The 57,671-nt window shown below is 40.6% G+C and carries 47 protein-coding genes (2 of these 47 cut by a window edge); 27 read left to right on the top strand and 20 right to left on the bottom strand.

Annotated features, from left to right (window positions below; genetic code table 11):
• From secA to MS6x_RS03750, 5 genes are all read left to right on the top strand, one after another.
• A protein-coding gene (gene secA / locus MS6x_RS03730) for a preprotein translocase subunit SecA (protein ID WP_482605421.1) crosses the window boundary here: on the top strand, nucleotides 1–1,975 show its 3' portion. It extends 1,388 nt beyond the left edge of the window; the window shows 1,975 of its 3,363 coding nt (coding positions 1,389–3,363); the start codon falls outside the window, past its left edge; its stop codon occupies nucleotides 1,973–1,975.
• A gap of 262 nt (nucleotides 1,976–2,237) precedes the next feature.
• Nucleotides 2,238–3,632: a Gfo/Idh/MocA family oxidoreductase gene (locus tag MS6x_RS03735; protein ID WP_482605422.1), complete on the top strand. Its 1,395-nt coding sequence runs from the start codon at nucleotides 2,238–2,240 to the stop codon at nucleotides 3,630–3,632.
• A gap of 109 nt (nucleotides 3,633–3,741) precedes the next feature.
• Nucleotides 3,742–4,956 carry a sensor histidine kinase gene (locus tag MS6x_RS03740; protein ID WP_482605423.1) on the top strand — a complete coding sequence of 405 codons (1,215 nt, stop codon included), beginning with the start codon at nucleotides 3,742–3,744 and terminating at the stop codon, nucleotides 4,954–4,956.
• A 111-nt stretch (nucleotides 4,957–5,067) separates the two neighbouring features.
• The gene (locus tag MS6x_RS03745) at nucleotides 5,068–7,587 is read left to right on the top strand and encodes a M14 family metallopeptidase (protein WP_482605424.1); all 2,520 of its coding nucleotides are present in this window, start codon (nucleotides 5,068–5,070) and stop codon (nucleotides 7,585–7,587) included.
• A gap of 41 nt (nucleotides 7,588–7,628) precedes the next feature.
• Nucleotides 7,629–9,215 carry an amidohydrolase family protein gene (locus MS6x_RS03750; RefSeq protein WP_482605425.1) on the top strand — a complete coding sequence of 529 codons (1,587 nt, stop codon included), beginning with the start codon at nucleotides 7,629–7,631 and terminating at the stop codon, nucleotides 9,213–9,215.
• A gap of 186 nt (nucleotides 9,216–9,401) precedes the next feature.
• On the opposite strand, the gene MS6x_RS03755 is transcribed toward MS6x_RS03750, so the two are convergent.
• Nucleotides 9,402–9,659 (bottom strand): hypothetical protein, encoded by a 258-nt coding sequence (locus MS6x_RS03755; protein WP_482605426.1) that lies wholly within the window; start codon nucleotides 9,657–9,659, stop codon nucleotides 9,402–9,404.
• 315 nt (nucleotides 9,660–9,974) lie between these two features.
• Here MS6x_RS03755 and MS6x_RS03760 point away from each other — a divergent pair, with 315 nt between their 5' ends.
• Nucleotides 9,975–10,541, top strand: coding sequence for a TlpA family protein disulfide reductase (locus MS6x_RS03760; protein ID WP_482605427.1), 567 nt, complete (start codon nucleotides 9,975–9,977; stop codon nucleotides 10,539–10,541).
• A gap of 43 nt (nucleotides 10,542–10,584) precedes the next feature.
• Here the strand turns inward: MS6x_RS03760 and MS6x_RS03765 are convergent, their stop codons facing one another.
• The 10 genes from MS6x_RS03765 to MS6x_RS03810 form a co-directional block, all read right to left on the bottom strand.
• Complete coding sequence (locus MS6x_RS03765; protein WP_482605428.1) at nucleotides 10,585–11,937, bottom strand: DEAD/DEAH box helicase; 1,353 nt, start codon at nucleotides 11,935–11,937, stop codon at nucleotides 10,585–10,587.
• 215 nt (nucleotides 11,938–12,152) lie between these two features.
• On the bottom strand, nucleotides 12,153–13,451 hold the full coding sequence (locus MS6x_RS03770; RefSeq protein ID WP_482605429.1) for a M24 family metallopeptidase: 1,299 nt from the start codon (nucleotides 13,449–13,451) through the stop codon (nucleotides 12,153–12,155).
• A 205-nt stretch (nucleotides 13,452–13,656) separates the two neighbouring features.
• Nucleotides 13,657–14,340 (bottom strand): class I SAM-dependent methyltransferase, encoded by a 684-nt coding sequence (locus MS6x_RS03775; protein WP_482605430.1) that lies wholly within the window; start codon nucleotides 14,338–14,340, stop codon nucleotides 13,657–13,659.
• Between the two features lie 313 nt (nucleotides 14,341–14,653).
• Nucleotides 14,654–15,793 carry an alpha/beta fold hydrolase gene (locus MS6x_RS03780; RefSeq protein ID WP_482605431.1) on the bottom strand — a complete coding sequence of 380 codons (1,140 nt, stop codon included), beginning with the start codon at nucleotides 15,791–15,793 and terminating at the stop codon, nucleotides 14,654–14,656.
• A 219-nt stretch (nucleotides 15,794–16,012) separates the two neighbouring features.
• The gene (locus tag MS6x_RS03785) at nucleotides 16,013–16,453 is read right to left on the bottom strand and encodes a DsrE family protein (protein ID WP_482605432.1); all 441 of its coding nucleotides are present in this window, start codon (nucleotides 16,451–16,453) and stop codon (nucleotides 16,013–16,015) included.
• A gap of 150 nt (nucleotides 16,454–16,603) precedes the next feature.
• On the bottom strand, nucleotides 16,604–17,008 hold the full coding sequence (locus MS6x_RS03790) for a hypothetical protein (RefSeq protein WP_482605433.1): 405 nt from the start codon (nucleotides 17,006–17,008) through the stop codon (nucleotides 16,604–16,606).
• Nucleotides 17,009–17,197: 189 nt separating this feature from the next.
• Nucleotides 17,198–18,124, bottom strand: coding sequence for a DUF2279 domain-containing protein (locus MS6x_RS03795; protein ID WP_482605434.1), 927 nt, complete (start codon nucleotides 18,122–18,124; stop codon nucleotides 17,198–17,200).
• A gap of 16 nt (nucleotides 18,125–18,140) precedes the next feature.
• Nucleotides 18,141–18,848: a hypothetical protein gene (locus MS6x_RS03800; RefSeq protein WP_482605435.1), complete on the bottom strand. Its 708-nt coding sequence runs from the start codon at nucleotides 18,846–18,848 to the stop codon at nucleotides 18,141–18,143.
• Nucleotides 18,849–18,967: 119 nt separating this feature from the next.
• Entirely contained in the window at nucleotides 18,968–21,466 is a 2,499-nt protein-coding gene (locus tag MS6x_RS03805) for an ABC transporter permease (protein WP_482605436.1), read from the bottom strand.
• Nucleotides 21,467–21,513: 47 nt separating this feature from the next.
• Complete coding sequence (locus MS6x_RS03810; RefSeq protein WP_482605437.1) at nucleotides 21,514–22,203, bottom strand: ABC transporter ATP-binding protein; 690 nt, start codon at nucleotides 22,201–22,203, stop codon at nucleotides 21,514–21,516.
• Between the two features lie 62 nt (nucleotides 22,204–22,265).
• Between MS6x_RS03810 and MS6x_RS03815 the strand changes: the two genes are divergently transcribed.
• Nucleotides 22,266–22,961: an arylesterase gene (locus tag MS6x_RS03815; protein ID WP_482605438.1), complete on the top strand. Its 696-nt coding sequence runs from the start codon at nucleotides 22,266–22,268 to the stop codon at nucleotides 22,959–22,961.
• A gap of 20 nt (nucleotides 22,962–22,981) precedes the next feature.
• Here the strand turns inward: MS6x_RS03815 and MS6x_RS03820 are convergent, their stop codons facing one another.
• Nucleotides 22,982–23,353, bottom strand: a complete 372-nt coding sequence (locus tag MS6x_RS03820) for a hypothetical protein (RefSeq protein ID WP_482605439.1) — start codon at nucleotides 23,351–23,353, stop codon at nucleotides 22,982–22,984.
• Nucleotides 23,354–23,549: 196 nt separating this feature from the next.
• On the opposite strand from MS6x_RS03820, the gene MS6x_RS03825 reads away from it, so the two are divergent.
• On the top strand, nucleotides 23,550–26,027 hold the full coding sequence (locus tag MS6x_RS03825; RefSeq protein WP_482605440.1) for a TonB-dependent receptor: 2,478 nt from the start codon (nucleotides 23,550–23,552) through the stop codon (nucleotides 26,025–26,027).
• A 35-nt stretch (nucleotides 26,028–26,062) separates the two neighbouring features.
• On the opposite strand, the gene MS6x_RS03830 is transcribed toward MS6x_RS03825, so the two are convergent.
• The 5 genes from MS6x_RS03830 to MS6x_RS03850 form a co-directional block, all read right to left on the bottom strand.
• The gene (locus MS6x_RS03830) at nucleotides 26,063–26,185 is read right to left on the bottom strand and encodes a hypothetical protein (RefSeq protein ID WP_482605441.1); all 123 of its coding nucleotides are present in this window, start codon (nucleotides 26,183–26,185) and stop codon (nucleotides 26,063–26,065) included.
• A 25-nt stretch (nucleotides 26,186–26,210) separates the two neighbouring features.
• On the bottom strand, nucleotides 26,211–26,447 hold the full coding sequence (locus MS6x_RS03835; protein WP_482605442.1) for a hypothetical protein: 237 nt from the start codon (nucleotides 26,445–26,447) through the stop codon (nucleotides 26,211–26,213).
• A gap of 438 nt (nucleotides 26,448–26,885) precedes the next feature.
• Nucleotides 26,886–27,011, bottom strand: coding sequence for a hypothetical protein (locus tag MS6x_RS03840; RefSeq protein ID WP_482605443.1), 126 nt, complete (start codon nucleotides 27,009–27,011; stop codon nucleotides 26,886–26,888).
• Nucleotides 27,012–27,039: 28 nt separating this feature from the next.
• Nucleotides 27,040–27,276 (bottom strand): hypothetical protein, encoded by a 237-nt coding sequence (locus tag MS6x_RS03845; RefSeq protein WP_482605442.1) that lies wholly within the window; start codon nucleotides 27,274–27,276, stop codon nucleotides 27,040–27,042.
• Nucleotides 27,277–27,455: 179 nt separating this feature from the next.
• A complete protein-coding gene (locus MS6x_RS03850; RefSeq protein WP_482605444.1) occupies nucleotides 27,456–28,163 on the bottom strand; it encodes a peptidoglycan DD-metalloendopeptidase family protein in 708 nt (235 codons plus the stop codon).
• An 80-nt stretch (nucleotides 28,164–28,243) separates the two neighbouring features.
• On the opposite strand from MS6x_RS03850, the gene msrA reads away from it, so the two are divergent.
• Entirely contained in the window at nucleotides 28,244–28,942 is a 699-nt protein-coding gene (gene msrA / locus MS6x_RS03855; RefSeq protein WP_482605445.1) for a peptide-methionine (S)-S-oxide reductase MsrA, read from the top strand.
• Nucleotides 28,943–29,001: 59 nt separating this feature from the next.
• Here the strand turns inward: msrA and MS6x_RS03860 are convergent, their stop codons facing one another.
• Genes MS6x_RS03860 through MS6x_RS03870 form a run of 3 tightly spaced genes read right to left on the bottom strand, consistent with a single transcriptional unit; the run spans nucleotide 29,002 to nucleotide 31,583 of the window.
• Complete coding sequence (locus MS6x_RS03860; RefSeq protein WP_482605446.1) at nucleotides 29,002–30,510, bottom strand: hypothetical protein; 1,509 nt, start codon at nucleotides 30,508–30,510, stop codon at nucleotides 29,002–29,004.
• Nucleotides 30,482–31,057 (bottom strand): hypothetical protein, encoded by a 576-nt coding sequence (locus tag MS6x_RS03865; RefSeq protein ID WP_482605447.1) that lies wholly within the window; start codon nucleotides 31,055–31,057, stop codon nucleotides 30,482–30,484. Before MS6x_RS03865 ends, MS6x_RS03860 begins: the two co-directional genes overlap by 29 nt.
• Nucleotides 31,041–31,583, bottom strand: a complete 543-nt coding sequence (locus tag MS6x_RS03870) for an RNA polymerase sigma factor (RefSeq protein WP_482605448.1) — start codon at nucleotides 31,581–31,583, stop codon at nucleotides 31,041–31,043. Before MS6x_RS03870 ends, MS6x_RS03865 begins: the two co-directional genes overlap by 17 nt.
• Nucleotides 31,584–31,691: 108 nt before the next feature.
• Between MS6x_RS03870 and MS6x_RS03875 the strand changes: the two genes are divergently transcribed.
• From MS6x_RS03875 to MS6x_RS03960, 18 genes are all read left to right on the top strand, one after another.
• On the top strand, nucleotides 31,692–32,600 hold the full coding sequence (locus MS6x_RS03875) for an aldose epimerase family protein (protein ID WP_482605449.1): 909 nt from the start codon (nucleotides 31,692–31,694) through the stop codon (nucleotides 32,598–32,600).
• A gap of 37 nt (nucleotides 32,601–32,637) precedes the next feature.
• Complete coding sequence (locus tag MS6x_RS03880; RefSeq protein WP_482605450.1) at nucleotides 32,638–33,198, top strand: DUF2911 domain-containing protein; 561 nt, start codon at nucleotides 32,638–32,640, stop codon at nucleotides 33,196–33,198.
• Nucleotides 33,199–33,252: 54 nt separating this feature from the next.
• Nucleotides 33,253–34,242 (top strand): methylmalonyl Co-A mutase-associated GTPase MeaB, encoded by a 990-nt coding sequence (meaB, locus tag MS6x_RS03885; RefSeq protein ID WP_482605451.1) that lies wholly within the window; start codon nucleotides 33,253–33,255, stop codon nucleotides 34,240–34,242.
• A gap of 373 nt (nucleotides 34,243–34,615) precedes the next feature.
• The gene (locus tag MS6x_RS03890; RefSeq protein ID WP_482605452.1) at nucleotides 34,616–35,824 is read left to right on the top strand and encodes a site-specific integrase; all 1,209 of its coding nucleotides are present in this window, start codon (nucleotides 34,616–34,618) and stop codon (nucleotides 35,822–35,824) included.
• 430 nt (nucleotides 35,825–36,254) lie between these two features.
• On the top strand, nucleotides 36,255–37,277 hold the full coding sequence (locus MS6x_RS03895) for a LacI family DNA-binding transcriptional regulator (protein WP_482605453.1): 1,023 nt from the start codon (nucleotides 36,255–36,257) through the stop codon (nucleotides 37,275–37,277).
• Nucleotides 37,278–37,453: 176 nt separating this feature from the next.
• Nucleotides 37,454–40,621 (top strand): SusC/RagA family TonB-linked outer membrane protein, encoded by a 3,168-nt coding sequence (locus tag MS6x_RS03900; protein ID WP_482605454.1) that lies wholly within the window; start codon nucleotides 37,454–37,456, stop codon nucleotides 40,619–40,621.
• Between the two features lie 11 nt (nucleotides 40,622–40,632).
• Nucleotides 40,633–42,108 (top strand): RagB/SusD family nutrient uptake outer membrane protein, encoded by a 1,476-nt coding sequence (locus tag MS6x_RS03905; protein WP_482605455.1) that lies wholly within the window; start codon nucleotides 40,633–40,635, stop codon nucleotides 42,106–42,108.
• A 342-nt stretch (nucleotides 42,109–42,450) separates the two neighbouring features.
• On the top strand, nucleotides 42,451–45,321 hold the full coding sequence (locus MS6x_RS03910; protein ID WP_482605456.1) for a glycoside hydrolase family 38 N-terminal domain-containing protein: 2,871 nt from the start codon (nucleotides 42,451–42,453) through the stop codon (nucleotides 45,319–45,321).
• Between the two features lie 57 nt (nucleotides 45,322–45,378).
• Entirely contained in the window at nucleotides 45,379–48,999 is a 3,621-nt protein-coding gene (locus tag MS6x_RS03915) for a glycoside hydrolase family 38 N-terminal domain-containing protein (RefSeq protein WP_482605457.1), read from the top strand.
• Between the two features lie 26 nt (nucleotides 49,000–49,025).
• Nucleotides 49,026–49,721: an RraA family protein gene (locus MS6x_RS03920; RefSeq protein WP_482605458.1), complete on the top strand. Its 696-nt coding sequence runs from the start codon at nucleotides 49,026–49,028 to the stop codon at nucleotides 49,719–49,721.
• Between the two features lie 38 nt (nucleotides 49,722–49,759).
• Nucleotides 49,760–51,214, top strand: coding sequence for a sugar porter family MFS transporter (locus MS6x_RS03925; protein WP_482605459.1), 1,455 nt, complete (start codon nucleotides 49,760–49,762; stop codon nucleotides 51,212–51,214).
• A 55-nt stretch (nucleotides 51,215–51,269) separates the two neighbouring features.
• On the top strand, nucleotides 51,270–51,695 hold the full coding sequence (locus MS6x_RS03930; RefSeq protein ID WP_482605460.1) for a cupin domain-containing protein: 426 nt from the start codon (nucleotides 51,270–51,272) through the stop codon (nucleotides 51,693–51,695).
• A gap of 29 nt (nucleotides 51,696–51,724) precedes the next feature.
• Nucleotides 51,725–52,525, top strand: coding sequence for an SDR family NAD(P)-dependent oxidoreductase (locus tag MS6x_RS03935; protein ID WP_482605461.1), 801 nt, complete (start codon nucleotides 51,725–51,727; stop codon nucleotides 52,523–52,525).
• A 12-nt stretch (nucleotides 52,526–52,537) separates the two neighbouring features.
• Nucleotides 52,538–53,689, top strand: coding sequence for an extracellular solute-binding protein (locus MS6x_RS03940; protein WP_482605462.1), 1,152 nt, complete (start codon nucleotides 52,538–52,540; stop codon nucleotides 53,687–53,689).
• Between the two features lies 1 nt (nucleotide 53,690).
• Nucleotides 53,691–54,458, top strand: coding sequence for an enoyl-CoA hydratase/isomerase family protein (locus MS6x_RS03945; RefSeq protein ID WP_482605463.1), 768 nt, complete (start codon nucleotides 53,691–53,693; stop codon nucleotides 54,456–54,458).
• A 6-nt stretch (nucleotides 54,459–54,464) separates the two neighbouring features.
• Complete coding sequence (locus tag MS6x_RS03950) at nucleotides 54,465–55,535, top strand: lactonase family protein (protein ID WP_482605464.1); 1,071 nt, start codon at nucleotides 54,465–54,467, stop codon at nucleotides 55,533–55,535.
• Nucleotides 55,536–55,556: 21 nt separating this feature from the next.
• Nucleotides 55,557–56,723, top strand: a complete 1,167-nt coding sequence (locus MS6x_RS03955; protein WP_482605465.1) for a CaiB/BaiF CoA transferase family protein — start codon at nucleotides 55,557–55,559, stop codon at nucleotides 56,721–56,723.
• 24 nt (nucleotides 56,724–56,747) lie between these two features.
• Nucleotides 56,748–57,671, top strand: the 5' portion of a protein-coding gene (locus tag MS6x_RS03960) for a mannonate dehydratase (RefSeq protein ID WP_482605466.1). The gene runs 156 nt beyond the window's last position; only the first 924 of its 1,080 coding nucleotides appear in the window; its start codon is at nucleotides 56,748–56,750; its stop codon lies off the right edge, out of view.

Genomic DNA, 57,671 nt, shown 5'->3' on the forward strand with positions numbered 1-57,671 from the left:
CCTAGAGATAGAAAAAGAGGCAGAACTTAAGGAAGAACTCTTTAAAGATTTTACCATCAAAAGCGAACGTATTCACACCATGAGCCAATTGCTAAAGGCGTATACCCTTTTTGAAAAGGATACGGAATATGTAGTGATGGACAATAAGGTGATGATCGTAGACGAACAGACCGGTCGTATTATGGATGGTCGCCGTTATTCGGACGGATTGCACCAAGCCATTGAAGCCAAGGAAAATGTAAAAATCGAAGCCTTGACCCAGACCTTCGCTACGGTTACCTTACAGAACTATTTTAGAATGTACAGTAAATTGGCAGGTATGACCGGGACCGCCGTTACCGAAGCTGGGGAATTCTGGGAAATCTATAAATTAGACGTAGTGGAAATTCCTACCAACAGACCAATTGCAAGAGATGACCGCAACGATTTAATTTACAAAACAAAACGGGAAAAGTATAACGCTATAATAGAAGAAGTTACAAAGTTGAGTAACGCAGGAAGGCCTGTCCTTATTGGTACGACTTCGGTAGAAATTTCCGAATTACTTTCCAAATTGTTAAGCGTGCGTAAAGTACCACACAATGTATTGAACGCAAAATTGCATAAAAAGGAGGCTGATGTTGTGGCGGAAGCCGGTTATGGAGGTGTTGTAACGATAGCCACCAACATGGCAGGACGTGGAACGGATATTAAACTTTCAGAAGCGGTAAAGAAAGCCGGCGGACTTGCTATTGTAGGCACCGAAAGGCACGATTCCCGTAGGGTGGATAGGCAATTAAGAGGTCGTTCTGGTCGTCAAGGAGATCCAGGAAGCTCACAATTCTATGTTTCATTGGAAGATAACCTAATGCGTTTGTTCGGTTCGGACAGGGTGGCCAAGATGATGGACAAAATGGGGCTGGAAGAAGGCGAAGTGATTCAGCATAGCATGATGACCAAATCCATAGAACGTGCGCAGAAAAAAGTAGAGGAAAATAACTTTGGTGTGCGTAAGCGTTTATTGGAGTACGATGATGTAATGAACGCACAACGCGAGGTCGTTTATAAAAGAAGACGCCATGCGTTACAAGGAGAGCGTTTAAAAGTCGATATCGCCAACATGGTGTACGACACTTGTGAAGTTATTGTAGAAGGCAATAAAGGTGCGAACGATTACAAAAATTTTGAATTTGAATTGATAAAATATTTCTCCATGACCTCCCCTGTTTCTGAGGAAGAATTTGGAAAATTAAGTGCCCAAGAAATTACAGGGAAAGTATACAAGGAAGGGTATTCCCATTACAAAGAGAAAATGGAACGAAATGCCGCAACAGCTCTACCGGTAATAAAACAAGTATACGAAGACAACTCCAACAACTTTGAGCGTATCGTGGTTCCATTTACCGATGGTATCAAAAGTCTTAATGTGGTAACCAATTTACAAGAGGCGTACGATAGTGAAGGAAAACAACTGGTAACGGACTTTGAGAAAAACATCTCTCTTGCTATTATAGATGATTCTTGGAAAACCCATTTGAGAAAAATGGATGAATTAAAGCAATCGGTCCAATTAGCAGTCCACGAACAAAAAGATCCCTTATTAATCTATAAGTTCGAAGCATTTGAGCTTTTCAAAGGGATGATCGAGAAAGTGAATAAAGAAATAGTTTCATTTTTGTTTAAAGGGGAATTACCTTCCGGTAATCCTAACGAAATACAACAAGCTGATAACATTAAACGTAGGAAAGAGAATTTACAGACCTCCAAGGAGGAAATCCCTAATAACGATGAACTTGCAGCGCGAAGCAGAGCTGTAGGTCAGAACCAGGGACAACGTCCACCGGTAACCGAAACCATTATTCGTGAGCAGCCGAAAATTGGAAGGAACGAACGGGTAACCATAAAAAACGTGATGTCCGGTGAGAGCAAAACTGTAAAGTTCAAACAAGCGGAACCACTACTCCAAAAAGGGGAATGGGTAATTACACAGGACTAAGAATTAGCTACATATAATTTAAAAGGCATCCATACGGGTGCCTTTCTTATTTCCTGTTATAGGTGTTATATACATATGCCTTTTAATCTGCACCAAATTAACAAGTGCGTATAAAGCAGGTTCTATAATTTGGGTACACTTTACTCTTAAGGAAATCTCCATATATCTTTACGCTATTTAAAAAATACCGTTCTGCTAGAATAACAGACTACCAAAAGAATGATATTTTAAGTACCTTGTAGCTTAATAAATACGATTAAAAATGACAGCTACCAGACGTAAATTTCTTAGTTCTATAAGCATGCTTGCCGCCAGCACCGCATTACCTTTACATAGCTTTGCGTTTGGAAAGACTTCTAAATTGAAAATAGGTTTGGTGGGTACCGGCGTAAGAGGCATAACATTTTGGGGGAAACGATTGCTGGACACCTATCCAGATATCCTAGATTTTGTAGGGTTATGTGATAGTAATTCAAGTAGGCTTGCTTATGGCAAAAAATATATAGGTGCCAATTGTCCTATTTTCACGAATTTTGAAACTATGGTGAAGCAGACAACACCAGATTTAATAATTGTAACCACCAAGGATTCCAACCATCACGAATTCATAATTAAAGGATTAGAAATGGGTTGCGATGTACTTACCGAAAAACCCATGACTACAGATGAAGTCAAATGTCAAAGCATCATAAATGCCGAAAAGAAGTCCGATAAAAAGCTCATAGTTGGATTTAATTATAGGTGGAGTCCGTATGCTACCAAAATAAAAGAGCTGCTGCAAAATAATGCGATTGGGAAATTGGTTTCCGTTGATTTTAATTGGTATTTGAACACCTACCATGGTGCATCCTACTTTAGACGCTGGCATGGGGAAATGGCAAGTAGCGGCTCGTTATGGGTACACAAAGCCACTCATCATTTTGATTTGTTGAATTGGTGGATAAATTCTGAACCTAATGAGGTTTTTGCTTATGGCGACCTAGAATATTACGGAAAAAATGGGCCACAAAGAGGGGCTAATTGTAGATCATGTGATTTTAAGGATTCTTGCGAGTTCTATTGGGACATCCATACAGATGAGTTTACAAAAAAGCTATATGTAGACCATGAGCATATGGATGGTTATATTCGCGACAATTGTCTCTTTAGGGAGAACATAGACATTTACGATAAAATGTCTGCCCAAGTAAAATACTCCGACAATACGATACTAAATTATTCTCTAACGACGTACTCGCCTTTTGAAGGTTGGCGGGTAGCATTCAACGGTACCAAAGGCCGCATAGAAGCTTGGCAAGATATTCCCTATCATAAAACAAGCACCATAGACGAAGCTGAAAAACACGCAAAAGAAATGGAGCAATCAGAACAGGAAGAAACCTATGTAGAACCAGTTATTGTACATAAATTATGGCAAGAGCATGAAACCGTAGACGTAACTATGGAAAAAAGTGGTCATGGCGGTGGCGACAAACGCCTGCACGATAAAATATTCGTTAATCCAGATACGCCAGATGAATTTAACAGAACAGCGGGACTAAGAGATGGGGCCATGTCCATTCTAATAGGTATTGCGGCTCATAAAAGCATACAAGAGAAAAAACCGATTTCCATCGCCAATCTTACAGATTTGAAGCCTAGAAAGACGAGGAGTTAACAATTTTCCCACTAAGTTTCGGAATGTTAAAAAGTATTGGAATTATTCGGTAAACATGATTAGCTTTACAGCATCAATCAAAAGGCACGGGATTACCAATACGTTACCAATGAAAGACTCAAAAATAGACCATGAACGTCTTAAAGATAAGGTTTCCCTTATTTTAAAGGTAAACTACGTTTCTAGTGTTTTGGCATTGGCTTTTGGTCTGCTTTGCTATTTTGTTTTGAACATTACCCAAATTATCCCATTTGTTTTTGTTGTCTTTGGTATCCTTAATCTAATAAACACTTTGCTTTTCCGGAAGCACGACAATATCATTGTAACCTATAATGTATCTTCAATAATGGCATTAATTAGTGCCTTTATTATTACTATTTATAGTGGAGGTATCAACAGCGAATTTATTTTCACCCTCGCTTTGATCGTGTTTGCGGGATATGTTACAACAAAGCGCTACGGTCAGGTGTACCTTGTTGTTGTGTTTTGTTTGGTACTTCTGATTTTTTCTCAAAGCATTCCGGAATTAAGTATTACTGAAAATGTAATTCCGGAAGATTCCAAATCGCTTTTCAATTTACTTTCGGTCCTGTTCTCAATGTTTCTTTTAGGAAATATCTTTGGTAAGAACTTGCTGAGGACTCACCATGCGCTGTACCGTTCTAAAAAAGAATTAACCGCACAGATGGAGGAAAAAGAGACCCTTTTAAAAGAAGTACACCATCGGGTAAAAAACAACTTACAAACGGTATCTAGTTTATTAAGCTTACAATCGCGTAATGTAGAAGAGGCAAAAATGAAAACCTTGCTCAAAAGCACACAGAACAGGGTAATTTCAATGGCCATGGTACACGAAATGCTGTATATGAGAAACGACATTTCACAAATTGAGTATAAGTCATACGTACAGGAATTAAGCGAATATCTTATTAGGTCAATTAAAGGCCTGGACAGTAAGGTGCAGCTCAAAATAGATATTCCAGATATAAAACTTGGTATAGACACTGCCATCCCGTTAGGGTTATTGATAAATGAAGCCGTGACCAATGCGCTAAAATATGGATTTGCAGATGAGGAGGAGGGCGAAATTTACATTGTTCTGAAAAAAGAATTGGATAAGCAATATGTATTGAATATTGGTGACAATGGAAAAGGTTTTCCGGAAACAGTAACCTATAAAAATTCCAAATCGTTAGGCTTAAAGCTAATCCACAATCTAACCCGCCAATTAAAAGGAACTATCCAACGTGACGACAGTAAAAAAGGGACCAATTATATCATCAGATTTCACGAAATAACACAGCAATTACATCCTGCAGTATAACTGCTAATTTCTTTCACACTACTATAAATTACTGGGTAAAAAGTACTAAATACTGCAAAGAGATAAGAGGATAATAGGTATATTTAGGCAGCAAAATTTAAAAACCGCCTAATGTTCAGAAAATTACTATTATTGGTAGTCCTTTTTGGGAGTACCCTTTCCGCACAAGACTATTTCTATCAAAAATTTAAACCCTTTAACGAGAACATTCCCTCTCCGGAAGCTTTTTTAGGTTATGGAATTGGAGAACATCACACAAGGCATGATCTCATTGTTGCCTATTTAGAGAAATTGGCGGAAGTTTCGGACCGTGCAAGCATACAAGAATACGGAAAAACACATGAAGGTAGAAAACTGGTAATGCTAACGATAACAAAACCGGAACACCTAAACAATTTGGAATCCCTACAAGAGGCACACCTGGCCTTTACAGATCCTTCCAAATCGGTTTCCAACTATGATGAAGTTCCTATTTTTATTAATCTAGCATATAACGTACATGGAAACGAACCTTCAAGTTCAGAGGCTGCTTTATTAACTGCTTACACTTTCGTCGCATCGGAGAATCCGGAAATCATAAATTATTTGAATAATGCAGTTATTTTCCTAGACCCTACAATTAACCCTGACGGGAGGGATCGGCACACCCAATATGCGAATGCCTATCAAGGAAGTCCAGAGGTAGCCGACCCGCAAGATGCGGAACATAATGAGTACTGGCCCAGGGGCAGAACCAACCATTATTGGTTCGACCTCAATAGAGATTGGTTATTAGCCATTAATCCAGAAAGTCGTGGAAAACTAAACTGGTACCACCAATGGTATCCGAACGTAGTCACGGACTTTCACGAAATGGGCAGTCAGAGCACCTATTTCTTCGAACCTATGAAAGACAATGCTTCCTGGGACCCTATTATGCCCAAGGAAAACTATGAAGATCTAAACACACTCTTTGGCAATGAATTCGCGAAGGCCTTAGATAGCATAGGTTCGCTTTACTTTACAAAAGAAGTTTTCGACGGCACGTACCCTGGTTATGGCTCTTCGTATCCTGATCTTCAGGGTGGCCTAGGGCTTTTATTTGAGCAGGCAAGCTCGCGCGGTCATAGGCAAACGACGCCATTTGGTGAAATTACCTTTGCTTTTACCATAAGAAACCAATACACTTCAGGTATAACAACAGTTAAAACTGCAGTCAATAACAAGGCGTACATGCGCCAATACCAGCAACGGTTCTTCAAAAGTGCATTGACCAATGCATCCAAAAGTAAAATCAAAGGATATACATTTGGGGATTCTTATGACCAAAACCGGACCAAAGCCTTCATCGATAAATTACTATTGCATAAAGTTGACGTGTATCGGTCCGGAGACAACTACACCGTACCCACGAACCAAGCCCAGTATAGAATGGTCCAAACCATGTTTGAAACATATGACAAGTACAGGGATAGTGTGTATTACGACGCCTCTGCTTGGTCTGTGGGTAATTTTTATAATATGAAATACAAACCAGTTAACTCCCTGCAACTTGGAGAAAAGATTACGACGGTAGAAAATCTTGTACAACAGCGTCCGGTTGAAAAATCCAATTATGCATATATTATGGATTGGGACGATTACAACTCCCCTGCTGCCCTTCATTATTTGCAGCAAAAAGGTATTGTTGCTTCATCTGCCGCCAAGCCTTTTACCGCCAAAACCAGAAATGGGGAAAAAAAGTTCAACTATGGTGCGGTTTTGATTAGCGTAAGCCTTCAAAAACAGGATGCCGAAACGCTATATAACAACATTAAAGAGGCGCAACAGAAATTTGAAGTCCCTATTTCTACTGTAGATACCGGACTAAGCCTAGGTGGTATAGATTTAGGTAGTGGAAATATAGAAGCAATCAAAAAACCAAAAGCAGCTATGCTTATTGGAGAAGGTGTTCGTTCTTACGAGGCCGGTGAGGTTTGGCATTTATTGGATACGCGCGTACATATGCCCATTACCAAAATTCCAATGCGTAACTTCAATAGAGCCAACTTGGACAAGTATACAAGCCTAGTTATGGTATCCGGAAGCTATAATCTATCGGACAAGCAATTGGCCAAAATCAAAGACTGGACTAGTAAAGGAAATACACTGATCACTATAGGTTCGGCAAGCAAATGGGCCATTGATAAGAAAATAGTGGATGAAAAGCTCACCAAAACAGAAAAGGATTCTACTAAGCTTGCCACAAGAAAACCGTATGTAGATGCTCGTGAAAATATTGGAAAGGAAAGTCTTGGAGGCGTAATTCTAGAAGTAGATTTGGATGTTACCCACCCACTTGCCTATGGATATAGGGATAACACCATTCCTGTATACAAAAACAACACGGTGTGGCTAGCTCCTAGCAAAAACGCCTATGCTACGATTGCCAAGTATACCGCAGCACCCCATATTGATGGCTTTATAACAGAAAAGAACATGGAAGAAAATATAAAACCTTCCGCCTCATTAATCGTAAGCAAAGTCGGAAGTGGAAGAGTCGTCCTGTTTGCCGATAATCCTAATTTTAGAGGATCTTGGTACGGCACCAACCGACTTTTCTTGAATGCACTTTTTCTGGGTGACAAAATAAACATACCATCAGAAAATTAATCTAACACCTAGGCTATAGACCAACCACTAATTTGAAAATCATGAGAAAAATACAGTTAATAGTACTTTTAACCTTGCTACACACAGGTAGCTTGGTTGCACAATCCTTACAAGGAGACGGGCCACATTCGCAGCTAATCATTAGGGGCGTAATGCTGATTAATGGTAATGGTGCCCCGCCACAAGGGCCTATCGATATCGTTGTAGAAAACAACATCATCAAAAAAATAGAAGTGGTTGGCTACGATGGTGTTCCCATTGATGAAAGCAAAAGACCACAATTAAAACCGGGTGGGAAAGAACTAGATTGCAATGGTATGTACCTCCTTCCAGGCTTTATAGATATGCACGGTCATATTGGCGGAACAGCACAAGGCGCAGAACCCGATTATGTTTTTAAACTTTGGATGGCTCACGGTATTACCACGGTTAGGGAGCCAAGTGGCAGGGGTATTGATTTTGCTATGGATTTAAAACGGAAAAGCGCTAAAAATGAAATAATAGCGCCTCGCATTCTGGCTTACACCGGTTTTGGACAAACAAGCAAAAGCTTTAATCCATTAAACGACATTCCTATTTCTACTCCGGAACAAGCTCGAGAATGGGTTCGTGCGAATGCAAAGAAAGGGGCGGATGGCATTAAATTTTTTGGTGCTGAACCTGAAATAATGGCCGCTGCTTTGGACGAAAACAAAAAATTGGGCCTAGGTTCTGCATGCCACCATGCACAAATGAGCGTTGCACGCTGGAATGTACTACATTCCGCCAGAGCCGGACTCACCTCTATGGAGCACTGGTACGGGCTACCGGAGGCATTATTCAATGATAGAACAGTACAGGATTATCCTTTGGACTATAACTACCAAAATGAGCAACATCGCTTTGAAAACGCTGGTAAGCTTTGGGCACAAGCAGCAGAACCCTACTCCGACCATTGGAATGCCGTAATGAACGAATTACTGGAGCTGGATTTTACCTTAGATCCCACCTTTAACATCTATGAGGCTAGTCGGGATTTACAACGAGCTAGAAGAGCAGAATGGCATGAGAGCTATACGTTACCTTCGTTATGGGAATTCTACCAACCTAGTAAAATATCACATGGTTCGTATTGGCACGATTGGGGTACGGAACAGGAAGTAGCCTGGAAAAAGAACTATACGCTTTGGATGACTTTTATCAACGAATATAAAAATAGAGGAGGTCGCGTAACTGCCGGGTCTGATTCTGGATTCATATTTCAATTATACGGTTTTGCCTATGTTCGCGAATTGGAATTGTTACGAGAGGCAGGTTTTCATCCTTTGGAAGTCATACGAGCTGCTACCCTAAACGGAGCGGAAGCGCTAGGAATGGCAGATAAAATTGGTTCCGTATCTATAGGAAAAATGGCAGATTTTGTCGTAGTAGAAGAAAATCCACTTAAAAACTTAAAAGTACTTTACGGAACTGGGGCCGTAAGACTTACAGATGATAATAAAGTTGTACGCGCTGGCGGCGTAAAATACACTATAAAAGACGGTATCGTTTATGATGCCAAAGCCTTATTGGCTGATGTTAAAAGACAAGTGGACGAAGCGAAGAACAAAGCCAACTATACGATTAAACAGCCAGGAATGAAGAAATAAGTCTTTTTGTTTAGAATTTTTTATGGGTGCTTCGAACTTTGATAGGACGAAGTGCCTTTTTTGTTTTTGGAATAAGGAATAAATATACCCCGACCAAGAAAACAGGAATCAAAAGAATTGAAATAATCATACGTGTGTTTTTATAAAAGTACAGTAGTATACTTCTGATATTTACTAGAGCAAAGACTAGGCCAATTTTGGTCTATCCTTTTTAGTTTTAAATGATAAGGCCTTTTTTACCCTTGAATTATGAAAGCGGTACAAACGGGCTAGCTTATCTTCCGTTTCCATTCCAGCTTTCTCCAAAGTGATAAAAACAGGAAGGCTACCAACCAGAACAACATCCATTTGAACAGTGTCAACTTTATCATGATTTTTTGTGTGTTGTGCTGCCATGGCAGCGTTAATATAAAAGACGAACAAAAAGACTAAAACAGTTTTCATACTAAGCATTTGGGTTACTTAAAGATAACCTCAAACCTAGGGCATCACCAGTGCTCTATCGCTGTAATACAGCAATATTAGGTCTGTGTAAATACTATGGATAAAAGGTTAGAAAGACTCGACGAATAGAAACAACCCTGAAAACAGCTTGCCGAAAAACAGCTACTTTTTACCGATAATTTAAAGCAAGCCAAAGAAGTTAATTAGGTACGAATCAATAAAAAAACAGTGCTTCCAACCCCAATACAACAGATTTTATAAGTTGATACGAAAGGATTCCAATACTTTTACTACTATTATACCAACATGATTTAAATGAAACTAAAAAGACCTAGCCTGAGCAATCTACTTTTTGGAGTTTTTATAATACTGATGCTCCTACCACAAACCCGAACACCAATACAGGTAGCGGTTAATCAATTGAAGATTTATGTTTTCTCACCTTCGGCTATAGATGAAAACGAACAAGCACAAATGCTACCGTTCGAGTATCAACTTACCGATATACAGGGGGATTATAACTCCATCTCAATTGGTAAGGGTAAGGTGAGCTTTATTAGCTATTGGGCAACATGGTGTCCGCCGTGTCTTGCGGAACTGCCAAGTATCCAAAAATTATATGTAGATTATGGTGACCAGATAAATTTTATACTTCTTACCAACGAAAATCCAGATATTGTGCAGCGGTTTATGAACAAGAAAGGGTATACACTGCCCATATATTTCCCAAAAATGGAAACCCCTGAAACGCTAGATTCAAACAGCCTACCGACTAACTATATCATCGGTGGTAAAGGCAAAATCATTATTAAAGAAAAAGGAGCTGCGGACTGGAACAGTGAAAAAGTACGTGACGTATTGGATGTTTTACTACTAGAATAACATGTTAAAATCAAATAGAGCGCATATTCCCCTTCTTAAACCGCTACCTTTTTTTACCCTTTTTACCAAAGTTCTTATCTCCCCTGGTTTTAGGCTTGGAGTATTTTTTTTTGATGGTGCGTTTGTAGGAACCTCCCTGATTCTCTTTGCTATTTTTAGCCGATTTTTCATGAAAGCTTGCACCACGTTCGTCCTCATTTTCACGTAATGGGTTCTCGTGCTCTATGTGTTTAGGTTGCTCGTCTCTTGTTAACCTTTTTGAGATTTCAACCTTTTCAGGAAGAGCTAGCGCATTAATTTTTTGCATCATTAAGGCTTCAATAGCTTCTTTGGCTTCTTCCTCTTTTTCTGTATATAGGAGTATGGATTTCCCTTCCTTCTCTGCCCTGCCCGTTCTTCCTATCCGGTGCATATAATTTTCAGGAAACGCAGGCGTATCAAAATTAATTACATGTGAAATTTCATCCAAATCCAGACCACGGGCCATAACATCGGTGGTGACCAAAATCCTATTCTGACCGGAGTCGAACTGATTAATGGAGCGCATCCTATAATTCTGTGTTTTATTGGAATGTATTACACATAGTTCCTCACTAAAAAATTCGGCCAGTTCTTGAAACAACAAATCTGCAGTCCGCTTGCTGGATACAAAGACCAATACCTTATGAAATATCGCTGCATCTTGTAACAGATGTACCATCAAATTGACCTTGGTGTAAAAATTGGGAACGGCGTATACGGACTGATCAATATTTTCCAATGGCGTTCCGCTAACGGCTACCGATATTTTTTTCACTCCGGCAAAAAAGTCGTTTATCAACAATTCCACATCTTCCGTCATTGTTGCGGAAAACATGATGTTCTGTCTGCGATTGGGCAACAGTTCAAAAAGATTGATGAGTTGAAATCGAAACCCTAAGTCCAACATCACATCTACCTCATCGATGACCAGTTTTTTTATATTCTTCAATTGTAAGGCCCTAGCCAGAACCAAATCATAAAGGCGGGCGGGTGTGCCAACGATGATATCCGTTCCCAAAGCCAAGGCTTCTTTTTGCTTGTTCATGCTCGTACCGCCATAAACACCCAATACCCGTACAGAAGCATATTTACCTAATTTTTCCACCTCTTCCACCACTTGTACCACAAGTTCCCGGGTAGGAACGAGTATCATAGTCTTGGGATGTATGTCTTTAGAAAATTTGTGCAGATTAAGAAGAGGTAGTAGATATGCAAAGGTCTTTCCCGTTCCGGTCTGAGCAATCCCTACCACGTCGGTACCGCTCATAACCACAGGGAAAGCCTGTTCCTGGATGGGTGTTGGTGTATTAAACCCCAAATCTGATAGGGCCCTCAATAACATGTTATTGATTTTAAAGTCGGTAAATACGGACATACAAGCGGCTTTTAATGCTGCTGCAAAGCTATGGGGATAATTTTAAAAATAGGGGCAATTGTAGAATAATATCGGATGATGATCATAGTACCGGATAATCTGATTTAAACATAAGCTTCGCGGTACTACCTACGCATGGGAATCACCAATGAATTAGATCGTGAAAATTACAATAAGCTATAATGGGATTAGCTTAAGAGAACCAAAACCTCATATTATTTAATCACCAAAATTTTTGGGTTCACGGGATATAGCCATTCCACACCACGTTCCGTGATCAAGGCATCGTCTTCTAGGGGAACACGTAACTTCTTTCCACCCCATTCCGGTATTTTGGTGTAGGCAAACAATTCAATGGAAATTAAATTTGATGGCTTTAGTTCATACCCCAAACGAACTGGATTAAAAAAGGCAATAGACGGACCAATACCATGTCCCCAATTCCCAACCGAGTGACAACCTATAATCACATCGGTCTTTTCCAAGTCTGTGTATTGGTTAAAGCCTTTCATCTTGTTAAAACCCGCTTTGGTGAGTGCCGCATACACTGCATCCTCTGCCCTTTGCGCCGTTACGCCCGGTTTAATGGTCTTTTGGATGATATCACGGACTTTTACTCCTTGGTCAAATGCGTTCCTGATTCCCCGTGGCACTTCCGTTTCCCCTTCTTTAAGTACGTAGGCCATGCGTTTCATATCGGTAAACATGTTCATTAAGCCTACACCCCAATCCAACATCAGCACATCCCCTCGTTGAATGATACGGTCGGTTGAGGTAGCAATAACACCATCCGGTCCCGTTACATAAACAGAAGGCATCCCGAACGAAGAACCCAAATTATTCTTGAATTGCTGGTCTTTCATAAACCATGCTACATCCTCTAAGGTGGTAACCCCTGGGGTAATTACGTCATTGGAAAATGCCTTTTCTGCTATCGTATATGAAAATTCCCCCGCTTCCCCATAAATAGCGATCTCACTCGCTACGCGTCTTGACCTAAAATCGGAAACCAGTTTTTCTGCCGATACAAAACGTGTCGCATAGTCGCTACCTAAAAGTTCCGTCAGTTCTAAATAGGCGGAATGGGTCAACCCGTCAGCGCCGCCAAAGTTCTTGGACATATTAAGACCAATTCTTTTGGGGTCACGTTTCATAACAAATTCCTTTAATTCATCGGCACTGCCAAAATAGTCATACGTGCCACCCTCTTCGAGCAAATAACCTTCCACACCAAGGGCAGCCCGCTCAATACGCTCTTCCCCAGTATCCGTAAAAATATAATATGCGTTACCGGTAACGTATCCCTCGCCCATATCTGTGTATAACGGGTCTAGATTTCCTTCTCGATTCGTAACGATCCACATATCTATCTTGTTTTCGCGCATGGCTTCGGGCAGGACCAAATCAAATTTATCCGCACGTACTTGATTTAGTTTACGCCACCGGCGCATGGCTTCTTGTCCAAACGTTTGAACACCGAGCAGTAGTGTTAAAAGGAGCAGAACTTTTTTCATTGTTGGTGGTTTTAGTGGGGTTGAATATAGCAAAATAAATGCTCCTATACTTACTTTTTTATGGTGTATAGCCTTTGCCAGGTACCATCCAAGAATTTAAATGTTCCCGCTATCAAAGACTTCTACTACAGTTTCGAGAACGAGCTCAGCTTAACAAGCCAATCTATGAAACTCGTGTAGTGGTAGTAGAAATAGCACCCTTATACTACTTAATCGCTTGTAACTGCATCCAATATCCCTCTTTAAAGGGAAAATGTATCGTATTGAAGCCTGCATTTTTCAACCATGCTACTTGCTTCGTATAATCCGTTGGCTTGTCAAATGCTTCGTAGTGCTCCATTAACCAAGCCCATTTTTCACCATTTGGAAAGTTAGTAGTTACAAATACTTCCCATTCCATCAAGAGCTTGGCATGGTCCGGATGGGTTTTGCTAATCATAAGATCGCAACAGGAAAAAATTCCTCCTTTCCTCAATGATCGGTATAGCTTCTTAAACAACGTCTGTTTTTCGTTTTCATCGCAATGATGAAGACTAAATCCAGCAACAATTAAATCGTATTTTTCCTCCTCAAATAAAAAATCTTTAAAGTACGTGTTGGCATAAAGGCAGTCATACGCTTTGAACTGGTTTTGACACAGTTTGATCATTTCTGCAGATGCATCTACAAGAGTATACTTGGCAGTTGGGAAATAGGGTAGTAATTGGGCAGTAACATTTCCGTTACCACTACCCAAATCCAGAATAGATGTAGGGTCAAAATTGTTAGGTAAATGTTTGGTAAAGCTTGAAATCAAGGAAACATAATGCGGTACACATCCCATCATATCCTTGGTGTAGTTCTTTGAGAAATCATTGAATTCGATTGCTATGCTTTCACCTGTTCTCATCTTGGTCTTTGTTTGGATTTTTGCTTTTGCCAAGTACTTAATGGCATCATTGATGCAATCCTACTTGTAAAACCTAAGATACTGAATAAGACAATTCAATATCGAAAAAAGAAGAGCTGCAACAATTACCCACCTTTCTACAAAAGCCATACGTGCCCTAACAAACATAAATCAATCATTAGAATTATCAATAGCAACCTGTATACTAGATTCCCTAAACCTTTTAAAACGTGGAGAATTTTAAACTATCTGCCCTCTTCTCAAGGCAGACCCCGGGGTAGCAAAATATTTATAGTGGAAAAAGTGTACTTTGCTAATACAGTTTTAGTTGAACCAACACTTCTTTTGCATTTTCATTATCGGGATTCAATTCAATCGATTTCTCGTACATTTTAATGGCTTCTGCTTTTCTATTTGCTTTCAACAGAGCCTCACCGTAACTATCATAGGCATTGAAACTATCTGGAAATAGCATCGTGGTTAATTTAAAAAGCTCTAAAGCCTTTTCTAACTCTTCATTTCCCAAAAAGGAATATCCTAAGGTATTCAAATCTTGTTCCGAACGATTATCCACTTTAGCTTCAATAGCTAATTCAATAGCATTATCTAGAGCCCTTTCTAAAACTACGGTTCTTTGGTTTTCGTCCAAGGTTTCCGAATAGGCTTTAACGATTGCATTAATGATAAGGGATGGATTGTCATGAAATATATAATGCCCACTTCCTTCGGCAATGATTTCCGTTCGATTGGGTTCGGCCTCTACAAAATCCTTGTGGACTTGTTGTAGAAAGGTCCAATAATTCTCCGGAAAACCTCTGTTAATTGGCGAAATGATATCTATTGCAGGTACGTTGGATGGAAAATCGATAGTTCGTAATAATTTAACCGTTTCGGGATAGGTCTTAAAAAGATAATAATTCCCTAAGGTTACGGGCGTTTTAGGAGGGGCTTCCTGCTGGGCCATCATGTTAAGTGCATCGTTCGTATAAAAGTCCACTAAATTTGCATCGATTCGTACTACATATTTTACTTTTTCGGGATGGCGGGATGCATACAGCGTTGTATAAAATCCCCCGTAGGAATGGGGAACGAGAATAATATCCTTGTCAAAACCAAGTTTTGCCAGAGCTGTTTCCAGTTCTGTAATCCCATTTAAAATTCCAAAATCCGAATCGTTTTTCAGATTTGGATTTACCTCACTTTTCCCGAATCCAGACCGATCATAGGTAATCAACGTGGTACCCGTAACCGCATGAATTTTTTCCAGTATGTTGTTCCAAACAGAACCATCATTACCTGCACCAGCCTCAAAAAGAATGGGCGTTCCCTCTCCTCTTAGCATGTTAAAATGCATGTGATAACCTCCGACATCTACCAAGGTATCCAGGGTTTGGGAATTCACAGAGAGTGAAAAGAATAAAATCGTAGCTAATTTAAAATGGAATTTATTCATTTGGTCGGTGTTTAAAGGTGAATTTAAGTCGTTTAACCTCAATAATTACACCAAACTCTAAAAACATAAAATGTTTCAATGTACATACTTCTATTAAACAGGTATTGCTACACTAATACCGATGATTGCAATTTAAACCACGTTCTTAGAACTTTGAATACGTCGATAAATTCTTTGCCAATCCTTCAGCATCCTTTGGATGTGAGAAGATACTACCACCTAATACGTTAACGTATTATAGCCATTGGCCTGTAATTGAAGCATCCGCACCGAGGCAGTCGGGGTAACGGTGAGCCCATCAAAAAGAGTCTCCTCCGCTACACCTAATTTCTCCATGGCAACGCTGCATACGCTTACCTTGACCTTTCCTTTGTATTTTTGAAAAAATGCCTCCAACTCGGATTTTTTGACCAATTGGGTCACCACCTTACCTTTGACCACAATTTCGTACGCCTCAATTTGAACACCGTTTTCAATGAGTAGGTCATACATACTTAGCACTCCCTTAAAATGTCTTTCTGTAGTGAGTATAAAACCATATTTAGGTGTCTGTTGTAAATCTGTAATCACTTGTTGGTCCAATTTTTTCTGACCATAAGTTTCTGTAACAGTAATAGCCATTACCATGAGTAGTAACAGGGTTCGTAAAAGAGTAGTCATAATGCTGTTTTTAAGGATATATAAGTTACCTAAAAATACAGAATTAAATTGCGATTGCGTAATGTGAGCAATTAGAAAAATAAACAGTTCTGATTAAGGGAAGCTTACAGTCAACTAAAAAGGATTGAATTTAATTACAGGCAATGTCACTTACTCTATCTTTTGAAAAATTTTCACAAGCAATTGAGTTTCTTCAAAATGAATAAATACAGATTTTGAAATTTGTGGAATTGAATTATATAGATTCGTAATCTTTGACGCCAATTTAATTCCAATCCTTTTGCAAGTTTTGGTTTTAGAATTTCCAAATCCCACTTCATCACATTCCGATGCACGAATTATTAAATCAATAGCATCTTTTTCATTTCCTTTATTTACCAAATAGCCTAAATGATTGAAACTGTTTGTTATTGAAAGATGCAAAGAATTGTCTTGCATTGAAGGCGATTTCCATAATAGAAAAGGGTCAACATAAAGAGGAATGTCCTCATCTAAAAAAGGAATAGCAAAATCGACCTCTTCTTGAGTGATAGGTAAATTATGGAAGTCAGTCAATCTTGGTCGTATAATGCTAATTTAGTTTTTAATGTTGCATAACGGTCTCGTATAAGAATAGTAGCGGATTTTCACACGCTAACTTTTCGGTTAAACACTGACCTTTTTTATATTTATTTACTTTCATTTTAGCGATTAAACCGCTATTATTTTTATACAATGTTAGCCCCCGTTTTTTAATTTTCTTTTCTAATAATAAATCCAATATCCTTTAAATTTCCCTTTTGAATTATATTCTATCGTTGTAAATGGTAGTTTTATAAATGTCATTCCCTTAAAAAGTATCTGTAAAAACTTTGAATCTGTTTTTATCTTTGTCCAGTCAATGTCAAGCGATAAGAGGTATTGACGATATCGTTGCGTTTCGGGAATAGCTACACCATTGTAGCTTGTAATATTTTCAAATTCTCCATACATGCCATTTGCACCATAACCGATGGCAATATTTAACCAATCAGGTGTCATTTTATTTGGTATAATTTTGTTTATAGGACAGGATAGCCAATATGTATGACCATTATAATCATTAAAAATGCGGTCGAAGAAATTTGTCCCCAAATATCCGTTTGCTTTAGTTGAATAGGGTGATTCCCAATAACTGAATTTATATTTAATTAATTGTTCTTTAAACAGAAGTTCTTGTCCTAAAACTAAAGCAGAACCCATTGAATTAGCAGCAATATCTCCCCACGAAAAACCATAACCTTGGTGAAGGCCATCCATTATCTCAATCGGAAGCTGTAAAACAAAACCCAAGGTAGAGCCGAAAATTAGAGCCTCTTTTCGGGTGGCACCCAGTTTCAATAATCCGAAATAACCAACATAACTGTACACGTAGCTTCCGAACATGTGCCCAAACTTATCAACCTGCAAATATCCCGCGTTATCGTTGTAAAAATGAAATGGTACACGTTCCTTGTCTTTATACCATGTTTGACCTAAAATATATAATGAACTTGCATAATACACTGATGTAAATCCTAATGCTTTGTAAACAATGGTTTTATTTTGATTAAGAGTGTCTAGAGATACAGAATTATCTTGAGCTTGTAAATATTCTGTTCGAATAAATAAAAAGCAAAATAAAAAGACTATTATATATTTTAAACCTCTCATAATCACAGTAGTCAATCTATTTGTGGGCTCTATGATTTAATGCGATTCCAAATAGAAAGAATATAACTATTGCGAAAACCGTGTACCCAACTATACCAATATTCCTAACTTGCATATTATTAAATGGAATACCTAAAATTCCTATAAATGAAAGAATTCCACTTACTAATAATAGAATCCGAATAAAGCTTTCCAATCCTCTTTTTCTGAATGTTGTGGATAAAAACAACATTGAAAGAGCAAAGAAAAAATCCCAAGCAAGAATATCAACTGAATATGCAACAGAAGGCCATTTAAAAGAAAACACCAGTGTTGACCAGTTCTTATCCATAAATGCTTCTTGTTGGCTTAAAGTCAAAATAACGAAATGTAAACAGCATGTAATACAAGCCATTATTGATATTAAAATCAACGATGTAAGAGAATAAATCTTTAGTTTTTCTGGTGTTGATTTATGAACTATTGCCAAGGTGAACACCATGGATGGTGCAAGTAAAATTATTAGTATTTCAAGAATTGTGAAATAAGGATTACCAATGGGGTCATCAGGTGATTTTAGTGATATAAAACCAAGAATTAAAACTATAAGGTAAATCATTATAGTTGTAGATACTGTCCAAGCAATAATCCTCCCAATTTTGGCATTTTCTATCGTGAATGGAAAGTTAGTGACATCATTTTCCATTAAATCATCCTCTTTATCAAGTTTCAGTTCTGTTTTCATTTAATCTAATATTTCAGTGACTGCCAAATGGGGGCTAACGTAAGGATATAGATCATATGATTTATATATCTTTTATATATGGAACTAAGATAAGAAATCTGACAATTTAAAATTACCTCCTATTTCCCCTCCTTCCTTAACACCTGCAACGGCGGACTATTCAACACATTCCTGCTGTTGGATAATCCAATGGCGAGTACCAATAACGTTATTCCAGGCAAAACCACCAAAAAGGGTACCCATGAAGGTACAAAGGCGGTATCGAACACAAAATAGGCCAATAACTGACTCCCCACGAGGGATAACAAAATACCTATGCCACTTCCTAACACCCCCAAATACAGGTATTCCAATGCGGTGATTTTTAGGATTTGTCCGCTTTTGGCACCCAAGGTGCGTAACAACACACTTTCACGGACACGCTGGTATTTACTATTACGTACGGAGCCTATTAACACCATAATTCCGGTAATAATACTAAAGAAGGCCATAAAACTAATGACCCAAGAAATCTTGTCCAGAATGCCTTCCACGAGTTCCAATACTTGCCGCAGGTCCAGAACAGAAACGTTGGGGAATTTCCGTACCAATTCTTGCTGTAATGAAGCAGAGGCAGCTTTGTCCGGTGCGTTGGTGCTGAGCACATGAAATTGGGGTGCTTTTTCCAATACGCCTTTTGGGAACACTACGGAGAAATTGACTTGCATCCGGCCCCAATCTACCTGGCGGATACTGGCCACGACGGTTTCCATCAGCATGCCCTGTACATTAAATTGTAAGGTATCCCCTATCACTACTTGGGCATCGGCAGCTAGATTATCGGACAGGGATATGGGTACAGGTCTGTTCGGCAAGACCTCGGCATTCCACTCGCCTTCCAATAATTTTTCGGAGGCCATTAGGGAGTCACGGTAGGTTACCCGAAATTCGTGACTTAATATCCAACCACGGATGGTGCTGGTGCTGTCCTCCCTAATATCGTTTACACTGCGGTCTTTTATTTTTTGCAGACGCATAGTTATAATAGGAATGTTCTGTAAAATCGGAAGTCCTTTTGGTGTAATTGTCTGGGCAACGGCCTCTTTTTGGTTCGTTTGAACATCAAAAAGGATGATGTTGGGCGTTTGCTCGTTACTTTCCAAAGTCGCTTTGGCCAGCAAAAAATCTTTGGTAAAGTATAAGGTACTGATCAGGAAGGTGCCTATACCAATTGCCAAAATCAGTACGGCGGTCTGGTTATTAGGTCGGAACAGATTCAGCAAACTCTGTCGTGCGGAAAAACTCCATGATCTGGGAAAAAAGCGCTTGACGAGTCGCATAAACAACAGCGCAACGCCGCCCAAAACAGCAAACGTAACGGCAATGCCCACTACAAATCCGACTGCATAACGCAGATTGTTCAAAAGCCAAAAGGCAAACAGAAATATAAATAGTATAATCGTCAGTACTACGATTATCTGGGCAGGTCTGGATTTTTCGTCCAAATTTTCCTGAACCCGTAGGACTTGTAATGGAGATACATACCACGTATTTATCAGCGGAGACAAGGCAAACAAGACAGACATGAAAACACCTAATAAAAGCCCAACAACAACAGCCTGAAAAGAAGTCCCTATAACTACATCAAAGGGCAAAAATTCCTGTAAGATCAAAGGAAACGATTGTTGTAACAGCAAACCAATGCCGGTGCCAATGACACCTCCAATAAGTCCCATGCCCGCAATCTGTATCAGAAAGATTAAAAACGTCTGTTTTCTGCTGGCGCCCAAGCATTTTAAAACAGCCACTGCCCGTAACTTTTCCTTGATATAAATATGAACAGAACTGGCTATACCCACACAGCCTAACAACAGCGCAATAAAAGCAACAAGGTTCAAAAACCGACCTACATTATTGTACCTTCTTCCCAAGCGTTCGCTGGTAGAGGTGTGGGTATCCATATCTGCATTTTCAGCATCGAGCTTTGGATCTAGGATCTCGTCCAAGGCCTTTAAATCGGCTTCCGGGTCCTTAAAATAATAGACATAGTCTAACCGACTCCCCTTTTCCAAAAGGCCACTGCCGGCCATAAATCGATATGGCACCATAATAGGCGGTGCCACGGAGGTGCTTATACCTGTACTTCCTGGAGCGGTAATTAGCGAACCAACAATAGGGAATGTAGTAGTGCCAAGGGTTACACTATCACCAGGCTTTAATGCAAATTGGAGCATGACCGTGGCATCGACCAAAGCGCCTCCTTTTTCCAAATAGCTTGTTGCGGCAACTTTTGGGTCTGTTTCGAGTTCGCCATAAAAAGGGAATCCACCTTGCATACCGCGCACTTGCACAAATTTTGTTGCGTTGTTTTTGGAAAACGCGGCCATGGAGGCGAATTTGACTTCCATAGCATCGGAACCACCCAGGGAGTCTATAATCTCTACCACCCGTTCATTAGCGGGCTGATTACTATCAATGAGAAAATCGGCCCCCATTAGGGCTTTGGACTGAAGCCCAATGTTCTCCTCTAAATTCTGACTAAACGATTGAATGGAAACGACGGCGGCAATACCCAAAATAATGGATGCCATGAACAATAGCAAGCGTTTTCCACTGGCCTTCCCGTCTCTCCACGCCATTTTTAGCAACCAACTAAAAGGGGCTTTGTATTGTTTTTTAATAGTATTCAAGATACGGCGGTGGTTTCATTAGCAATTATTTTTCCGCCTTTTAAGCGGAGTACGTGATTGTTTAATCTGGCAAGATCTAGATCGTGGGTCACAATGACCAAGGTAGTACCAGCCTCTTTGTTCAGGTCGAACAATACTTTTATGACCTTCTCCCCTGTTTCCTCGTCCAAATTTCCTGTGGGTTCGTCCGCGAAGAGAATTTCGGGCTTCGTAGAAAAAGCTCGTGCCAAAGCGACACGTTGCTGCTCTCCTCCCGATAATTGAGATGGATAGTGATCGTATCGATCTCCCAAACCTACTTTTTGCAACAATTCCAAGGCAACGGCAGCAGCATTGGATGCTCCTTGCAGCTCTAAGGGTACACTTACATTTTCCAAAGCTGTTAAGGTGGGAAGCAACTGAAAGTCTTGAAATATAAATCCAACTTTCTGGTTGCGTAAAAAGGCACGTTCGTCTTCGTTCATGGCTCCTAAATCCTCCCCACATAAGCTTACAGTACCATGGTCAGAGCGGTCCAGTCCGGCACAGAGTCCCAATAACGTTGTTTTTCCGCTTCCTGAAGGCCCTACAATGGCGAAGGTGTCGCCGGCTTCTATACTAAAGGAAATATCATCCAAAACCGTTAAATTTTTAGAACCACTGGTATAGGTTTTCCTTAGCTTGCTTACGTTTAATATCTTTGTCATAACTCATTTTCGGTCAAGCCGACAAAATAAGGAAATGATTTCAATTTAAAGCGCAGATACCCATGGACAAAGTATTAAAGTTTCGTTATTTTTTAGTGCTCCTGCTACTGTGGAACTGTAAGGAAAGTCCCAAACAGGAACCTACAAATGAGCGTCCAGAAACAGAAACCGTTCCTAACGATGTGGTTACGGAAACGGAGGACGATGTAATTCTATTTTTTGGCAACAGCCTAACCGCTGCTTATGGTTTGGATACCGAAGAAGGGTTTCCAAATTTGATACAATTGAAGCTAGATTCCTTGGGAATGGATTACACCGTAATCAATTCCGGTTTAAGCGGGGAAACCACGGCCGGTGGGCGAAATAGACTGGATTGGGTATTGAACCAAGAGGTAGACATCTTTATTTTGGAACTGGGTGCAAACGATGGACTCCGAGGTATTCCGCTTACGGAGACACGAGCCAACCTACAGGCCATGATCGATATGGTACGGAAGAAAAATCCAAAAACAAGAATTGTTTTGGCCGGGATGCAGATTCCACCAAATATGGGTGCGGACTACACTACGGATTTTAAAAATATCTATCCAGAACTGGCTGCGGCAAACGATGTAACACTGATTCCGTTCTTACTGGAAGGGGTTGCAGGCATACCGGAACTAAACTTGGAAGATGGGATACACCCAACAGCGGAAGGTCAAAAAATCGTAGCAAATACCGTTTGGAAGGTATTGCAACCGCTAGTCCTAAAAAACTGATTGGAAGATGCCACATCATACTAAGCTAATTTAGGATTTGTTGCTTTCACTCTAAAACTCAGGGCGCGTTTTACCCTAGAATGCTTCATAATAAATAGTCCTGCTATAGGTAATGGCATTAGTTGCACCGGAGCTGTTTCGGTAACATATTCAATCGGCATCGAAATAGTATCGACTCTTTGCAGACCTAGTTTCGATAGGGTCTTGTGATCCTGTGCTTGTGCGAAGCATCCGATAGAAATGGTCAGCACTAAAAAAAATAAGTTGCGCATGGTAGGTAATTTGGTTTCTATATAACTCTGCACTACCCTATTACACCTTCCCCCTTTCGACCAAAGGAAGGATTTTCCCGATGAACTCCAAACTATTCGATGAATAACACTTTTAAGCATCAAAATTCCTACAAAGACAAGTGCATTTTATCGGCTAAATCATTCACTTCGTCGTATTATTAGTCTTTTTCCTACAAAAAAGTGTGTCTTAAGAAATTGAATATGATTTGATGCAATTCTAAAGATTGATTACTCCTCTTTTTAGCTCTCGTTATATGGCTTACTTTTAATACCTTTCCAACTACTAAACTTCTAAATGAAACTTAAGTATAGTACATTGTTTTTACTGCTGCTATCGCTTAGTGGCATTTCTGCTCAAAAAATTACGGGCAAATTAGTAGCTGAAAATACCCAAGAGCCGCTTGAATATGCCACCGCTGCGCTGTATAATCAAGAAGATAAAGCCTTGCTCACCGGTGTGATTACGGAATCCGACGGAAGTTTTACCATTGAATCAATAAAAATAGGCACCTACTTCTTAGAGCTCTCTTTTATAGGCTATACCAAACAACGAATAGAAAACATAGATTTTACAACAACCCAAGCATCCCTAGATTTGGGTACGATTGCCTTGGTGTTAGGCGCCAATCGTTTAGATGAAGTAGTTGTTGCCACGGAAAGCACTACGGTGATCCATAAAATTGACAGGCAAGTATTTGACGCCAAGAAATTTCAGAATGCCAAGGGTGGTTCGGCCACCGACATACTCCGCAATCTCCCTGCGGTAAGCTTAAACGGACTGGGAGAACTACAGGTGCGGGGCAGCTCGGGTTTTATGGTGTTGTTAAACGGAAAACCGGTACAGGGAAATCCCGTTACCCTACTCAACCAGCTACCCGCAAATAGTGTGGAGCGTGTGGAAGTGATAACCGCACCTTCTGCAAAGTACGATCCCGAAGGTAAAGCAGGGATTTTGAATATCCTTACCAAAAAAGGAGCCGCGAACGGTACGTTTACGCAGGTAAATTTAAGGGCGGGAATCCCGTCCGTAGAATCGTATGATAATACGAAAGCTACACAACGCTATGGAATGGATGCCACCTATACCCTAAGAACCGATAAATGGAATTTTGCTTTTGGCGCCAACTACCAGCGCAACGATGTTGCAGGAAGACGGGAGGGTGACGTTTTTACCATTGGTAATGACACCCTAACCCAGTTTCCATCGGACGGCGAACGCAGTTTTGACGAGCTTAACTATAGCGGTAGGTTTACGATTGATTATACCCCTGATGAACGCAATACCTATTCCCTAGGTTTTTATGGTGGAAAACGAAGTAAGGACCGTACGGCGGATATCCTCTATTTTAATAATACCGCAAGCACCCCAGTAATAAATGGTAGTACCTTGTATGACTTTCAATATTTCAACGAAAACCTGCGCATACGCAAAGGGGATTTTGTTTTGGGCAGTTTTAATTATAGCCATGGTTTTAGTAACAGCTCTAAACTAAATGCCTCATTATTATATGAATACACGTTATTAGGCGGGCCCACGACCAACCGAAACTTAGGTTTCCCGGATACCTCCATTATTTTACAGGACGAATTTAATACGAATGACAACCCACTTTATGGCGTCCGGTTTTCCCTGGATTACGAATGGAAACCTTTTTCTTTTGGAACTTTAGAAACAGGATATCAGTATAGAAGTCTAGACCATGAAGGGGATTTTATTTATGAACGGCGCAACAATACTACGGGCTTATTTGAACTCGTACCGGAATTTTCGAGTACGGTGAACCTCAGCAGAAGCATCCATTCCGGCTTTGCCCAACTAAGCGGAACAAAAGATAAGTGGGATTATTCCGCAGGCCTGCGTATAGAGGCCATGAATCGCGATTTTGACCTCCAGGATAGGAACAATACCGTAGACACAACATACACATATAATTTTGTGCGACCATTCCCTTCTGCATCGATACAATACACTACTGCTAAGAACACCAAAATAAAGGCCGCCTATAGCAAGCGGATAGAGCGCACCACTACCTTTAAAATGAATCCCTTTCCGGAGCGGGAACATTCGGAGACATTGGAACAGGGAGACCCAGAGTTGCTACCCGAGTTTATAGATTTAGTGGAAGTAGGCATCAGTCAAAACTTTAACGGAGGTAATTCCGTCTTCGCAACCGCGTATTACAGGGACATAAAAAATATAGTTAATCGCGTGAACACCGTTTTTAACGATACCATTCTAAACCGAATCTATTCCAATGTTGGTCGTGGTAAGGCTGTGGGACTGGAATTGGGCACACAATTACAAGCCACCGAAAATTGGAGTACGTTTATAGGGGCCAATTTTTACTACAATACGATAGCTGGTTCTTTTGATAATAGGCCTGTAGACACCAATGCGTTTATCTATTCCGTAAATGCGAATAGCACATTACGATTCTCGGATAATGCTTCATTGCAGTTTACCTTCAACTACTTATCTGCTAGAAATACAGCGCAGGGCCAAGATTCAGAATTCTACGCTCCAAACCTTAGCTTTCGCAAATCGTTTTTGGACAATAGATTGGTGGCAACCCTGCAATGGCAGCAAATAGACCTAGGATTATTGAATACGAACGAGCAGCGCATCACCACTGAACAATCAGGAGAATTCTTTACCACTACTAATTATGTCTACGAAGTGGATATCGTGGTATTGAACCTTTCCTATTCCTTTAATAAGAACAAAAACGAATCTAAGTTTATAGAAAGTGAATTTGGTAAGCGGGAGTTTTAACTGATAAAGATTTTAATAAACACGGTTAAGGGTTATCAATGTAACCCATCTCTGTTTTTTACGTAAACCAACTTCATCTTTGGCTCCGCAACAGGCTTACCGGTAACTTTTACTTTTTTTAATACCTTCTTAATACGGTCAAGGACAGATTCTTTCATTTGTACCGGTTTAATGTTGTTTTAATTAAGCCATTTTAGCTTTGTTTCTCTTCGTAGTAAAAGACAATGCCTTGGTTACTCTGGCATTTTTGAACTTGTATAATCTAGCAACTTCGGTTTTAGTTTCTAAGTTCAATTCCTTTACGGTTTCGGTAACGATGGTCATTTCTATAGTTTCAACATTAACATCCGTTGTGTTGTTCTGAGCTTGTGCGCTCATTCCGATGAAGAAGATAAAGAAGATGGTAGCTATTGTTTTCATGACTTGCGTTTGTTACACTATTATAACGGGCGCAAGTGTATTTTTGAGGGTTGCCGTTCGCCGAACAACCCATATTACTCGGTATCTGACAGAAGTTCGGTTAAAGTGCAGTAATCACTCGGTAAACTGCACGAACCCTAAAAACACCTTATCGAAAAAAGGTGTCGTTAAACGGTATGGAATGACCAATAGCAGTCTCGATTTTTAAGAATTGAAGTAAAAACAATATACTTTTTCAGGTAAGTATGCTAAACTTTGGCTTTGTAACAGCCGTAATAAGCGTATTCCAAGACCTGGGAAGTGAACCTTTTACAGGAATTTCTTCAAAACCGTAGTGCTCTTCCGAAACTTCGGAAGTGACACTTTTGTATTTTAACCTAAAAAAAGTAGTTTCTCAAAAATTAATCAAGTTAACGTCTGGGGAGATACTTAATATGCTTACCTATTAATACTATTGTTTGGTTTCACAAATACCAATGCATAGGTTCTTTTGGGTTCGGGCAGTACGGACTCGATAATTACTTTAAGTTTTTCTTCGATTAGCTTTACTATTGAATATATCATGCCTGTAAGTTTTAGTTTCGATATTATATTAAGCCATTTTAGCTTTGTTTCTCTTCGTAGTAAAAGATAATGCCTTGGTTACTCTGGCATTTTTGAACTTGTACAATCTAGCAACTTCGGTTTTAGTTTCTAAGTTCAATTCCTTTACGGTTTCGGTAACGATAGTCATTTCGATAGTTTCAACATTAACATCCGTTGTGTTGTTCTGAGCTTGTGCGCTCATTCCGATGAAGAAGATAAAGAAGATGGTAGCTATTGTTTTCATGACTTGCGTTTGTTACACTATTATAACGGGCGCAAGTGTATTTTTGAGGGTTGCCGTTCGCCGAACAACCCATATTACTCGGTATCTGACAGAAGTTCGGTTTAAGTGCAGAATTTACTCGGTAAACTGCTCGAACCCTAAAAACACCTTATCGAAAAAAGGTGTCGTTAACCGATTGTTTAGGAACCTATTTTCAGTAAAAGGTTGGGGTCAGGGCAATTTTTTTTGTAATAATCCAAGTCCGTAAGGGAAGATACCCCTGGATAATCTCCTTGATACCCTTGGATATCTTGTATTATTTGAAAATGAAGATGGGGTGCATAGTTAACGTTAATAGCTGCTGTACCTAAAGTACCCAATAGGCTTCCCGCTTCAAACTGCTTTCCAATTTGGAGATTTTGCAAAGATTCCAATGACAAATGTCCGTAGAGCGTGTAAAAACGATAGCCCTGTAGCTTATGTTCTAAAATTATGGTAGGGCCATAATCGCCAACCGTAGCATTGTTCTTAAAACTATGTACGCTACCGAACAACGGGACTATAACCTTAGTTCCCGCAGCGCACCAATAGTCAATACCTAAATGAATATTTCTTTGTGCTTCAGAATTACCCGAAAAGCTGGCTTTATCGGCATATAAATTTCGTTGCTCTAAATAACCACCGTAAGCTACCTTACCCTTTTTGTCCTCTACTACTTTAGTTATATACGCTTCACACGCAATTGGGTCGGTAATATTTACAGATTTCAAATCGGTATTCGTAATACTAAGGTTCAATCCTTTATATCCTTCCAAGGGAATAGCGGTGTCCAATATGCGAATAGGATTATTTGAATACGACGCTAGAACGGTTGAAAACGATTCCATTGGATAAAAATAGTACATCATTTTATTTCCTTAACATTTTTTAACCCTTTCTGCAGTAAGGACTTTGTAAATTGCCTACAAATTGTAGAAAAAGAAAACAGATGAAATTCACACAACTATCCTTTTTGGCACTCACACTTTTAATGGTAACAAGTTGCAAGTCGAACACCAAAGAAAACAATTCCCAACCCGTAAAGGAAGTAGCTCAAGAGTCCACACCCAAATATGTAAAATTAAGTCTGCAAGAACTTCAAAATTACGAAACGGCTTATTTTGCAAGTGGTTGTTTTTGGTGCGTTGAAGCTATTTTTGAAAGCGTAAGAGGTGTTCAGGAAGCTGTATCGGGCTATGCTGGCGGTACAGAGGCTAATCCAACCTACGAAATGATAGGTAATGGCAGAACGCTACATGCGGAAGCTGTAGAGGTGTATTACGACCCAAAAGTGATTTCTTTTACCGAATTGGTACAGGTATTTTTTGGATCGCATGATCCTACTTCTCTAAACCAACAAGGTCCTGACCGTGGAACACAATACCGCTCTATCGCATTTTATCAAAACGAGCAGGAAAAAAAAATTATTGAAGGGTATATAAAAGCTGCAGTAGATATGAATATTTATGAAGGGGACCCGATTACCACGGAGGTAACTAAACTAGATAAATTCTGGAAGGCCGAAGAGTACCATCAAGATTATGAGCGAAAAAACCCGAATAACTCCTACGTGCGCAATGTTTCCATTCCGAGATTGAACCGATTTAAGGCAAATTTTGGTGATTTTTTAAAGAAGGATGCGCATTAACAATGATTTTTTAAGGTTGATGTATCTTATATTATTGGGGTTTTAATAAGTGTGCAACACTAGTGTATCACCAAATCGCTATACTCGGAGGTAATATGAATAGTAGCGCTACCCGTATTGCTTATGTGGTTTCCCTTGTGAATAACAGTGTTACCATTTTTGGTGGTTGCCAGCAGCAAACCCCCTGGTGTACTAAGTTCGGAATTGGTCGTTTTTAGATACATGGAGGCCGGACTAGTGGGCAGACTTAAACGTAGCTCTCCATTTTTTAGGGAAAGGTCTAGTTCCTCAAACGAATTCCCAAGAGATCTTATTACCAAAGGACCAAAATCACTTTTAATAAAGGCTTTACCTAATAGCTCATCAATAGTCACATCAGAAGAAGTTGCGCTTAATTGTAGATTCATGACCTCGGCCAAAGCAACATTTCTAGAGTAATTGGCATGCAGCTGTCCGCGATGCCACCTTTGAACGCTGACGGGCGAGTAGGAAGCTGAAACCTTTGTTTCGTTACCCTCTATTGTGCTGGCCCACAGACTAGCATGTGACAGGGTTGCGTTTAAGTTTTTAGTATTCTCAGCTAATTTCACCTCACCATGGCGCACGTTCATCTGTATGCGCATACCTTTTGGCATTTTAATCTTAATAACTTTTTTGACCTTGTACTTTTTTTTCTCACCGTTAGTAGCGGAATAAAAAACTGTGGGTCCTTTTGTTGTGCTGTCCGTTCGAAATAAAAAGGTACGTAAAGAATCCTGCTTTACCAGTAAAGAATCTAATAACGTAGATCTGTTGTGCAGTAACTCTTCTCTTTTTTCCAATAATTCGCTTCTTCTTTCTGCAAAAGCTTCTCTTTTCTGATGTAATCCTTCCTCTCGTTTCTCTACCAATTCGTTTCTTCTCTTTTCGTAGGCTTCCATCTGCTGACTTCGTTCTTCCATACGCTGCTGCAGTTTATCGGCACGTTTTTCCATTTTCTCTCCCCATTCTTCTAGTCGTTTTTGATGCTTCTTATCAAAACTTTTTTCGAAGTTCTTTTGCCATTTTTTAATGTATACTTCCCCATCCTTTTTATAGGCATCATAATCAAATCGGAAAGCTCTCGTCATGGGCAAGGGAGGCATTTCTAGCATTTCTGGAAGTGGTCCTATCTCCGGCATTTCTACCATGAACGCTGAAACCTCGGGAATATCCATATCAAAATCTCCAATATCAAAATTGAATTCACGACTAGGAAAGAGGCCCATTCGTTGCGATTTAGACGTAATGGATACTTTCTTGCTATTTCCCATAATTTCAATTGGAGTACTGTTATAATACTCCTTGGCTTCCTCTTCGGTGGCACCTTCAAGCTCAAAAGTAGCAGTGACCATTACCTTATCTTGGTTCCAAGTTTCAAACTCAATATCCGAATAGCTTGTATTGATATCCAAAACGGCGTCCTTGCCAACATTAAAGCTTTCGGTGTAGGTTTTTGTCTGTTTCTGAGCGGTACTACAAATTGTACTTCCTAAAAATACTAGTACAACGATGAATTGTCTAGATGCTATTGTTGTGAATCTGTTCATTTTTTGATGATTTTAATTGAATTAATTTCTTTTTTAGCCGCTGGAGTAACTGTAAGCGTAGTTGTAAATTCTCAATTAGGGCACTTATGGTCTGGTCATTGGGACCCATTTCGTTTAATTCAAGGGTTAGCGCTTCATATTCATCGTTCAATTCCGATAATCGGTCCATAAAACTATCTACGACCCCCTTATTATCTTCAGAAACCTCAAGTTTTGAAAACTCCAAATTGATATTAGCCACGTAATAGCTTTCTACTTTTTTTAAATCGGGAGATAAGTCACCTAAAGAAAAACTACTACCCTCCTTCGACGTTTTCAACATAGTAGGCGTAGCAGAATCATTTATCACAAATTGTAAATAGCCTGCAAGGCCAAGGCTACACAATACAAGAATAGACGCAGCAATCTTCCATTGACCAGAACGTTTTTTGGTTATAGGCATGGCCATATCCAACTTTTCCTCAAATCGAAGGATATGTCCCTCATTTAAACTATCTAGATTTGCTGCACGTTCACTATTAAATAATTCCCTAAGATCCTGTCCCATATCCTTTTCTTATTAAAGCCGATTTCAAATATCCTTTACCCCTTACTAAACGTGTTCTGCTCGCCGTTTCGGTCAAACCCAATACCTGAGAAATCTCCTTATGATCAAATCCTTCAACCAAATACATAAGCACCACATACTTATATTTGTCCGGTAACTTTTGAATCGCTTCTTTCACTTCTGCGATAGTAATTTCTGTGCTTACGCTCCAATCGTCATCATCAACCGTTTGCATATAGGATTCTTCCAAAGGAATAAACTCTTGTTTTTTAGACTTTAAAAAATCAATACACTTATTTATCACGATTCGCTTTAACCACGCTCCAAAGGTAACCTCACCACTAAACTGATGTATTTTTTGAAAGGCACTTATGAACGCATCCTGGAGTACATCTTCGGCATCATCGGTATTACCTAAAAACCGAGTGGCCACCACATACATCCCATCACAATATTGTGCGTACAACGTTAACTGCGCTTTCCGGTCGTTGTGCTTACATTTTTCTACGACATCAATTTGAAACATTGGCCGGTCTTCTATAGGTTTTAAGTTGTTGTTATCTTAAGGACGAAAGAAAAAAACAGTTGTGGCAAAATTCTTTTATTTTTACACCGATCATTAGAACGCTACGAATTGAAACAAGTTACGATTTCCAACGAGTATATAACCCTTATGGTACTAGATTACGGTGCCATTATCCAGAAATTACTGGTCAAGGGAAAAGATGGCAACTATACAAATACCGTGGTCGGATACAACCACCCAAGTAGATATAGATTGGATGAAAACTGCCTTGGCGCATGTGTAGGCAGATATGCAGGTCGTATTGCCAATGGAGGCTTTGAGCTAGATCGGGAAAAATTCTTTCTGCATCAGGAAGATGGGGTACACCTGCACGGTGGTAAAGAAGGTTTCAATCAAAAGACTTGGACTATTGAAGAAGTAAACCAAGAGGAAGATCCATTTGTAAAATTATCTTACAAAAGCAAGCATTTGGAAGAAGGATATCCTGGAAACTTAACGGTAAACATTACCTACAAGTTAGTACAAAATGCGTTGCAAGTTATTCACGAAGCGGTTACGGACCGTAGTACTGTAATAAACCTAACCAATCACTCCTATTTCAAAATAGATGATAGTCCGTACGTTGACGATTATGAGCTACAACTTAACTGCCCTTACTATTTAGAACTAGAGGAGAACCTCTTACCTACGGGTAATACAATTCCTGTTCGTTCTACGGACAACGATTTTCTTTTACCAAAGCCTATTGGGATTAAACGTATGGATACGGTATTTGTTAAAAATATGGGTAGCGAAAAAGTAGCAGAACTGAATTCTTCCCGTTCCGGGATTTCCATGAAAGTATATACAAACCAGCCTGCGTTGGTCGTATTCACTCCGCTTGACTTTCCTGGTATTTGTTTTGAAACACAAAATTATCCGGATGCGCCCAATCGACCAGATTTTCCAAACAGCGTATTGCGACCAGGCGAAACCTATAACAACATCACTATCTTTAAATTTGATCTACTACCTTAGACTAGGTATACAGTTATACCGGTTTAAAATAAGAACAATGAAATTATTCAAACGGCTGCTTGTTTCCTTACTATTAATTGGAGGTTTGTTTTACTTTTTTGGCCTACCCTATTTACAAGAACAGACCAAAAAACATAGTCCTGAAAAAACTACGAGTTTTGTTTTAACAGAAACAGAGTTAGAAGTACGTTACTCTAGTCCTTCCAAGAAAGGCAGGACTATTTTTGGTGAGCTCGTCCCTTATGATAAGGTATGGCGGACAGGAGCAAATGAACCTACGACATTTACGAACTCGGAAAGTATAAAAATCATAGATAAGGAGCTAAAACCGGGAACCTATTCACTATGGACCATACCTAATAAAAACAGCTGGGAGATAATTTTTAACAAAGAGGTTCCAGATTGGGGTGTTACACTTACTAGCGGCGGGCAAGAAACTACCAGGGATGCCGAACAAGATGTACTCCAAGTAGAAGTACCAGTGCGCGAACTTACCACACCTGTTGAAAATTTCACTATTGCATTTGAGGAAGACACACAGCTATACCTTAACTTATCTTGGGATATGGTAAAGATTCGTATTCCTATCAACAAATAAAATTTGGACGTAAAGGGCAGCATGAAGTATACTTCCAAAAAAACAAAAGGTAGTATGTCTGGAAAACGATATAATTCGGAAGCACTAGTCACGGGTATACACGACCGTGATATCGCCGCGCTAAGTAAAGCCATTACCTTGGTAGAAAGCACGAAACCAGAACACCAAAAAATTGCGAATCGAATTATAGAATTGTGTCTTTCGAAGCACCAGGAAACCATCCGTATTGGAATAACCGGCGTACCCGGTGTAGGAAAAAGTACCTTTATAGAGGGTTTTGGTAAAATGCTGACCAAAACAGGCAAAAGAGTAGCCGTACTTACCGTTGACCCTACCAGCAGTAAAACAAAAGGTAGCATTTTAGGTGACAAAACCCGGATGCAAGAATTGGTACAAGACCCCAACGCATTCATAAGACCATCACCTTCCGGAGATTCCCTTGGAGGAGTTACTAGAAAAACGAGGGAAAGTATCATACTTTTGGAAGCTGCGGGCTATGATACCATTATTATCGAAACCGTTGGCGTAGGACAAAGTGAAACCGCAGTGCATAGCATGGTAGACTTCTTTTTATTATTGAAACTCTCTGGCGCAGGTGATGAGCTGCAAGGAATAAAAAGAGGCATCATGGAAATGGCGGACGCCATAGCAATCAACAAAGCAGACGGTGAAAACTTAAAACCAGCAAAATTGGCCGAAGTTGAATTCAGAAGGGCCTTACAGCTGTTTCCGCCCAAAGAAAATGGATGGACTCCTAAAGTGATGCGCTGTTCCGCACTAGAAAACAAAGGATTAGAAAATATTTGGGATGTAATTAAAACATTTGTAGAGACTACTAAGGCAAACGGGTTCTTTGAACGTAACAGACAAGAACAAAATAGAAGTTGGTTGGTACAGCATATAGAACAAAGCCTTAAAAACGATTTCAACCGAGATGCAACAATAATAAAGATGCTTCCAGATTTAGAGAAAAAAGTAATGATGGGCACCCTTTCTCCATTTAATGCCGCACAGCAGTTATTGGATGCTTATCGTAGAAAATAGTATGCTATGAAAATCCTCTAGTTTATATATAATAAATAGCAGGCTGATAGCCCCATTAATGGTTAGATTTCTTCTTTAAAAGTAAGTTTATTCCAACTACTTAAATCTATTTGTCTGTTACCTAAAACCTAAAAATCCAACCTAACTGAATAAATCGGATTTTAATGAATGTGGTCCCACATAGGCTCGAACCATGGACCGCCTGATTATGAGCGCGAGTATTTATCTTATCATTTGTTTTCATTTTTCTTCAATCTCTCAAAAGCCCTGTATTTATTGGGTTTTTATTTTTACGTTTTTTCATACGCTTTCAAAATTTGTGGGATTTGTTTCACCAATGTTTCACCAATGTTTCACCCTATAATAAAAAAGTATGGCAAGCATCAAGCTAAAGTTGAAGAATAGAGCGAACCTAGATGGAGAATATCCTATTGTTTTACAAGTACTAAAAGACCGACAGAAAAAAATTCTATCAACAGGACTTTTAGTCAAAAAAGTACGATGGGATACTAAAGAGCATTGCTTTAAAACTAGACATCCAAATGCCATGCAGAATAATCGTTTATTGGATACGATTAAAATCAAAGCACGTAACATTATATCGGGATTTGAAATAGATGATATTGATTTTACACTCAATGAATTTGAACAGCGTTTTCGCTTTGGCTCAAAACGTAGTAAACTTGATTTATTCGAATTATGGGAGTCAGTCCATAAGGATTTACTTACCTCTGGAAGAACAGGTTATGCGAGAAACAACAGGGATAGCATTGTTTCCCTTAAAGGGTTTCATAAGAAAAAGGTTCTTTTCATGAGAGAAATCAATGTGACGTTTCTAGATAAGTACGAGGTCTTTCTAAGAAGCAAAGGTGGTTTCAATGGTGGAATTGCCGTTCTCATGAGAAGTCTTCGCACTATTTCCAATTTGGCCATTCGAAGGGACTTGACAAAGCAGAGCCTCTACCCTTTTCATAAATGTAAAATATCGAAACTAAAAGGTAGTAGAATCAAACATGCATTGACCATGTCTGAAATTAAAAACTTTAAAAAGGTAGATTGCGGAGGAGATGTACAGCTTATCAATGCCAAAAACTATTTCCTTTTTAGCTTTTATGTCAGGGGTATGAATTTTGCTGATATGATGCGTTTAAAATGGTTAGATATTACTCAGTCGCGCATCACCTATGCACGAGCTAAAACACATGGAAATTTTTCCCTTAAAATAGTCCCCCCGGTAAGGGAAATATTGCACTACCATGATAAGAATAGAAAAGTTACGGACTACGTCTTCCTGATTTTACTCCATAACGTTCTAACGCCCACGCAAGTTGAAAAACGCAAACGTAAAATCCTTACACTAGAGAACAAGGCATTGAAAACACTAGTCAGTAACGTAGGTATCGAAAAAAATGTGACAAGCTATGTCGCACGTCATAGTTTTGTGAAGTGCCTGCGTGAAAAAAGAATCAGCATTGATATTATTGGAGAAACTCTAGGACATCAAAGTGTTTTAACTACTAAGGCGTATGTTCGTGAGTTCGGAATTGACATCCTAAATGATGCAGTTGAAGTACTGTTATGACCTGCTAAAATTCATGATTAGGATTGGTAAGAAATAAGAAATTTAATTTATATAATTGGATACGAAAATTTTAATAAAAAGCGCTGTAGTACAAGAGACTAAAGGCTTCTATTTTTAAGAGTGCATAATTTATATAAAGAATAGATTAAGTACCAAAAGTAGATTATCGCACAGCGTATGGCGGAATCGGTTCTTGCCTAACGTTGTGTTCCATTTTTTCACATTTTAAGTAGAAGCTATGTACTCTACTTTTGTGAACATCCAAATAGATTGCGCAAACCCTAAAATATTCATCTTATTTTTGGGAAAAACGGATTATTATAGATAAAATAGTTGCATATTCCAATTTTATAATTAATTTTATGCGTAGGTTTAACATACTTCAATTAGTATTAAATATTAACTAAACCGGTTTAGTTTTATCCTTTCTATGAAAAAAGTGTTTTTAAAAGATATCGCCAAAGACTTAAATGTTTCCAAAACAGCTGTTTCTTTGGTGCTTAATGATAAAGGTGATGAAAACAAAATTAGTCAACTTACCCAGCAAAAGATAATTGCTTATGCTGAAAAGCACAATTATGTCCCTAACCAACTCGCCCGTGGCTTAAGTAGGGGTAAAAGTGAGACCATAGGATTAATAATCCCTAACATTTCCGATAATTTTTACGCTAGAATTGCGGGGCACATAGAAAGAAAAGCCAAAAAAATGGGATACACTGTAATATTTAGTAGTTCTTATGAAGATCCTAAAAAAGAAAGTGAATTAATACAATCCATGTTAAACAGACAGGTAGAAGGCTTGATAATAGCTACTACCCAGCAAAACCGTAAAGAAATTTCGTCTCTAATTCAGGGAAAATTCCCTTATGTTTTGGTAGACAGGCACTATCCGGAACTAGAGTCTAACTATGTAGTTGTCAATAACTTTAAAGGAGTACAATCTGCCACTGAGCATTTGTTAAATCTAGGGAGGCGTAAAATTGGTTTTGTTACCCTGAAACCGGGCTTGGAAGCTATCAGACAACGGTTGCTTGGTTATCAAGAAACCATGCATAATTTTGGTATACCCGTAGAACGTCAATGCCTCATAGAACTCGATGCGGAGCATTATATTGACGAAATGAAAGAAGCAATTAAGGAGCTTCTGAAATTCCCCAATAACGTTGACTCCATAATTTTCTCAACCCACTATTTAACAGCTATCGGATTAAGAGAGCTGAAAAAACTAAAGGTTAAAGTTCCTCAGGATGTTGCCATTATAAGTTTTGATGAAATGAGCGCTTTTGACTTGGTAGACCCACCAATTACATCGGTTATTCAACCAGTAGCAGATATTGGAAATATAGCTGTTGACATGTTGATGGAAAAAATTGAGGGCAAGGATTCAAATGAAAATATATTTAGAGTTTTAGATACAAAATTAGAAATACGTAGATCTTGCGGTTTCATATAAACCTTAATTACATAATAACTAAACCGATTTAGTTATGTATAAACAAACAAGATAAACTAGTTAAAATAAAATGTAAATAACTAAACCGATTTAGTTTCTTAACCTTATAGAATTAGAAACTATTATTTTTAAGAACAAGTGAACCATAAAAATAAATAATTAAACAAGTATGAATTATGAGAAAACAATTTCAAACTCCTTTTAAAGGAATTTTTGTACTCTGCTCTTTACTATGCCTTAGCATGTGCTATACGCTTAGAGCCAACGGATCCACAACGCATGACGGGCACCGAGTTTTTAAGCTGGGATTCATCGCGATTGAAAACGATGATTTTCTACAGACTTCGATTACCGGTACGGTAACAGACGAAGATGGCTCCCCGTTACCTGGTGCTAGCATTGTTGAAAAAGGTACTACCAATGGAGTCCAGTCCGATTTTGACGGTAATTTTTCCATAAGGGTTTCCGATGCGAACGCAACTTTAGTCATTTCCTATATTGGCTTTACCAGCCAAGAGATTGCTTTAAATGGGCAAACAAACATTCCCATAACCTTACAAGAGGACACGGCAAAGTTAGACGAGGTCGTTGTAATTGGCTATGGAACCCAAAAGAAGGCAGACCTAACTGGATCGGTTGGTACTTTGGACGCGGAAAAGATACAACAAAGGATTACGGTGAACCCACTAGACAACTTACAAGGACAAGTTGCCGGAGTAAACGTTTTTAACAGTTCCGGTCGCCCAGGTGGTGGCTTTAGGGTCTCCATTCGTGGTAAAGGATCTTTAAATGCAGATAACCAACCCCTTTATGTAGTAGATGGTATCATAGGCGTAGATATCGAACTGATAAACCCAAACGATATAGAAACCTTTACCGTATTAAAGGATGCATCTGCCACCGCAATTTACGGAGCCCGAGGTGCAAACGGGGTCATTCTAGTGACTACCAAACGAGGTAAATCTGGTAAGTTTACAGTAGATATTATGTCCAACCTACAAATAGGAAGACCAGCAAATCAACCCGAAGTGCTTAATAGCGATAGGTACTGGAACGACCTTAAAGTACGATTAGATGCCGACCAAAGAGCACTTGGCGTAGGCGATGATTCTTTTGTCAACGATTATGCGACGGATTATCCTGAGTTTTTTACGCCAGACGGCACCCGAGCAGGTGAACCTATTTATGACACCGATTGGTTCGACGAAAGTACAAGAACCAGCTACTCTCAACAGTATTTTGCCAATGTAAGGGGCGGTGGTGAAAACTACAATATGTCTTTTTCTGCAGGTACGCAAGACGATCAAGGTATCTTAATAAATACCTTCTTTAAAAAGAACACCATGCGTTTTAATGGCGATTTTCAAATTAACGATTGGTTAAAAATTGGCGGTAGCTTGGCCTATAGCGATTCGGAAACGAACATTGTTGACGATTACCGCGTAGGTGCAGATGGCCTTACGTATGCCATGTTATTCTACCTCCCTATTTATCCTACAAGCTATGCAGACGGAACAGCCGTAAATGCGGATGATTTAAAGAATGCAAATGGTAGTTGGGATGTTTGGTATGGAGCTACACCCAAAGATAGGCTTCAATTGTTGGATAGGGTCGTAAAAAATAGGCAAGTGGTGCGGAATTTCTTTGCCGAAATAAATTTCACCAAAGATCTTAAATTGCGCACTTCCTACTCGGTACAGGACAATAACGTAGAAGGCAATACCTTCGTGGCCCGGCGCTTGGATACCTTTATTAACCAAAACTCTGCCTCCATTACCAATTCAAATGCCAGCCAAACCATTATTGAGAACACACTGAATTACACTCCGATTATTAATGACACCCATTCGTTCAGTACTATCTTAGGGGCTACCCGGCAGGAAAATGAGTTTTTTAGCTCTAACCTTTTGTCGCAGGATTTCGATGATTTTTTCAGCTTTTATAACGTAGGTCAAGGTATTGCCGAGCCTGTCGTGGGCAGTAACTTTGGAAGGAACACCATAGACTCTTATTTTGGTCGTGTTGATTATGGCTTCAATGACAGGTATCTACTGACCCTAACAGGTCGGTATGACGGTTCCTCGCGTTTTGGAACAAATAACAAATATTCCTTCTTCCCCTCGGTAGCGGCGGCTTGGAGAATATCCAACGAAAGCTTTTTAGAAGATTCTAGGGCCGTTACCAATTTAAAATTAAGGGCAAGTTTTGGAGAAACCGGGAACGATGCAATCGGTAATTATGCCAGAATTGCAAGTCCTGGTGCTCAAAATGTTATTTTTGATAATAACCGTGTAAACGGAACCTCACAAGGCTCCATAGGAAATGATAATTTAAGATGGGAGACTACTGAGGAATTCAATGTTGGTTTGGATATAGGCTTGTTTAACCGTATAAACCTAACCGCAGATTATTACACAAGAACTACGAACGACCTTCTGTTCAATGTGCCGCTTGCGAATTTTACAGGCTACGGCTCAATAATCTCCAATGCAGGTTCCATTCAAAATAGTGGTGTTGAATTATTACTAAATACCCAAAACGTTCAAACCAACAACTTTTCATGGAGCAGTTCAATTAATTTTACGATGAACAGAAATGAAATCCTATCCTTAGGTACCGAAGATGCGGATATATTCACAGCTCCAATATGGTGGAACCACCAAATCTTTAGGGTTGGTGAGGTAGCCGGTTCCTTCTGGGGATACAATCGTTTGGGCACCTGGGGTACCGATGAGGTAGACGAGGCAGCCCGTTATGGCAGGAGACCGGGTGATATTAAATTAGAGGATAAAAACGATGACGGACTGCTTAATTTCGATGATCAACAAATTATTGGAAATGGCCTTCCAGATTTTACTATGAACATTGGTAACACCTTTTCATATAAAAACTGGGATTTGACAGTGGATATCTTGATCAACCAAGGCAATGATGTATTAGATCATTCAATTATCCTTAACGTTGACCGTGTTGGTTACGGAAACACCTATACACAATTCTTTGACCAAATGTGGACACCGGAAAACCAGAACACCATGTACCCAAGGGTACGTAAAAATATCCTAAAATTTGATGGCGCAGATTCCGGTCAGGTTTTTGACGGTAGTTTCATAAGAGGACAAAACCTAAACCTCGCCTATAATTTTGAACGTTCCTTATTGGACAAAATAGGACTACAATCGGCCAAAATATATGTCAACCTTCAAAACTTTTTCCTGGTTACCGATTACCATGGCTACGATCCGGAAGTGAGCTCCTTTGGAGGTCAGTTTACCGAGGGTATAGAATTGAACGGTTATCCTAGACCAATGAACATGAATTTAGGATTTTTACTAACGCTGTAACTAAAGAAATTATGAAAAAATATAGTATTTTATTTATCGTTTTTTGCCTCTTTATTTCCTGCGAGGATTTTCTAGAAGAAACGCCCAGGAGTGAAAAAACAATTTTTGGAACGTCGTTGTTAGATGCCCAAGAATCTGTTAATGGCATATACGCTTTTATGAGAGGGCCCTATAACAGAACTGGTTTTGCCAAAATGGGATTCTCGATTTTAGAAGTTGGAAATGGCACCTTGAAACCTGCACTAGGTACACAGGATACGGATATGGAAGATGTATATGCTTTGATCTACAGCCAGAACAACCTTAGCGCGGACTTGTACTGGCGTACCTATTATGGTGGTATCGAGGCGGCCAACATTGCCATCAATTCCATACCGGGCATAGAAGATTCGGAGTTGACAGCGGAAATAGAAGCTCGTTTGCTAGGTGAAGCTCATTTTCTAAGGGCGTATTACTATTTTCAGTTGGTACAAATATTTGGAGATATTCCGCTTAACCTGGTTCCTTCCTCATCGTTGGAAGATGGTCAATTGCCAAAGTCCAGCGTGCAAGAGGTCTATGAGACCGTAATTCTACCAGATTTGATGATTGCAGAAAGGGCCGGTCTACCCAATACAGCTACCAGTGGCCGTATTACAACAGGAGCCGTAAAAGCACTTTTGGCAAAGGTGTATCTGACCATGGCGGGTAATCCTCTTAACCAAAATGATAAATTTGCTATGGCAAGAGACAAGGCAAACGAGGTAATTAATGCTGGTTGGTACAGCCTGTTTCAATCCGAAGGAGACCTCACTTGGTTTGACAAATTGAGTGATCCTGCTTTTGACAACACACAAGAGCATATTTTTATGGTACAATACGACAATCAAGTGGTAGCATCTACCATCACAAGCTATTTTACGCCGCTTGGAGGCGAAGCCGTAAGTCCTCTAACCTTACACTTTGGTGGAATGGAACCCGAACAGGATTTCATAGATTCATATGAAGACGGAGATCTAAGAGGGCAAAATCAGGGTTTCTTTTTTAACGAATTGGACGGATTTAGCTTTAACAATTCGGTCTATAAATATTTTTATGAGGACTATAGAACAGGTAACGGTTTATCGGGGAAAAATATCCCTTTGCTTCGATACGCTGATGTTTTGCTTACCTATGCTGAAGCGCAAAACGAGGCGGGATCTGCAGATGCATCTGCCTATGCTGCCTTGAATGCAGTACGCTCCAGAGCGGGATTGCCAGATATTTCAGGTCTGAGTCAACAAGCATTCAGGGAAGAAGTATGGAAACAACGTGTATGGGAATTCCCAGCAGAAGTTGGTCTTACTTGGTTCGATATTCGAAGAACGGGAAAGGTTTTTGATAACAACGGTGGGTTCAACGATTTTCAGGGCCATACTTTACCCAATGGTAATTCTTTCTCGGAGAATAATCGTTTGTTCCCCATACCGCAAAACGAAGTGGTATTGAACCCAAATTTGGCAGATTAATAGTAGTTTTAGACTAAGAAGTTAGTTTGAGTAAGTTGAGTTAGTTTTAGTTGAACAAGGATGGTAATACCGAAGCCATCCTTGTTTTTTCAATTGAGCTGATAACAATAGAAATGCAAAAGCTAAGGATATAACAAATAGGGTGGTATTACAAATCAAAAGTTGAAAAACCTGTTCCTAAAGTTCAATACCATCTAAAAAATCGGTTCGCCTATTTGTAACTATTAAGAAAATAAAAACAAAATAACTTATAAAATGAGGGTGAAATGAACAATGAATTTCAAGGTACCAGCCGAAATTACAGATTCAAGAATATCTTTAATAATAATAAAATTTGAACAGATGAATAAACAGCTCCAATTCGTACTATTATTTTTACTCGCGGCAAATGCATTTGCACAGGCACCTTCAGTAGAGAATACGCTAATTTTCGAATATATCAAACCCTACGAATATCAGGTCCGGGAGAATAACCTGTTGGCAAAAGCATCCTTGTCCGTAGAAAACGCCACAGCCTTTAAAAGAATACTGTTTGAGAATGGGCGTACTGCTACCATTGAGAAAAAAGAAGGGAAAGATTGGGTTTGGCTTCCGGTGATTGGTGAGCCGGAAATGATAACGATTACGGCCAAAAATAAAAAGAAAGAGATAAAACAATTATTTACCCCTTTGGTTACTTCTGACTGGGATTACTTCCAAGAAGGGACTTTTCATATTATATCCTCATCACATCAAGACATTGCTTGGATGGATACCCCCGAAGCATGCCGCCATGACAGGATCTATGAAATCATAGGCCCGGCCCTAGATATTATGAAAACCGACAAAGAATACCATTTTGGTATGGAGCAAGCCCTTAATCTTAAGGAATTTATTGAAGAGCATCCAGAAAGAAAAGAAGAGGTTATCCAACGATATAAGGAAGGTCGATTTGCTTGGGGCGCCACTTACAACCAACCTTATGAAGGTATGCAAATGGGGGAACAGTTAGTGCGCGAAATGTATTTTGGAAAGTTATGGATAGAAAATAATTTTGACGGGATACAAGAGGTAACCGCATACAATACGGATGTACCGGGAAGGACGTTACAATTTCCACAAATATTGGCGAAATCCGGAACCGAGAACCTATTCGCTTCCCGAATGCGGGAAGGTTTTTACGACTGGCATTCACCAGACGGGTCATCGGTCTTTACGTACTCTCCCGGAAACTACGGGTGGGCAGCCATGTTTTACAAACTGTTTGACGAAGATGCTGTTGAGGCGCTTAGAAAAATCCAAGGAAGGGTTAAAATGTGGAGTGATTATTACCGAAAACATAACTTACCACCGCATTTTGCAATTGTTATGAGCAATGATGCCGCGGGCCCGGTGGATTATGCTAAAGTAGTTAAGGAATGGAACGCCATTATTACAAAAACGGGGGCAAAAATTCCTACCCTAAAGCACTCCACGGTTCCTGGATTTCTATCGGAAGTTAACCAACCCAACGCTGAATTTGAATCCTTGGAGGGTGAACGACCAAACCTCTGGGGCTATATACATGGCCCTGGCCATCACAAGGCTATTACCGCTTCCAGAAAAGCGGGTAGACTCTTGCCCTCTGCCGAAATCTTTGGCACGGTAGATGCCCTGTTGAAAAACTCTTTTGATAACTATCCTACCGAAAAACTATCAAAAGCTTTTGAGGAATCTATTTATCCCGATCACGGTTGGGGAGGGAAAAACGGACATATTACGGACAGTATTTTTAGGGATAAACTCGAATTTGCGGCCCGCGAGGCAGATGCTCTCTTGGGAGATGCCTTAAGCTCTATCTCCGATAATATCGGAACGGAAAAAGACAACGCCGTAGTCGTATATAATGACCTGTCGTGGAACCGCAGCGGCTTGGCATCGGTCGCCATAGACAATGCGGCTTCCTATTATGTGGTAAACGAAAAAGGGGAAGTAATCCCTTCACAAGTAAGTGTCGACAACTCGAAAGAACTCCTGTTCTATGCCTCCGATATTCCTTCTATAGGCTACAGCACCTTCTACCTTAAAAAGGGAAAAAAGAAAGTTACAGTATCCAAAGATGTAGCACCAAATATGGTAACCAACGATTTCTACACCTTACACTTGGACAATGGTGGCATCAGCCATCTTTTGGACCGCACATTGAACAAGGAAATTTTTAACACTACCAGATTCTCGGGTGGCGACGTGCTTACTTTAGGCTACGATGGCAACGGTGCCGGAGAATTTACCGTGATGACCGAACCCAATATGGCTGACTACGATAAAACGAGCAACCATACCGCCCAGTGGAAACTACGCCAAGATGGTCCGGTTTTTAGCGAATACGAAAACAAGGCAAAGTTTAAACATACCCAAGTGGTGCAGCGCATACGGGTTTTCCATCAGGAGAAAAAAATCGATTTCTTTATAGATCTTTTGAACTGGGACGGCACCCATAACCGCGAGTTCAGGTTTGCGCTTCCCTTGAACATGGAAGAAGGCAAAATAAAGTACGAGGTGCCTATGGCCATCGCCGAGGTAGGAAAAACGGAAATGAAACAAGCCCCTGGCGGATGGGCATGGGGAGGCACCTATGACCAAAAACCGGTGACTATACACCCCCGTGAAGTACTGAACTTTATTTCTTCCGAGAACGATGAATTTGCCGTAACCATGGCCACGGATGTTGCCCTGGCCGATTGGATTGACCCAACTAGAGAGGCAGTTGCCTATCCCGTGTTACAGGGCATCTTAATGGCATCGCATAAAAGTTGCCATGGCGAGGGCAACTGGTACCACCAGACCGGGGACCACCATTTTCAGTTCTCCTTAGCATCCCACCTACCGGACGATACCAAATCATATCAATTTGGCACAGCATCCAATCACCCCCTACAAACCGTTTTAATGCCGGCAAGGAACAAAATGGGCAAACTGCCGCATACAATGAGCTTTTTTACGGTTTCTGATCCCATGGTACGCATCAGCACCATTAAAAAGAGTGAAGAAGACAATGGCGTAATTATGCGCTTTGTTGAAATGGAAGGTAAGGACAAACAAACCTCAATTGGATTATCGACCCCTTTAAAAGCTCTTGTAAAAACAAACCTGATTGAAAAGGAAGAAGCTGAATTGGAAGGTTCCGGCAAGGATTTTAAAGTCGATATAGGCCATAATGCCATTGATACCTACAAGCTTCATTTCTTAGACTAATAGGTGACAAAAGCCTCATCAATACAAAAAATAAGACCCAAAAACAGAAACTATTTTATGAGCATACTCAAAAAACAATATTTATTTAAAAGCACCTTAGGTGCCTGCCTATTGCTAGTCTTGTCAAGCTTTGTGCCGGTCGGGTTGGATAGTTCCGAACCCAGTACTGCCGCCGATTTTTATTTTCATGAAGGTAACGGGAACGGTCATATTCAAGAATTGAATACCAATCACAAGCTCTACACCATTGCTAAAAACGATATTGAAGGCTACTCGGAAATGCTTTCCGGATCGGAATTCTTTCTCTATCCCTCCATCCGTGAAGATATCAATGTATCCATGATTTCACGTGCCACAACGGGAGAAATGGGCTTTGAGTTTATGACCGGCGTAGTGCCCAAAAATTATGCTTCGGCCGAGGTTACCTTTTTTATGTTGAGCGATATCGACCTCAACCTAAGGGAATCGTTCGATATCCATGTAAACGACAAACATCTGTTGACCTTTAATTCCAATGAGGACGGTTCCTTGTCGGTTACCCAAAACCCGGGGAATGGTAAGGCCGAGTATATTATGGTGCGAAGGGACTTGAATGGAGATGGCGTAGGGGCATTCCGGCTAACGGTACCTACTTCGCTACTCGAAAAAGGCAAATCTGCTAAATTAAAGTTCAACGGGCATAAAAAGAACTCCAATTGCTGGGTCATGATCTTTAAGTCTACCGATGCCGTGGAACGTATCAAGAAATCCGTAACGGACGAGGCAGCCTTTGTTATTAAGGAAAGAAACGGCAAACTATTCGTAGATGCTCCCACACATTTTGATGGTAAGCAGGTTTATGTAGTAAGCGACGGAAAAAAAAGCAAGCGCAAAACGTTTAAGGCCCAAGGCGAGATGTCAAAAGCCTCCTATGAGGTACAGCCACCTAAGAAGAGTTTTTCCATTTTTTACGACGGTAAAGAACTTCAACTGGAGTTCAAAAACAATGATGGCACAATTTCAAATACGGACATAGAAGGAAAGTACCTCTACCACAATGTTGCAAAATATAATAATGCTTGGTCGGCGTCGCTGACCAAATTGTACAAACCGGAGTTTTATGAAACCTACGACGATTTCTTTGATAAAAAATATGAGAACGGACTGGTTTCCATCATGAACTCCAGCCACCAGGACATTGCTTGGGTAGACCGCCCCGAGGTGTGTATCATTCTACGGGATACATTGTTATTAACGCCCGTACTAAAAGATGCCTTTGTTCGCGAGGATTACGGGTTTGATATTGAAGATGGTCTTATGTTACGGGAATACTTGGAAAGACATCCCGATTCCAAGGACGCTATTACCACTTTGTTGGATAAGAAGCTGATATCGGTGGGAGCCACGTACAACTGCCCTTATGAGGACATGTACGATGCCGAGGATCAGGTAAGGCAATTGTACCTTGGTAAAAAATGGGTGAAAAAGAATTTTGGAGGCTATGACTCCAAGGTGTACTGGAACGTGGACGTACCGGGAAAATCGCTACAGACCCCGCAAATCTTAAAAAAGGCCGGGGTAGATTATATGATCATCAGTAGGCACGCCAAGGGAATGTTCCATTGGGCGAGTCCTGACGGTAGCTCCGTTTTTACCTATTCTCCGGGTCACTATGGGAACGATTTGCTGTACCTCTCAAGGGACCTCAATAACCAGAAGAAGTACGGCGCCGAGCAAATTTTATACTGGGAGAAGAATTTTGAAGGAAGTGAAATCCAAACCCCACTGCTGTCCAGTCAGGATATGCTGCCTGCGATCGACTACTCTGAACTTATCAGCTCTTGGAATTCTTTTGATACCTTAAAGGATGACAAAGGTGAAGATCAAGAACTATTTTTACCAAAGATGGAACTGATGACGGTGGATGAATTTTTGCCCTTGGCGGAAGAGAAAGCTACTAAGGTAGATACCATTATGGGAGAGCGCCCCAATGTGTGGGTGTACATTCACGGCCCTGGACATCACGATGCCTTGACCGCCAGTCGGGAAGCCTCTAAACTGTTGCCTGCGGCCGAGAAATTTTTATCGGTGGCCAACCTAATGGATCCCGCAAAAATGCATTATCCCTTTGATGAACTGGATGAGGCCTGGCAGGCCAAAATTTATCCGGACCATGGTTGGGGAGGTCACGACGGCGATGTCACCGATAACCTGTTCAAGGAAAACTTGGTAAAGTCCAGAACCATGGGCCAGAATCTGTTGAACAAGGGCACAGATTTTATTTCCGGTAGAATTAAGAAGAATGAAAAGCTCGGTATTCCGCTGGTACTCTTCAACAGCCTATCTTGGGAAAGAACGGATCCCGTAACCACAACCGTCAATTTTATAAAAGGAGCGGTTACCAACGTGGCGGTTATAACGCCCGACAAGAAGAAAGTTGCGGTACAAACCGGCAAGAAGGAGTACTACGAAGATGGAAGCCTAAAAAGTGCCGATATCACGTTTATCGCCGAAAACATACCGGCCATAGGCTACGCCACCTTTTATATTACGAACGATAAAAATACTGCGCAAAACAAGGGACAAATGGCCAGTACCACGGCTTATGAAAATCCCTTCTACAAAGTTAGTTTTGAAAAAGGTGGTATTGCCCAAGTGTACGATAAGGAATTTAAGAAAGACCTGTTCGCTACGGATAATTTCATGGTAGGCGATGTTTTTACCATGGAATCCGTAGGTAACGGTGCCGGGGAATTTGGCGATATTCAACAACCCAGTATGGTCGATTTTGACAAGGTAAGTCTACACAACCCTACTTGGGAAGTCTTGGAAGACGGCCCTGTGTTTACCAAATACCGATTGGAACAACAGATTTTACATTCCATTGTTCGGCAAGATGTAACCCTGTACCATGATTTAAAGCGTATGTATTTTGATACCGGTCTTCGTAACTGGTCCGGTGAGCTGTACCGCGAATTCAGGACGGCGTTCCCTATCAATATGGAAGATGCAGAAATTGCCCATGAAGTTCCCTTCGGACGGGTACGTGTGGGCAAGGATGAGATCAAGACAGCCGGAGAACGCTATACGCCGCTTGCCAAAGATGTGCATCCAAGAGCTATTATCGATTGGATATCGGCCACCGACGACGAACTATCCGTAACCCTAAGTTCCTCGGTAGCGGCAGCCGATTGGATAGATCCTACAGAACAAAGTGGAAGCAAGTCTGTTCTACAACACCTGTTATTGGCCAGTAGAACCTCATGCCATTGGGAAGGAAACGAATACTCACAAGGAGGCAACCACGACTTTACCAACGTACTGACGTCCAACAGCTCAGGAAGCATAGAAGGTCAAAAAATCGCCAAACAAAAAAACGAACCCTTACATGTGGTGCTGTATCCTGAGAATTCAACAAAATCATATTTGCCGGAATCGCTAAGTTTCTTTTCGATAGATACGGAAAATGTATTCATTACCACAGTAAAAAAAGCAGAAGACTCGGACGAACTCATCGCACGTATGTACAATGTTGCCGATAGCGAGGAAAAGGTAAACGTATCTTCTTACTTTGATGTATCGTCCTATAAGCATACCAATATTATTGAGGAAAACCCCAAAACGGTAGCGCCGGAACTAAAAGTTGGTAAATACGCCATCGAAACCTTTAGTTTAGCGGTAGAAACCGATAAACAATAGCAATACAAACAACTAAATTTTTTTTAATGAAAACGCTTTGGAAAAACGATAAGGAACTCTACCAAATAGCAAAAAAAGAACTTTTTGTAGCCTTGGTGGGGGATATTCTAGATAAAATGGGCTATCTGCACCAATTTCTTCCACCCAACATAAAACCCTTGAACGATGATTTTACGGTAATCGGTAGGGCGATGACCGTTTTGGAAGCGGATGTTTTTGTGGAAATTCCGGACGACAGTCAAAATCCCTTGATGAAAAAACCTTTCGGACTCATGTTCGAGGCCTTGGACAGCTTACAGGAAGGTGAAGTGTATATTTGCTCCGGATCCTCACCAAGATACGCCCTTTGGGGCGGCTTAATGAGTACCCGGGCCATGAAACTAGGTGCTGCCGGTGCGGTGGTGCACGGTTTTTCAAGGGATACCAAAGAAATTTTAAGTCTTGGTTTTCCTGCGTTTTCCTTCGGCGGATATGCCCAAGACCAAGGGCCTAGGGGAAAAGTGATAGACTACAGGGTTCCCATTGAAATTGAGGGCATACGGATTCATCCGGGCGATATCGTTTATGGCGATATTGACGGTGTACTGATCGTTCCAAAAGAAGCCGTGGACGAAGCTTTTACAGGGGCCATAGAAAAGGCCCGGGGAGAACAATTGGTCAAAAAAGCCTTGGAATCCGGAATGAGTACCGTAGATGCTTTTAACAAGTTTGGTATCATGTAAAAGAAATTACTATACCATTGAATCTTTGATAGAATTTTATGAAATCCAAGAAATCCAACTATTTATTGGGAATTAGCTTTGTCTCCACCATAGGAGGTTTTCTATTCGGGTACGATACGGCCATCATATCGGGTTGCAATACTTTTTTGGAACAACATTTTCAACTTACAGCGGCAGAATTGGGATGGGTAGTATCCTCCGCGCTTTTGGGCACCATTTTCGGTTGTATCATCGCTGGAAGTATTACCGATCGTTTGGGAAGAAAAAAGGCACTCGTTTTGGCAGCGCTTTGTTTGCTGGTTTCTGCCACAGGTTCTATGCTGCCACCACAGTTTCTGGGTGATTTGCAGCAGCCATTTTGGGTGGTCTCCTCAATGGACACCGCCTTTAATTTTCTAATCGTCATCAGGATCATTGGCGGTATCGGGGTAGGCATTACATCGGTGGTAGCACCGATTTATATATCGGAATTGGCGCTTCCCGAAAGCAGGGGGCGTATGGTATCCTTGTACCAGCTATCCATTACACTGGGCATTCTTTTGGCCTTTCTAATAGATTGGTTGGTCTTGAGCAATGCCGGTACCGCAGCAGGCGTAATTTCGGAAAATGCCTCAGGTTTCTGGAACTGGCTTTTTGTTGAAGAACTTTGGCGTGGCATGTTCGGTACGGAGATTCCCATCGCCCTGTTGTTTTTGTTCCTCCTGTTTTTAGTGCCGGAAACACCTCGTTGGCTGATTGTCAAAGGTCGCGAAGAAGAAGCTTTGACCATCATGACAAAAATAAACGGCAAAACCTACGCACAGCAAGAGTTAACCGCAATAAAGAAAATAGCAAAGGTAAAAGCCGGGGGATTCAAAGACCTTTTACAGCCCTTTCTTCGCATCCCGTTATTGATTGGTATACTATTGCCAATGTTCTCCCACTTGAGTGGTATTGCGGCCATCATGTATTTTGCCCCCAACATCATCAACGAATCTGTGCAGAGTGTGGAAAGTTCCTTTTTGGGAGCTGTTTTGGTAGGAGTGGTCAATACCGCTTTTACTTTCGTGGCGATTTACAACATTGAAAAGTTCGGTAGAAGAAAGTTGTTGCTCATCGGTGTTACCGGGGCGTTTCTTTCCTTAACAGGGGTGGGCATCTTGTTCGCCATGGGTTCATCTTATGTAATCATTCCTTTATTACTTTATGTTGCAAGTTTTGCCTTTTCCTTTGGTCCAATCGTTTGGGTCATCATCAGCGAAATTTTTCCAACACATGTGCGCGGACTAGCCGTTGGTCTGGGTAGCTTTGTATTGATGAGTACCGGATTTGTAATAACGCTGACCAATCCCATCCTTATTGAAAATATATTGCCCTCGGGCACGTTCTTCCTTTATGCGGCGCTGACACTTCCTGCTATTTGGTTTATTTGGAAGTTTGTACCCGAAACCAAAGGAAAGACCTTGGAAGAAATTGAAAACTTCTGGAGAGAGAAAATGAAAACCAATTTGTAAATAACCGTTAAACAATGATTGCCATATCTTTTCATATGGAGTATCTTACAATGCTATGATAGAATCTTATACGATAACAGACAAGGGGTATCATCCCTTTTTAATTCGGGATGGCTGGCAAGTTGCGCAATTGAATTACATGCCGGAGCAGGATATTGACAATATCACTCGCCTGGATGTGCACCACGAAACCGATGAGGTCTTTATTTTGTTGCAAGGCCATGCCGTACTTATAGCCGCCGCTGTTGAAGGAAAGGAAGTAACCTTTGAAATGGAACTGATGGAACCGAACAAAACCTACAACATCCCCAAAGGCCTTTGGCACAATATCGCCATGACCGAGGAGTGCCAACTTATCATCGTGGAGAAATCCAATACCCATATTTCGGATTTTGAACATCACGATTTGACGGTTAAACAATGTAAGGAAATGCGTAATAGTGTTTATGAGCTATATGAATCCGCAACAGTGGTGAAGTAGGCTATTGGAACCGATACAAATCTGAAGGAATGAAACAAATAGATTTAAAAGGAAAAAAAGCTTTGGTTACCGGTGGAAGTCAGGGCATTGGAGCGGAAATTTGTAGGCATTTGGCGCAATGCGGTGCCGATATCTTTATCAACTACAACCGGAACAAGGACAAAGCGGAAGCACTGGCAGAAGATATTCGCCGTACTACTGGTGTCAAAGTGGCCATAGGAGGTGCCGATGTGTCCAATGCCAAAGCTGTAAAACAATTGTTCCTGGACATGGACGAGAAAATAGGCACGCTAGACATTTTAGTAAACAATGCGGGCTGCGAAACGGTAAACCATGTTTTGGAGATGGAAGAGGCCGAATGGGACAAGGTTCTCAATGTAAATTTAAAAGGACCTTTCCTCTGTTCTAAAGAGGCAGGGCTACGAATGGAAAAAAATGGCGGAGGCGTAATCATCAATATTTCCTCTATCCATGATGTGGTGCCCAGGAAGGGATTGATACACTATTGCGCGGCAAAAGCAGGACTCAAAATGTTTTCCAAATGCCTTTCCTTGGAACTGGCGGATAAAGATATTCGAGTCGTTTCCATCGCCCCTGGAGCCATCGAAACCAACATGAATCGAGCGGAAATAAATGAATTTGGGCGGGATAAATTTGAAAATTGGATTCCCCAAGGCAGAATTGGTCATGTTGCCGATGTTGCGAACACGGTAGCTTTTATGGCCAGTGATCTAGCGGATTATATCAACGGTACGGATATCTATATTGATGGGGCCTATATGAACAACACCATTCAATACGATCCCAGACCCGAAAGAAAGAATTTGTAAGTTAACGATTGTATGTCAAGCACGATACTATTAAAAGGTATGGCATGGGACCATCCCAGAGGGTACGCACCGCTCAGGGCGACATCGGCAGCTTTCGCAAAAATGCATCCATCGGTACGCATTGATTGGGATATTCGTTCGCTAAAGGAATTCGGGGACATGCCCATTGAAGACCTCATAGAAACCTATGATATCATTACCATTGACCACCCTTATATGGGACAGGCGCATTCCAACAACCTACTTGTTCCGTTGGAGGACTTTATTTCCGAAGATATATTGAAAAAGCTCAAAAGTGAATCGGTAGGGCCCAGCTTTGATTCCTATATCTTTAATGCCCACCAGTATGCGTTACCCGTAGATGCGGCCGCTTTGGTTTCGGCCTGTAGAAAAGATGCAATGGAAGGCTACGGTTTAAAAGCCCCAAAAACCCGGTCGGCACTTTTTGATTTCTATAAACAACTTCCAAAGGGTCGCAAAGCGGCATGGGCCTTGTGCGCAACCGACCTTTGGTGTGCTTTTCTCACTTTGTGCGCGCAAGATGCGGGCCGAAATTTTATCAAAAATAAAACCATAGATGTAACTTTGGGCACCCAAGTATTGGAAGAGTTGAAACGACATTTAGATGAAATTCATCCCGATTCCATCCATTGGAACCCTATTCAGATTTTGGACAGGATGGCGGCGGATGACGAAATTATTTATTGCCCTTTTTTATTCGGCTATACCAATTACAGCCGCAAGGGGTATGCAAAACATATCATAAACTTTGGCAATAGCCCCACGAACCCGACAACCGATGTATCCACGATTTTGGGCGGGGTAGGTCTCTGCATATCGGCGCAATGCGAACACAAAGAACTGGCATCGGCCTACATAAGTTACGTTGCTGATGCAGAAACGCAAAACGGAATGTATACTAAAAATGGAGGTCAATCCGGAAACCTCAAAGCTTGGCAAAGCAAAACCAATAATGCGTTGTGCCATAATTTCTTTTCGGATACCCTGGAAACCATGGAAAAGGCGTATGTGCGCCCGCAACACAAAGGCTGGAACGCTTTGCAGGAACAAGGTGCAGATGTACTACATGATGGTTTGCTACGCAATACTCCGTCTGCCAATATCATGTCGCACCTAAATCAATTATATCAATCTATACCTTAAGATGAAAAAGACCTATAACACTATCAAACTAAGCATAGATAACAAGGTAGCGGTATTAAGTTTCAACCGCCCTACCCAATTAAACGCCATGAACCGCGAAATGATGAATGAAATCATTGAAGGCATTGAAGCTGTAAACCAAAACGAAGACGTGCATGTTGCGGTTATAAGAGGAGAAGGCCGCGCTTTTATGGCGGGAGCGGATATAAAGGAATATGCCAGTCAAACCTCGGAACAGTTTAAATCGTTTCAGGATTGTGGAATAAAGTTGTACGAAAGTATTGAGAACGCCCCTAAACCTTGGATAGCAGCCGTAAACGGATTCGCTCTTGGCGGCGGTTTTGAAATTGCCCTTTCTTGCGATATGATCTTGGCGAGCGATACGGCCAAAATGGGATTGCCGGAAGTGTTTTTGAGCCTGGTACCCGGAGGCGGTGGCACCCAAAGGCTTATTCAGAAAATAGGCATCAATAGGGCCAAGGAACTCTTGTTTTTCGGCGGCCAACATTCAGCGGAAAAATTACAAGATTGGGGTATTGTAAACCAAGTGATCGCAGAAGAAGAATTTGACACGGAGGTGATTAAATTTGCCGAAAAATTATCCCGAAGGTCCCCGAGTGCGGTCAGCGCATTAAAACAATTGGCGCAATTGAGCCTGTCCCCCATTCCTTTTGAACAAAGAATCGCCGAAGAAGGTAAGGCGGTAACGAATCTGTTCTACAGCGATGAGGCCAAAAAAGCCATTCAGGATTTTGTAGACAAAGCATAAGTGAACATGAGTAATCAAAAAGTACCCTTTTTTATAGGCAGTTATACGGAATATCCCATACCCGGTTTTGGTGGCATAGGCCATGGTATTTATTCGGTTGAACTACACACGAAAACCGGGGAGTTATCAATTAAGAATACCATAAAATCAAGAAATCCAAGTTATTTGGCGATCAGCGATGATAATAAGCACATGTATGCAGTATCCGAGTTGGATGAATCCAGTAACCCTAAGTTGAGGAGTTTCGCAGTTAAGAACGATTTTTCGCTTTCATTTTTGAACGAACGGCCAATACCCGGAGGATATCCCTGCCACATTATATCCAAAGGGAACAACGTAATGGTCGCATGCTATGTCACCGGTAATGTATTGCACTATAGTACCAGGACAAATGGTGAGTTGATGCCGAATGTGACCGAGTTCAAACATTCAGGGTACAGCGTAAACAAGGTACGGCAGGAAGGGCCGCATGCACATCAAGTGGCAGTGCATCCCAATGGAAAAGAAGTATATGTGTGCGATTTGGGTATCGATACGATTAAGGCATACAAACTAGAGGAAAACGTTTTAACCCCTAACCCGACTAAAGACTGCAAAGTATCCGAAGGCAGTGGTCCAAGACATTTGGTGTTCAACTCAGAAGGAAATTGCGCGTATGTTCTTAATGAATTAACAGGAACGGTCGCTATTCTAGAACACAAGCAAGATCGTTTTACCGCAATCAATGATTACACCACCTTGCCTGAAGACTTCAAGGGCGTACCAAGCTCCTCGGCGATACGATTACATCCTAACGGAAAATTCCTTTATACCGCCAACAGAAACCTAGAGGCTATAACAATATTCAGCATTGAGGGTGACGCTTTGGAAACAATCGACTATCAATATACCAATGGGGAAGAACTAAGGGAATTCAACATCACTCCCGATGGGAACTGGTTGATCGCCTGTCATCAAAATTCGCATGATACCGTGGTCTATGCCATAAAAGATAACGGTACATTAAAAGAATACTACAGAACGACCGAAATTTTATCGCCAGTATGTGTAGCATTTAAAATTAGAAACAATACCTAAACCGATTTATCAAATCTAAAAATGAGTACTGAAAATAAAAACCAAGGGCCTTTATCCGGATTGGTAGTGGCGGATTTCACCCAGCTGGCGCAAGGCCCATGGGCAACACAGATGTTAGGCGATATGGGTGCCGATATTATTAAAATAGAGCCCGAAAAAGGCGATTGGATGCGGCACTATGCCTACGGTAATCTGTATCCGAACGGTGAAAGTATTTCGTTCGTGAGTTTCAATAGAAACAAGCGCAGCATTGCCCTGAACCTGAAAGACCCAGAGGGTATCAAGGTGGCTAAACGTATCATTGCAAAAGCTGATATTTTGGTGGAGAACTTCCGTCCGGGAGTTATGGATAGATTAGGCCTTGGATATGAGGAAATCAAAAAGACAAACCCAAAACTGGTATATTGCTCCAGCTCTGGCTATGGTTCATCGGGCCCTTATCTGCATAGGGCAGGTCAAGATTTGTTGGCACAATCCATAGGTGGAGGTTCTGCCCTGAACGGAAAAAAAGGGGATATGCCCGTGGTCACCGCTGTAGGCCAAGCAGATCTACTGACCAGTTTGTTCATTAACCAGGCCATCATGGCTGCTATTTACTCACGCTCAAAAACTGGAAAAGGCCAGAAAATAGAAGCCAACTTATTGAATTCGGTCGTTGGTTTCCATATTCAGGAAGTTACGGCGTACCTGCACAAAGGTGAAAACCCGGAACGCAGTGAAAGCGGTATTCCCAACCCCTGGTTAGGCGCACCTTACGGACTCTACAACACAAATGATGGCTACCTTGCCATTGGAATGAATTCCGTGCAAAAACTGGCTCAAGTTATTGGTTTGAAAAAATATGATTCCGATGCCTATGTTTCCAACAATATTATTGAAATTAGAGATGAAATTAGATTTGCTTTTGACGCTGTTTTTAAGACCAAATCTACTGAAGCATGGTTGAAGATCCTTTTGGAACATGATGTGTGGTGCTCTCAGGTCAATACTTTTGACGATATGGTAAAAGATCCGCAGATACAGCACAATGAAATGATCATTGAAATTGAGCACCCTACAATCGGAAAAGTAAAAACTACAGGATTCCCAGTTTGGTTCAGTGATACCCCGCAGAAAATTTACAAGCCGGCACCTTTGCTCAATCAACATGCCGATGAAATCCTTAAGGAGTTTGGCGATAACAAATAGCATACAAAACCTAAAACAAGTACAATGAAATTAGGATTCGGACTTTATAAACACATGTTAAATACCGCGCACTATAATTTTGCAAAGCAATGCGGTGCTACCCATTTGGTGATTCACTTAGTGGATTATTTTGGGCATAACAAAGGCAAGGCGGATCAACCCATCGGGGGCAAATCAGGTTGGGGCAAGGCCGGTGATCCCGATAAAATTTGGTCTTATGATGAATTGGTAAGTATAAAAAAGGAAATCAACGACCATGGTTTGGAACTTGAGGCCATTGAAAATTTTGACCCCGCGCATTGGCATGACATTCTTTTGGACGGCCCCAAGAAAGAAGCGCAGATAGCCAATTTAAAACAGCTGATCAGAAATGTAGGCAAGGCCGGCATTCCCGTGTTTGGCTATAATTTTTCGTTAGCGGGTGTTTCGGCACGCACAATTGCACCCTATACACGGGGCGAAGCGGTTTCTGTCGGGATGGAAGGTGGTGATGACACACCTATACCCAACGGGATGGTATGGAATATGATCTATGATGAAAATGCTCCCGAAGGAACTTTGCCAAAAATAGACCATGAAGTGCTTTGGAATCGCCTGCAGTATTTCCTTGATGAACTTATACCTGTAGCCGCAGAGGCTGGGGTAAAATTGGCCGCTCACCCGGACGATCCTCCTATGCCCTATATTAGGGATACGCCGCGTTTGGTATATCAACCTGATATGTATCAAAAGCTGATAGACCTAAAACCGAGTCCAGCAAATAATTTGGAATTCTGCTTGGGTTCCATCTCGGAAATGACGGAGGGTGATGTGTATGAAGCTACGGATCTTTACAGCAAGCAGAATAAGATTGCGTATATCCATTTTAGAAATGTTGTGGGCAAAGTGCCCCATTATAAAGAGGTCTTTGTGGATGAGGGGGATATAGATATGTTCCGGATCCTTAAG

The organism is Maribacter sp. MS6 (assembly GCF_056839185.1).

What these genes read in the sequence shown, in the direction of transcription:
- MS6x_RS03905 (WP_482605455.1), top strand. Translation starts at nt 40,633, where the DNA reads ATGAAAAAATATAGTATTTTATTTATCGTTTTTTGCCTCTTTATTTCC.
- MS6x_RS03745 (WP_482605424.1), top strand. Translation starts at nt 5,068, where the DNA reads ATGTTCAGAAAATTACTATTATTGGTAGTCCTTTTTGGGAGTACCCTT.
- MS6x_RS03900 (WP_482605454.1), top strand. Translation starts at nt 37,454, where the DNA reads ATGAGAAAACAATTTCAAACTCCTTTTAAAGGAATTTTTGTACTCTGC.
- MS6x_RS03870 (WP_482605448.1), bottom strand. Translation starts at nt 31,583, where the DNA reads ATGTTTCAAATTGATGTCGTAGAAAAATGTAAGCACAACGACCGGAAA.
- MS6x_RS03955 (WP_482605465.1), top strand. Translation starts at nt 55,557, where the DNA reads ATGAGTACTGAAAATAAAAACCAAGGGCCTTTATCCGGATTGGTAGTG.
- MS6x_RS03940 (WP_482605462.1), top strand. Translation starts at nt 52,538, where the DNA reads ATGTCAAGCACGATACTATTAAAAGGTATGGCATGGGACCATCCCAGA.
- MS6x_RS03895 (WP_482605453.1), top strand. Translation starts at nt 36,255, where the DNA reads ATGAAAAAAGTGTTTTTAAAAGATATCGCCAAAGACTTAAATGTTTCC.
- MS6x_RS03860 (WP_482605446.1), bottom strand. Translation starts at nt 30,510, where the DNA reads ATGAACAGATTCACAACAATAGCATCTAGACAATTCATCGTTGTACTA.
- MS6x_RS03840 (WP_482605443.1), bottom strand. Translation starts at nt 27,011, where the DNA reads ATGATATATTCAATAGTAAAGCTAATCGAAGAAAAACTTAAAGTAATT.
- MS6x_RS03845 (WP_482605442.1), bottom strand. Translation starts at nt 27,276, where the DNA reads ATGAAAACAATAGCTACCATCTTCTTTATCTTCTTCATCGGAATGAGC.
- MS6x_RS03835 (WP_482605442.1), bottom strand. Translation starts at nt 26,447, where the DNA reads ATGAAAACAATAGCTACCATCTTCTTTATCTTCTTCATCGGAATGAGC.
- msrA (WP_482605445.1), top strand. Translation starts at nt 28,244, where the DNA reads ATGAAATTCACACAACTATCCTTTTTGGCACTCACACTTTTAATGGTA.
- MS6x_RS03865 (WP_482605447.1), bottom strand. Translation starts at nt 31,057, where the DNA reads ATGGGACAGGATCTTAGGGAATTATTTAATAGTGAACGTGCAGCAAAT.
- MS6x_RS03750 (WP_482605425.1), top strand. Translation starts at nt 7,629, where the DNA reads ATGAGAAAAATACAGTTAATAGTACTTTTAACCTTGCTACACACAGGT.
- MS6x_RS03740 (WP_482605423.1), top strand. Translation starts at nt 3,742, where the DNA reads ATGAAAGACTCAAAAATAGACCATGAACGTCTTAAAGATAAGGTTTCC.
- MS6x_RS03825 (WP_482605440.1), top strand. Translation starts at nt 23,550, where the DNA reads ATGAAACTTAAGTATAGTACATTGTTTTTACTGCTGCTATCGCTTAGT.
- MS6x_RS03950 (WP_482605464.1), top strand. Translation starts at nt 54,465, where the DNA reads ATGAGTAATCAAAAAGTACCCTTTTTTATAGGCAGTTATACGGAATAT.
- MS6x_RS03785 (WP_482605432.1), bottom strand. Translation starts at nt 16,453, where the DNA reads ATGACTACTCTTTTACGAACCCTGTTACTACTCATGGTAATGGCTATT.
- MS6x_RS03815 (WP_482605438.1), top strand. Translation starts at nt 22,266, where the DNA reads ATGGACAAAGTATTAAAGTTTCGTTATTTTTTAGTGCTCCTGCTACTG.
- MS6x_RS03850 (WP_482605444.1), bottom strand. Translation starts at nt 28,163, where the DNA reads ATGATGTACTATTTTTATCCAATGGAATCGTTTTCAACCGTTCTAGCG.
- MS6x_RS03795 (WP_482605434.1), bottom strand. Translation starts at nt 18,124, where the DNA reads ATGAGAGGTTTAAAATATATAATAGTCTTTTTATTTTGCTTTTTATTT.
- MS6x_RS03800 (WP_482605435.1), bottom strand. Translation starts at nt 18,848, where the DNA reads ATGAAAACAGAACTGAAACTTGATAAAGAGGATGATTTAATGGAAAAT.
- MS6x_RS03830 (WP_482605441.1), bottom strand. Translation starts at nt 26,185, where the DNA reads ATGAAAGAATCTGTCCTTGACCGTATTAAGAAGGTATTAAAAAAAGTA.
- MS6x_RS03820 (WP_482605439.1), bottom strand. Translation starts at nt 23,353, where the DNA reads ATGCTTAAAAGTGTTATTCATCGAATAGTTTGGAGTTCATCGGGAAAA.
- MS6x_RS03775 (WP_482605430.1), bottom strand. Translation starts at nt 14,340, where the DNA reads ATGAGAACAGGTGAAAGCATAGCAATCGAATTCAATGATTTCTCAAAG.
- MS6x_RS03760 (WP_482605427.1), top strand. Translation starts at nt 9,975, where the DNA reads ATGAAACTAAAAAGACCTAGCCTGAGCAATCTACTTTTTGGAGTTTTT.
- MS6x_RS03920 (WP_482605458.1), top strand. Translation starts at nt 49,026, where the DNA reads ATGAAAACGCTTTGGAAAAACGATAAGGAACTCTACCAAATAGCAAAA.
- MS6x_RS03930 (WP_482605460.1), top strand. Translation starts at nt 51,270, where the DNA reads ATGATAGAATCTTATACGATAACAGACAAGGGGTATCATCCCTTTTTA.
- MS6x_RS03880 (WP_482605450.1), top strand. Translation starts at nt 32,638, where the DNA reads ATGAAATTATTCAAACGGCTGCTTGTTTCCTTACTATTAATTGGAGGT.
- MS6x_RS03770 (WP_482605429.1), bottom strand. Translation starts at nt 13,451, where the DNA reads ATGAAAAAAGTTCTGCTCCTTTTAACACTACTGCTCGGTGTTCAAACG.
- MS6x_RS03910 (WP_482605456.1), top strand. Translation starts at nt 42,451, where the DNA reads ATGAATAAACAGCTCCAATTCGTACTATTATTTTTACTCGCGGCAAAT.
- MS6x_RS03925 (WP_482605459.1), top strand. Translation starts at nt 49,760, where the DNA reads ATGAAATCCAAGAAATCCAACTATTTATTGGGAATTAGCTTTGTCTCC.
- MS6x_RS03810 (WP_482605437.1), bottom strand. Translation starts at nt 22,203, where the DNA reads ATGACAAAGATATTAAACGTAAGCAAGCTAAGGAAAACCTATACCAGT.
- MS6x_RS03890 (WP_482605452.1), top strand. Translation starts at nt 34,616, where the DNA reads ATGGCAAGCATCAAGCTAAAGTTGAAGAATAGAGCGAACCTAGATGGA.
- MS6x_RS03935 (WP_482605461.1), top strand. Translation starts at nt 51,725, where the DNA reads ATGAAACAAATAGATTTAAAAGGAAAAAAAGCTTTGGTTACCGGTGGA.
- MS6x_RS03805 (WP_482605436.1), bottom strand. Translation starts at nt 21,466, where the DNA reads ATGGCGTGGAGAGACGGGAAGGCCAGTGGAAAACGCTTGCTATTGTTC.
- MS6x_RS03735 (WP_482605422.1), top strand. Translation starts at nt 2,238, where the DNA reads ATGACAGCTACCAGACGTAAATTTCTTAGTTCTATAAGCATGCTTGCC.
- MS6x_RS03755 (WP_482605426.1), bottom strand. Translation starts at nt 9,659, where the DNA reads ATGAAAACTGTTTTAGTCTTTTTGTTCGTCTTTTATATTAACGCTGCC.
- meaB (WP_482605451.1), top strand. Translation starts at nt 33,253, where the DNA reads ATGTCTGGAAAACGATATAATTCGGAAGCACTAGTCACGGGTATACAC.
- MS6x_RS03765 (WP_482605428.1), bottom strand. Translation starts at nt 11,937, where the DNA reads ATGTCCGTATTTACCGACTTTAAAATCAATAACATGTTATTGAGGGCC.
- MS6x_RS03780 (WP_482605431.1), bottom strand. Translation starts at nt 15,793, where the DNA reads ATGAATAAATTCCATTTTAAATTAGCTACGATTTTATTCTTTTCACTC.
- MS6x_RS03945 (WP_482605463.1), top strand. Translation starts at nt 53,691, where the DNA reads ATGAAAAAGACCTATAACACTATCAAACTAAGCATAGATAACAAGGTA.
- MS6x_RS03915 (WP_482605457.1), top strand. Translation starts at nt 45,379, where the DNA reads ATGAGCATACTCAAAAAACAATATTTATTTAAAAGCACCTTAGGTGCC.